A 57,671-nucleotide genomic window follows, 5' to 3' on the forward strand; every position below is an offset into this window, starting at 1 on the left:
TAGAAATGGCCTTGCGAAAAGTGCTGTCAGATCACACTGTTCCCGGTGACCTAAAAGCGAAGATGTCCACTAAGATAGATGAAGTAGCGTGGGGCGAGCTGAGAATTGAAGAGCTGGAACCATACCTGAACGGCCTCGAGAAGAGGCTGAAAGATAGAATTATCTTCACAATTAAGATGAACGAGTCCACGAAGCTTGCATTAAGGCTACTGGAAAACCCTCACGTTGCTACCGTCAAGGACGAAACGACAACATTCCTGAAGAGAGAGTGCAGGGAATGCTTGGAGTACTCCACTAGGACACAAAACAGCGTCCTAGCGCTAGTAGCTGGTATTATCAACTACCAGCACTTGCTTTTAAGGGATCTTTACGAAGTCAGCCTCCCGGAGCTAGAAGTCATTAGGGATACCGCCTTAAAGAGTGGTGCATTAGGGGTTAAAATATCGGGGGCGGGGCTCGGCGGATCGCTATTAGCGGTCGTGGATTCGTGGAGGGACGGTGGAAAGGTCGTTAAGGGAGTCCGCGAAGTGGTGCGTAGTGCATGGGTCGTACATACCGATGAAGGTGCCCGCGTAGACCTCGCGACTAAGTAACTTAATCGAGCCGACTACTAGTACCACCTTATTACCTTTCAACACGTACATACATAATGGCAGGCATTGCTACAACCAATCCTCCAGGGTGTTATTGGTGGACGTTATTGGCATTGACAAATCAGTCGTGGAAAAGGCTGCCCGGGTTATTAAAAACAAGGTAAATGAGCTTCCGAAGCTAGATGTCTACGACGAGAGGTTCTACCCCTCTAAGAGCGAAGAGCCCGAGAACACGCTACGCTACTTCATCGTAATGGTAGCAATCGACCACAGGCTTAGCAGGCCTAGTAAGCGGTACTATGCGTGCCTAGACGACGGGTGCTATAAAGGAGCGGACCTCCTCTATAGACTTGGAATTAAGAAATTTAATGAAAACCCTAACTTCTTCTCACCCGAGAACCTCTCGAAGGTTACCGTAAAGGAAGTTACAGATGCATTTACAGTTGGCGACGCCACTCCACCAGACCCTGATATAAGGACGGCGCTACTTAGAGATCTTGGTTTGAAACTAGTTAAACTATATAGCTCTAGCGTGACTAGGTTACTCGAGTGCTCTAACGACAGGCTTCGCGGATCACTCGAAAAACCGGGGCTAGCTGATAATCTACGCGTTTTCAGGGCTTACGAAGACCCCGTAGAGAAGAAGACGATGCTGCTTGCAAAGTTTTTAATTGCAAGAGGTCTTTACAATCCTGTCGACCAGTTAGATGTAGCAGTAGATAACCACCTCTCCAGAATAGCTTATAGGCTTGGGTTAGTCATGGTTTCAGGGCCTATTTGGGATAAGATAAGGAACGGCATCGATGTAACCTCCGAAGAAGACTTTATACTGAGACTCGTCATAAGGCGAGCTTATAGGCAAGTAGCCGAGAAAGCCAGCTTAAGCCCTGTAACAATTGATGACTACTTCTGGATCATGGGTAGAACGATCTGCCTGAGGGATGAACCGCCACATTGTGAGAAGTGTCTATTTAAAGGCTTCTGCAGGGCTCGAGTAAACGCGGCCTTCATGGTTAAAGAACACGCGTTTCCCTACACGTGGTACTACTAGGCGGGTGATAAGGTGAGCGAGAAGCCTAGGCGCAGTTTAAGGGAAATACTGACGCTTAACAAGCTTGAAAGGCTAATCATGGAGTACTTCATCAGGCACATTAGTGTCGGCGAAATAGTTGCCGCATTGGACTTAAAGGAAGAGGTCAAAAAGAGGGCCAGGCAGGGAGAGGCCGATCTTGTCAGCGAGCTGGAAGACGCGATCATAGTTAAGGAAATCTACATAGCGATGGCCATGCTGGTCCGGAAGGGCTTTTTAGAGTACAGGAACGGTGTTTACAGACTCGCAGACTGGATAATCAGCATCATTAAATCGAAGAAAGGCTCACTACACCCCGGTATGTTTAAGTCTCTACAAGAACTACTAGACTGAGTTCCCCAGCCATTTCAACAAAATAACGGCTAGGGTTAGCGCTACTGCGACTACTAACGCCAATGCTTGCATTGCCAAGACACGTCCCTCTTCCACTGGTATGGAAGTACTGCCTTCGGCTTCGAGCGCTGTGCATGCACGTGGTAGCACACCCAGTGCAATAGCCTCATTGATTATCAATCCCTGTAAGATGCTGTCACTCATGATCGCGTACACCTCATCGTTCCACGACCATACGCCAAGATAGCCGTTCTTGAAACCTAGTTCGCGGATGTGCTGTAGTACTTGTTCGTAATACGCCCTGTGCACCCCCTCTTTCTCGACTATGCGACGGTGCTTATTGAATGGCTCAACGTAAGCTTCTACGTCGTTAAGCCTCAACCCTATTTCGCCAACAAAGAAGGCGTCTCGTGGCACGACGTCAAGTAGCTGCTTAGTTTTCTCGGCCAGATGGTCGTCTATTCTCACTCTACCTTCAGCGTACTTGTAGCTCCACAGGTCTAGCCCAATGAGGTCTAGGCCGATCTCTTTGTATAACTTGAGCATATTTTTAACGCTATCACCACTCGAACCGTAGTAATATAGTCTCGCTGCTGGGAACAGCTCCTTTAACTTTTCATACGCTCTAACCAGCTCTTCAAAGCACTCCTGATCGTTAATGCAGGTTGTCATTTCACTGAAACCAATGTACATGCGCTCACCGTCACCGGCGATCCGTTTGAGTTCACGTAGTATCTTTTCGTCGTACATTACTTTCGTTAGCTCACCACGCCATCTCCAAGAAGGCTGGTACTTTTCACTGAATAGATTCACATAAACTACTTTTTCACGGTGGAGAAAGCCCTCTAAGAGCCTAAAGGAAATGTCTGCCCAAGCCCTAAGCGTGGAGGTGCAGAGGCCGCAGTCGGCGTCATAGGCTAAAACGATTCCTGGCGTAAATTTATCGTTAAACCCCTCCACGTCCACGCTGTAACCCCACGGCACGATCCAGGCGACGAGCTTAGTGGCCCTTCTCGTTATAAGTAACAGTTGTTCTAGGTCTACGACGTCGCTACTAGCTATTAAATAGTACCTGTAAATAGACGCCACAACGTTTATAACCTCGCCATAGAAGATCTCAAAGCCCAGTTCTAACGACGATAGGTAGTAATCACCGAGGTCAAGCCCCAGCATCTTAACTACATCCACCACGAAGGAGGAGACGTTTAACACTAGTTCACGTCTCTCCAGGGCGTCCTTTAAAACATACGCTACGTACGTCCAGCCACCCGCTACCTCCCTCTCAACCCAGACCTCGAATACCGCTTCACTCAAGGCACCCTCACTAATGAGTGGCATTTTTACCGTTTTTACGTGCTTTCCAGCAGGATGGGGCCCGCTCCTCCCACCCCCTTTATAAAGCCATATCATGAGCTCTATGTCTCCCTTCACGGGGCTTCTTGGTTCGTGCGTTTTGAGAATCCACAAGTCAAATGCTAGATTAACCGCCGTAGAAGCATTCATCACTGCATAGTCGACTAGCGCATATATTTGAGGAAGCCCCTTTAAATTAAGGGGCAACTTAAAAGACTTTTCTTGTACGTGTCTTAGTTCGGGGCTCCACGGTTTAATTCCGTAGATGATCTCGGGGTACGCGATCACGCTCCACGGGTTTAACCCCCCACTAGGCACGTTAACGTCTGCCACGAGCCTAAGAATGCCCTTCTCGTCTACCGTCAAGTCTATGTAGCCTTCAAACCCATCGCCCTGGCTTTCAAGGCCCCACGCATTCACATCGATCGCAATTTTCTCAACAATCACGGGGTCGAAGAGTTTACCGCTTCTCGTGGAGGAGCGCACGTTCCTTACGCTAGATGGTATGATTTCTAAGATGGCGGCTTCGAGCTTGCATAAATGGGTCGTACTGGATACTGGTAATAGCGAGCTGGCGAGCACGGTCACTAGCAGGACGAGAAAGATAACGCGTTTCTGCATGACGAGCCCCGATCACTTTTCCGCGTATAGCCAGCACTTAACTTGGGAATCCCCGAGATTTACAACATGCGGTTCTAGTTTAGCGCACTTGTCTTCCAATCTAAATGGACACCTATTCACAAATACGCAACCCGTAGTGTGCCGTGTTTGGACGCTTTCTACTTGGTACCTCAACGGCGTAGTCCACTTGTAGTCTATTCGAGGAACGGCCTCGAGAAGCATTTTCGTGTAGGGGTGTGCAGGATCTCGTAAAATGTTCACCGTACCCTGTTCAACTACCTGGCCTTTATATAGTACCACTACGCGGTCACTAACATAGCTTGCCAGGCCGAGGTCGTGCCCTATTATGATGGACGCCAAGCCTTCTTCTTCCTTCAAGTCGATGAATATGTTTAATATGTCTATTCTTGTAGACGCGTCAACCATGGACACAGGCTCATCCGCTACTATGGCTTCAGGCTTTACGAGAAGCGCTCTCGCAATAGAAAGCCTCTGTAACTGACCGCCACTAAACTCGTGAGAATATTTGCCTATCACGTCTTTGACGTTCATACCCACCTTACTTAGCGCCCTTTCCAGCTCTTCTGTGATCTTGCTCGTTAGCTCTGCATAGTAGTTTCTCATGGTGTCAACAAAGATATCAAGAACCCTTCTCCTAGGGTTAAAACTCGCATAGGGATCTTGAAATACCCCCTGTACCCTCCGATAGTACACCTTGTTATCAATGCTCCACACGTCTCTGCCTCTATATAGTATTTTACCGCTCGTAGGCTTCAGTATCTTGAGTATGAGCTTTGCTATCGTGGACTTACCGCTGCCCGACTCTCCTAGTATGCCTAGTATCTCGCCTTTGTATACTTTCATTGAGACGTTGTCAACTGCTTTAATACGAGTTCCACCTAAAAGCCCGGTGGTGAAGATCTTGGAGACGCTGTCGAGCTCTAAGAGCGCTTCATCCACGAGGTTCACCTCTTTGAATAAAGCCAGCACGCAACCCAACGGTCATTTAAGTCAACTAAATAAGGTTCTTGTTCGCTACAAGTCGGCATAGCGTAAGGGCACCTCGGGTGAAATCTACAACCACGAGGAGGATGCAGCAGACTAGGTGGCGACCCGCCCAAGCCCGTTAACCTTCTTACTTTGTAAGAGGCGTTTATGCTTGGTACAGATCTTATTAGTAGAGAGGTGTATGGGTGTAGAGGGTCTTTGACAACGCTCTCCAGTGGCCCGGTTTCTATAATTTTACCGGCATACATTGTGGCTACTTTATCGGCTATCTGCCTGATTGACGCTATATCATGCGTTATGAAGAGTATTGAGCCGGCAACTCCGCGGTCTCTAAGGTCTCTTAGCAACTCGAGTACTTGTCTCTGCGTAACGACGTCTAGCGCTGAAGTCGGCTCATCAGCTATAAGTAGCCTGGGCTTGAACAGCGTGGATATGGCTATTACAACTCTCTGCTTCATTCCGCCGGAAAGCTCCAACGGATACATTTCCAGAACTCTTTCGGAAAGGCCCACCTGCTTCAACCTTTCCTTGAACACTTCTAGGACTTCTTCGGTAAAGCCCTTATCCCGTACTAGGTCTCTTATGAAGGACCTTATCTTCTTTATTACGGGTAACGCGTCTAGTGCATATTGCGGTATAAACGCTATCTTTTTCAATAGTATTTTCCTTCTCTCCTGTAACGTTAATTTGTTTAAGTCGTACGAGCCCTCGAAGATAGCGTTACCGCCCATGTACACCATGGGGTACTTGAGGAGGACGAGAGACTGTGCAAACGTCGATTTACCACATCCGCTTTCACCTATTAAACCGACTATTTCTCCCTCGCAAATACTTAAATGCACCCCATCAACTGCTCTGATATAACCACTTAGAGTCCTGTAGTAAACCCTGTAACCCTGTACTTCCAGCACCTTAGAACCCACGCTATCACCTAGATCCTTCGAAGCCTTGGGTTAAATACCTCTTCCAGTGAAAGAACCACCAGGTACAGGGAGGCTATGAATGCCACTAATGTTCCTCCGGGTATGAGCCAAGCCCACCACACATGTGCTGTAAGGGCACCCATTTGAAGCCACTGCATTATCCTGGCGAAGAGAGACCATTCTGATGCCTTGATCCCGAGGAATTCCAAGGTGACGGCGGTGAGAAGGCCGTTGGCTAGCTGTATGACGAATACTAATGCTATGTACGAGGCTATGTTAGGCAGTATGTCCTTAACTATGATTTTCAAGTCCGAGTTACCGCTAAGTCTTGACACGGCTACGTAATCCGATACCTTCAGCGCGGCGACTTGAGACCTGACGGCCCTAGCTGTCCAGTGCCACATTAGCAAACCAATCATTGAACCGAGAAAAACGATGTTCATTATCTCTCTCCAACCACCCGCGACCCCCATGTCTGCCCGTATGTAAAATGTGCCCAGAATTATGAGAATAAACGCTGATGGCATTGTGAGTATTAGTATTGCAAAGCCGTCTATTACCGAGTCCGCGATGCCGCCCTTGTAGCCTGCTATTAGGCCTAGAACTGTCCCAATGGTGGTTGCAACCACCGCGGCTATCAACCCAACTGAAAGGGACACCCGCAAGCCGTATACCGTGGCGCTGAATACGTCATAACCCAGGTTGTCTGTGCCGAAGATGTGACCAGGCGTTAATGGGGGTAGTTTTGGTGAAGTATACTCCAGCGGCTTGTACGGTGTTAGGTATGGCCCTACAGTAGCCAACCCTATGACACTAATTATTACCGCTAGGCATGACCAGAACTTCGCATTGCGCCTAAGGATATTCCACGTGATGCTTTTAGTGAGACCGAACATTCCTAACCACTGGTAAACCCTACTTTGAGCCTCGGATCTACTACTACATAGACAATGTCTATGATGAAGTTAGCGGCAATTACCATTATGGTGTAGACTATGACTATGCCCTGAATCAAGAACACGTCCCTGTAGTTTATCGCATATATGAGCGCTATGCCGGCTCCTGGGTAATTGAATATCGAGGAGAGGGCGAGGCCTGCAACAATTATCGTTCCCAGCTGTATGCCGAGCCCTGTTATTTGCGGATTTATAGCATACTTGAACGCGTACGAAGAAATCTTCCGCGCGGAGAAGCCAAGGGATTCCATATACCTCGCATAATTAGACTCGAGTTCGTAGATCATCAATGTCCTCATACCCGAGGCCCATCCCCCCATGGACACTAGGACCATTGAGAGAAATGGTAACGTATATGCTCTTAGAAAGTTTAATAGGGTCTCCCAGCATGGATTGACGAATAGCCCGTGTATGTCCGTTGACGTTATAACGGGCTTGAATACCCCATAGACTACTCCAAAGACGTATACCAGTAGTAGCCCGAAGAGGAAATACGGTGTTGCCGTCAAGACGTACATTAGAGGGACGAGTACCCTGTCGAGAGCCCGGTACCTAGCTGCCAGTGCGCCGAGCCAGTTTCCTAGGAACCAGCTGACAATTATAGCCGGCGCTATAAGCAGTAAGTCATTTATAACTATTTCAAGGATCTTAGATGAAACGGGTGCTGAGAAGTAAGTGCTCCACCCGAGGTCCCCCGTAAAGATCCTTTTCCACAGGAGTATGAACTGCTCGTGTAGAGGTAAGTTATATCCGAGCATCTCTATAGCTCTTTGCTTAAACATCTCTATTTGCTCAGGAGTATACCTCACGCCAGGAGCTATCATAGCTCTCATGACGTTCGTCAAGGCGGGGTCTCCTGGGGCAAACTTAATTAAGGTCCAGACCAAGGTAACGGAAACGACAAAGATCGTTAGGTACGTGGTAATGCGCTTAGCCAGGTAGATTTTTAAGGGCACACTTCCAGCCTAGGAGAACCATTTTTATGGAACCTTTATAAGCAATGAAGAGAGCGTGCGCAAAAAATACTTTAACAGGCATCTTCTACTTCCTCCTCAGCAAAGCCACCGCTACTACAATTGCTATTATCACAACCAATACGATGGCTACTACGACCTCTACGCTAATGGGTGGGGCCGGGGTCGTCGGCGTGGGAGATGTAGGTGTAGTCGGAGTAGTAGGAGGTGTAGGTGTTGGAGTTGTAGGTGTGGGTGTTGGTGTGGGTATTGTCGGCGTTGGTGTAGGGGTTATTACAAGTGGTTTAAGTTTAAGTAGTACCAACATACCGCCATGCTGCCACTGACCATTCCATATTATTGGAACTCCGTAGGGGTCATCCTGGCTCGGCCAGCCCGTCCAGTATTTTGTCGTTGCTAAAAACCAGTAGCCATTGTACCAAAGGGGTAGTGCCGGCATCTCATCTAACAGGATCTTCTGTATTTCCCGAAGCACCTTTCCTATTTGCTCTTTGTATTCTGGTAGTGGCGGTATTCCACCTAGTTGCTCTATTAGCGATACAAGCTCCGGGTTTTGATATCTACCGTGACTACCGGTCCAGATACCTGGCGTTGCAGCAAACGCCCAGTAATACAGGCTATAAGGCGATGGCGCTGCAAAGCTTCCAAAGTTGTTTATTGCGGCATCGTATTCACCACTGTCGATCATTGTTACGTACACACCGAAATCAGGAAATTGCGCCTCTGCGCATATCCCTACTTTTCTCAGATCATCTGCTATGTTAATGATTGCGAACATCCAATCGGTCCAGCCGTATGGTACAATGATGCTCATTCTAAAAGGCCTGCCGTCTTTGAGTTCTCTACACCCATCTCCATCGCGATCAACATATCCAGCCTCGCTTAGAACCCGCTTCGCCTTTTCGGGTTCATATTTGTAGCCGTATTGCTCAATGAGGTCCTTAGCCAGGAACTCTTCCCAAACTGGTAGCAGGCCTACAGGATTAGATTTTATTACGACACCTTCAAACGCCGCACCTATTAGCTTGTCCACATTAATGGCAAAGTACATCGCTTTCCTGAACTCGGGGTCGTTGAATGGCTCTTTCTGGGTATTGACAAATAAGTACGCAACGTTTGCAGATAGGTAAAACGGATAATCCTTGTAGAACGCTACTACGGTGCCCCTCTTTACCATGTCTGGACCTCCTGGGATGTAGAAGTTACTCCAATCTAATTCGCCGGCTCCTAGCATGTTCGCCGCTACCTGGTTGCTGTAAACCACTACACCTTTAATGTATTTAGGTGCCGGTAGACCGAATACCGCCCTGCCCCACCAGTCATCTATGCGTTCCAATACGAAATGATCGTCTGCTAAGTAGTATATTCTGTACATACCGCTTCCAACGATTTTCTTCGGATCGTTGTCCGGCGCTATAATAGGCCACTTAGACAGGTCCGTCAGCTCCTCACCGTATTGCTCCACGAACGGCTCGAAGAAGTGTTTAGGTAACACAGGTGCACTATAGAGCTGGAAAAGGAAGTCAGCGTAGTTGGCATTTTCTGACAGTATAAACCTAGCGGCTTTCTCATCTACTTTTTGTACTTCTACAATATAGTTTCTAACACCAGCCCATGCTGCCGTGGTGACCTTGCGCGGTAGGGTATACCAAGTAAATATGATGTCATCCGCCGTTACGGGCTTTCCATCCCACCACCTAGCTTCATCCCTTAGCCTGATCACAACCCTCGTAGGGGATTCCCAGACCGGAAGATCCTTGGCAAGCCACGGCATGAACCTCTGATCGGCTGGCTTAATTGGCACCCAGATGTACAGGGGTTCATATACCAACCCGACAACGCCGGATGCCGATCCTGGGTAGTTTAAGGGATTCCATTTCTTAGGTGGTTCCCAGTACGCACCTCCAATAATGAGTGTTTCCGAGCGTGGAGGTGCCACCTGGGCGACAGTAGTAGGCGCTACGGGTAGAACTAGTAGTAGTAGAATGCTAGTTAGTAGGAGTTGAGCTTTTTTCCCGTACACTTTAGACCCACCTCCTTACAATGTAAAAACATATAAGTTTATAAACTTTTCTTCTAAACATACACTGCGCGGATTTCCATTAAATGTATATAAGCTTCACGATTCTATAAATTCAAAGGGGTGTTATACAGTGCACGAATTCCCACAGGACTTCAAATGGGGGGTTTCTCAATCAGGGTTTCAATTCGAAATGGGAGACTCTTATCACAGGTTTATTGACCCCAATACTGATTGGTGGCACTGGGTAAGAGAACCCTTCAATATTTCAACAAAGCTTGTTAGCGGAGATCTACCTGAAGACGGAGTTAACTATTTGGAACTATATAGGGTAGATCATGAAAATGCCAGATGGCTTGGTATGAATGCTTATAGAATTGGCGTGGAGTGGAGTAGAGTATTCCTCTACCCCACAACGCACATAGAAGTAGACGTGGAGAGGGACGGTAATGGATTCGTAAAGGACGTAAAGATCACGGAGGAGACCATTGCAGAGCTCGATGAAGTCGCCAACGAGGACGCCGTTTCAATATACAGGGACATAATACTAGACCTCCGTAAACGTGGTTTTAAAGTAATAGTAAACCTATATCACTTTACATTACCATACTGGCTGCACAACCCAATAAAGTCAAGGTCCACGGACCTCAGAAAGGGTCCGCGAGGCATCCTCGAAGAGTATTTCCCGGTAGAGTTTGCTAAATTTGCAGCCTACGTAGCGTACAAACTCGGAGACCTCGTAGACATGTGGTCCACCATAACTGAGCCTATGGTACCAATAGAACTAGGTTACATGGCGCCTTACAGTGGGTTTCCTCCAGGCGTGAATAGGCCTGATGTCTTGCCTAAAGTATTTGTCAACATGGTAACAGCTCACGCACTCGCCTACAAGGCAATAAAGAGATTTGACAGGATCAAAGCCGATGCCGATTCCCAAGAGCCAGCCGAAGTGGGCATCATACACAACTTCATCCCCGCGTATGCGATTTCGGAATCTCAGAGTGAGATAGCAGTACACTACAATCACTTCCACAACTACATGTTACTAGACGCCGTTGTTAAGGGAGTAGTTGATGTAGGCTTAGACATGAAGACGTATGTTAAATCTACTGTACTAGGAGGCACTGTGGACTGGCTCGGCGTAAACTACTACACGAGGATAGTAGTCAGGAAAAAAGAAAATGCACCTTACCCCCTACTAGACTTCGAGGCTGTGCCGGGCTATGGTTACGCGTGCGTGCCATACAGTACCTCCAAGATAGGCAGGTGGTGTGATGGCATGGGCTGGGAGATGTTTCCAGAGGGCTTTGTAGAGGCACTACACATGGCCTCAAAGTACTCTAATGCACTCTACGTCACGGAGAACGGAACATCCGATCCCCGAGACCTTAACAGAGCATCATATATACTAAGCCATGCCTACGCGATGCTAAAGGCCATTGAGAGCGGCTTGACCCTCAGAGGCTACTTCCACTGGTCGATAAACGATAACTACGAGTGGCCACAAGGCTTTAAGCAGAAATTCGGCTTATTCGAGGTGGACTTAATAACGAAGGAGAGGAAGCCGAGGCCATCTACGAAAGTCTTTAAGGAGATCACGTCTAGAAATGCTATTAACGGAGATTTACTAAAACTTGTAGTGTTCAGCGAGAAGCCTCCGGGTGAGCTTATATGAAGACCGTGGCGATAAGCGAAGAAACCTGGAAAAAGCTCAAGGAATTGAAGGAGAAAATGGGCTTTCAATCCTACAATGAGCTTATTAACGCACTAATAGAGAAGTGGCACCTGGTATCACTAAAAGAGGAGCTCTCAAAGGTAAATGTGGATGTTTCGTACCCGGAGGCCCGTAGGTTCTTAGACACTATAAGGCAAGGCATTCGCTCTCAACAACAATGATGGTGTTAAGAATCCGTGTCTCAGAAAACAGTTTATGAAAATTACTTAGCGGACTCTTATGCCCTCGCATACATGCACTCAAGTGAAGTAGTCAACATGCTACCGCTCATTTTATCAAGGTTTAAAATACATGTTTCAGTTCTTTCCCTACACGAATTCTTGTCTTATACGTTCTATAAAACACGGGATCCCCGCGTTTTAACGCAACTTTGTAGCTTGATGTTTAAATTCTACGTCGTGGAGAATCTAAACGTAGAGGTATTAAAGCATTCAGCAATGCTTCTTGCAGACCTATTAAAACATGGCATTACCGCCAACGCCATAGACGTGTTCAACGCCTCGATAGCCATGGTAAACAACTTAGTGGTATTAACCGACGACGTATCACGGTACAATATGTTCACCAAGTATGGCCTAATAGCCATGCCTATCAAGGAGTTTTTCGAAAAATTTAAGAACGAAGTACTCAGAGATAGGGATGCAGAGCGAGTAAACGCTATTTAGCGCCCACTCCTGTACCCTAAACCTCGGAGCACTCGGCACTCGAACCGTGCACCACTTAAGAGTGGTTCTCATGGTTATCCTAGTGGGGAAAATCCGGAGAGGGTATGTTAGAGATAGCGAAGTGTATTTTGTAGGATTTTTGAATGCGAACATCATCACTTCCGACAATGTCGCCGTTCTGATCGGTAGCGGTAAAGTTGGATTACTAGTCTCGAATACCTGCATTCTAACCACTCTACGCAAACCGCTCGTGATAAATACCGCGTACTGTGGTTCAGCCCTACTAATAGGCTCCAAAAGCCCGATCGCCGTGGGCTACGTAAAAGCCGGAAAAGTCTATGCTAGGAGAATATACGCGCAGAGGCTTGAAGCCCGGGAAGCCGTTCTCGGAGAGCTCTGTATAATAGATGAGGTCGACGTGACTGAGAGGACCACGTTCATTGATCCATACATGTACATCAAAAAAGCTGTTTCACTGGGCAGAGTTGACTATGCCTACAAGGTGCTTGAGTACTAAGTACTTAGCTTGCCCCCCAGATCCCTTGAGATCAGCTCCGCGGCCTTCTTACCGCTTAGTAACATCCCTCCGAATATAGGCCCCATTCTTGGAAGCCCGTAAACACTTGCAACTGCCATACCTGTAACGTAGAGCCCAGGCACCACCCTTCCCGTGTACTCTACGACGAGTTTCTCTGCTAGATCGGCGTACGCGGCGCGCTCACCTTTCATCACCACGCCTAGTTCTGGTATTTTCCTGCACGCTATGGAAAGCACTTCGGCCTCGTGCCCTGTAGCATCCACAACTGCTCTTGCCTCCGTGAAGAGCGGGTCTACGTGATATCCCCCTTCATGTACTGGCGTCCAGACCCAGACAACGCCTGTAACTCTTAGCGGGCTTGTCCTATATATGAGGTCTTGTATGTGTGCTCCGAAGAGCACCCTTGCACCGGCGTCAAGAGCCTTGGTTGCGAGCTTTGCTACCACTTCGGCTGGGCTTGCAACGTAGAGTCCATGTTCGGCTTTGTCATATTTTACACCGAGTTCTTGGAGTATCGGTAACGCATCTTCCTGAAACACTATCCTAGGAAGTAAGTTACCGCCAGGGCCCGTACCCCCTCCAAAGCTGAATCTCCTCTCGAATACCAGCACCTTTAAGCCCTCCTTAGCGAGGTAGTACGCTGCCGTGAGGCCGGAGGGGCCTGCACCCACGATCGCTACGTCGGTTTCGCTGTATTCTTCTAGGTCTCTTAAAGCATATCTGACGATCGTTCTAGTTATGTCGGATTCCCTGATCATGCTCTGACCCCGTGGTGTAGTTTAGAGATAACTGGGTTTAAAAGCTATAGATAAATTAGTTATCAACTACCCTTCTCGCTCTCCTGTATAATGATTAACCTTATTTCGAAGATCCTTTCCTTTAGTAGAACCAGTGACTCGTAAACCTGGTATACTATGCCAGCGGGCACCTCGTCGCCCGGTTTAAGCCTGCTAATAAACATCTCGATCTTGTCAATTAATGCTACTGCTTCATCAAGTTTACTTAACAGTTCTTCACTTTTCTGCAACTTTTAACCCCTCTTGAAATGCCGTTCTAAGTACTTGCTTATTGGCTTCAAGGGCCTTTCCCCTGAAGTGCTCGGAGAGTGCCTTCTCAACCACGTCTACGTCTATAATACTTCTGAGTGCCGGGTCTACTCCAAGGGCGAACCCTAGCATTGCTATGTTAGCCGATATCGGCGATCCGAGATATTTCATGCTTAGCTCGTTAGCATCTATGAGGTATAGCTTTAAGTTGTTTCCTCTAAGAGCGGTAATTATTTCTTCTCTACTCGGGTAGGTTGAAAGTGGTGGTGGCCAGGTGAAATTATTAATAGACACTACGGCGCCCTTCTTGGCATAGGCAGCGTACCGAGCTGCTTCGAGCAGTTCTAGAGCTATTACGTGATCGGCGCCACCGATGGGTATGATGGGGCTCGGCTCGCTACCTATCTTTACGTAAACTATTACACTACCACCCCGCTGGCTCATGCCGTGCACCTCTGCAATAGCCACATCGTATTTAGCTATGCTACAGGCTGTACCCAGCACTGCTCCAAGCGTTAATAAGCCCTGTCCGCCCACGCCTACAACCGCTATGTTATACCTCTTCAAGGCTCCCACCACAGCCTTTCCCAGTTCTCGCTCGGGGCATTCTTGATCACTATGGCCTTGAAGGGGCAGAGCGACGCGCAGAGACCACAACCAGTACAGAGCTCTCCGAGAATTCTCGGTTTTTTAGCGCCTGGCTCCACTATCAGCGCGGGGCACGCTGTCAGTTTAACGCACGCCATACACCCATTACACTTGTCTTCGAGAACGGCGTACACCGGTAAAACTACTCCGCTTCTCCTGGCTTTTCTCAGTACTTCAAGCGAACAAGCCATTCTCGACACCAAGGCTATTTTCACGCCTTGCTTATACCTCCAGAAGGCCTTGGTAACCGCGTCTATGGACTCCCTCACTTTCAGCGGATTTACAACGTAAACCTCGTAGCCCAGGGACTCGAGCACCTTTTCCGGCATGATTCTCACCGCGACTTTACCTGTAGCGGACTTCCCCGTACCCGGGTGTGGTTGATGCCCTGTCATGGCGGTGGTCATGTTATCTAGTACTAGTATGATGATGTTACTATCGTTGTAAACAGCGTTCAGTGCGGGTGGCATACCTGCGTGGAAAAACGTTGAGTCGCCTATTACGGCTATAATTGGGTTGTCGATGGTCTTCGCGAGTCCATGGGCTATTCCAATGCTACCTCCCATTTCAAAGCATGTCGACTGCGTTTCGAAGGGCTTTTGATACCCCAGCGTGTAGCATCCTATATCACCGGTGTATACAATGTTTCTCAGGCCGGCTTTGTTCGCAGCCACCTTGATCACATAGTAAGTATTTCTATGCGGACAACCGGCACAGAGTATGGGGGGTCTCGGAGGTATTTGCAGCTCGATCTTAACGGTGCCTGCCGCATCCTCTATATTGCCGGCCTTTACTCCTAGAAATTCCGCTACAGGCTTGTAGATTCGCTCCAGTGACAGCTCATAGTTTTCCGGTATAGTCTCTTTACCACGTATTCGTATACTGGTACCGATTGAAAGGGCTATATCTTTGAACTGCATCTCTACGATGGGGTCTAACTCCTCTACTACGAGTACTTCTTCCGCGTATTTCAAGACTTCCATGACGGGTTCACGTGGGAGAGGGACGGGCATATTTACCTTTAGCACCGTGACCTTGTCAAGCGCACCGAGTAGTTCAAGGACTTCCCTCACATATGAGTAGGCTAAACCGCTGGCTACTATGACTTTTTTCTGCCCCGGGTTAATGATCTTTATGAAGGGCTCCCTACCTTCGTTAGTTATGATCTTCCTCCAAGCGTCCATCAGCCTTACTTTGCACTTTCTCGCGTGACCTGGTACGAGAATCCATCTCTCCGGGTCTTGCTTGAAGACACCTTTACACTTACGCTCGAAGAAGACATCACCTTCCAGCTCTACGGGCATTCTCGTGTGGCTTATCCTGGTGGTAGATCTCAATATGACGGGAACCTTGTACCTGGTGCTGAGCTCGAACGCCTCTTTCACCAGCTTGTAGGCTTCACGCGCGTTGGAGGGCTCTATTACGGGCAGGTGCGCTATTAGCCCATACCACCTGTTATCTTGCTCGTTTTGACTACTATGCATGCTAGGGTCATCCGCTGAAACGACTACGAAGCCTTCCTCTACCCCCGAGTATGCGGAGCTCATTAGTATGTCCGACGCCACGTTTAACCCAACGTGCTTCATTGCAGTTAAGCTTCTAACCCCAGTAATGGCGGCCGCATACGCCGTTTCAAATGCTACTTTTTCGTTAACACTCCACTCAACGTATATACCGCAGGAATCTGCAACCTCTGAAAGCACCTCGAGTATTTCGGTTGAAGGGGTACCGGGGTATGCGGCTGCTACGCATATACCGGCTTCTAGCGCGCCGCGCGCGATCGCCTCGTTGCCTAGTAAGAGCACTCTACTACCCTTGGGTTTCAGTAAAACATGCTCGGGCAATTAGACACCGTGTTTAAAAGTATTGGTTTGGCAAATTATAAACCGAGTGAAACTGTCTGTGTTCTTGTGATTTGTACACGAATATACATGGGTGGGACTGCATATTGAAAAAGTTTTTAAGTATCCCCTCCCACTTATAAATACTTGGAGGTGCTGATTATGCCCGAGAAGAAGAAAGTAGTATACGAGGACAAGGACATTGTCGTGGAAGTTGCACCAAGAGACCCCGAGTTACCGGAATTAGTGTATAGCTTCGTCAGGAAGAAGGGTAAACCGGTATTCTTTCAAGAGCTCGTCAAAGAGTTTAGCGGAATAGTCGGAGAAGACAGGGTTAGAAGAGCTCTAAGCCACCTCTTAGCATTGAAGAAGATTATAGAGTTCCCAGATGGCAGTCTCGGAACGCCTGACATGGAGTGGAAACCTACAGGTACTAGGAGAAGACGTAGAAGAAGGGTAGCGAGGCTAATGGACATAGAGCCTCAGAGCAGGGCACTATATACAGTAGCCTAGTTTCAACACGTACCTTTCGCTTTTTTACCTCTGCCTCCTTCTAGTTTTTTCAACCCACGGTGAGGGCCTGTAATTAGAGCACTTGTCGGTGTCTATCAGTATCCCGTATCTCTTTAACGCTTCGCACAGAAAGTCGTCTGGTACGATTGCCTTGGCCCCGCGTGCCGACACAATGATGAAGGCTTTGCCCACCCTACCCTTCACCTCGGCCTCTTCGGCAATGAAGTCTAAGTATATTGGTAACCGCGTCGTGTTCAAGAATGTGCGTTGCCACTTTAACCCCTTAGCCTCAAAAACATCACTCAGCTTTCTTCCGTCAACGCAAAGCCCCTGCTTGTTGCACTCTATAATGGTGATCTCCTCTTTTCCAAAGGCCTCTTGCGCTATTTCAGCGAGCTTTTCGTCCCTAACGGGTTCGATCTCGGGTTTCACGTCCCCCTTAGTTGGGGCCTCTACGCGTTTCTCCTCTACGGCTTCCCTCGATTGAGCATTTCTCTGCTTTTGTATCAGTACTTCTAGCACCTCCTTAAGCACCATTTCGCCGTCTACAGCCTTCTCTGCCTCACCCCGACCCCCTTTAACCTCCTCTGAGGCCTCGCTTTTACTTCCAGGAGTTGTATAGCCGGTTTTCCGGGTGAAATCTGTGAGCTTTTTGTGCTTTTTCTGCACTTTTCAGACCCAAGTTCTATATACACTCAAGAGCTGGTTTAAAGCAGTAGACTAAGGTATAAAAGCTACCCCAAAAGGTATTATGTGTAAGGTGGGCCCGTAGCTCAGCCTGGTAGAGCGGCGGGCTCTTAACCCGTAGGTCCCGGGTTCAAATCCCGGCGGGCCCGCACTCCTAGTGCATCATGAGGCTGTACCCTATATGCTGAGGCCGCTGGTACCAGGTACCGATACCGGTATATACGTAGTTGCTGGAACGCCGTTCCTCTACCTCGAGGATTCATTTACGCTCGTAATGGCCGACTTGCACCTAGGATTCGAAGAGGCCGCTTCAAGGGGCTTAGTATACAGCTTGAGGAAAACGGGTGGTTACCCAGCTGTGTTCATTCCCCGAATCCAGCTAAGGAAGACTGTTAACATGCTGAAAGGGCCCTTAAACGCCTTGAAGGTTAAGAGAGTGATCATAAACGGCGACTTGAAACACGCGTTTGACAGGCTTCTCAGGCAGGAGCGAGAAGAGGTTACCGAGCTAGTCAAGTTTCTAAGGGAGAACAATGTCGAAGAAATAGTCGTTGTGCGCGGTAACCACGACAATTTCGTAAAACCCATTCTCCTAAAACTCGGCGTGGACTTCGTTAACGGGATATCAACAGTTACGCGGGGAAAGAGGGTTCTATTCGTACATGGACACGAAAACGTAGACCTATCGGAGCAGGAAATCGTCGTTATAGGTCACGAGCACCCGAGTCTTAAGTGCTTTGACGTTTACAGGTTCCCCTGCTATATGAAAATCCCGCTCCCCGGTGGAAGGATGCTGGTCGTGATGCCTGCAACGGGGCCATACCACCCTGGCGTGGTTGTGACGCTCACACCCTCGGAATACCTTTCACCACTAATTAGGAGACAGGGATCTTTGAAATCTATGATCATCACTACTTGGATAGACCTTGGAGAGGTATCGCCTAGAAGCGTAGAGTATTTTGAAACACCCGAACTCGTGGAGTACATTAGAGTCGATAGGCTTACCGCTGGCAGCAGGGAATACGCTATAATAGAGTTCAGGAATTACGATGTAGCACAGCTACTTTGCCGACTTTAATCAGCTAATCGACCCCTCATCAGTATTCAGGCTATGTCGGCTTCATCACCCATCATGTAAACTTAGAGCACGGATACCTATAACTCTTTAACTAGCTCTTGATTCGTGGCCGCGCTCCAAGCGACATCTACAGCCTGAACGACGAACACTCTCCTAAGGAGAATTACGCTTTAAAAGAGCCTGAACATACCCTTATCTCGGTGAGTACGATTATGTTTGAGCGTGGAAAACCTAGGAGAGTGCTCGCAACCCTCATACTACTGGTGCTTACAGTGCCGTTAATCAGTGTTTACGCGCTATTCGAGTATAGCGAAGTCAAGAGCGCCACCATATACGCTCCTGCCGTGTCAAGTAGCGGACAAGGTGTTTTGTCAAAAATAACGCTGGCAGTTGCGTATCCGGGTAGCGGTAGAGTGTTCTTCTCCGCGCTCCCCTACACGGAGGTCGAAACGCAGGGTGCCGCGAGGCTTGCCGCGTACATAGCATCACTGGTAGCTAAGGTGGAGTTTTCAAAGTACGATTACTACGTACTTGTAGAGTCCACGGTACCGCTTATTGGTGGCCCTAGTGCAGGGGGTTTAATGACCGTAGGATTCACTGCGCTACTTCTAAACTTCACATTAAACGATGCCGTCACCATGACGGGCATGATCAACCCGGATGGCACCATCGGGCCCGTGGGAGGCCTTAAGGAAAAGCTTGAAGCCGCCGCGAACAAGGGGATCAGGACCTTTCTCATCCCGGCGGGGCAGAGGGTGTACAGCTACCCAGTTTACGAGGAGTACAGGAGGGGCGTGTTCATCATTAGGAGAACGCGCTATGTGAGCGTAGACCTCGTGGAGTACGGTAAAGGCCTCGGCGTAGACGTCGTAGAGGTCTATAGCGTTGGTGAAGCGCTGTACTACTTCACAGGGTTAAACACCACAACGAGTATTGCAGTGCCTCAAAGCACGCTCGACGGCGTGCTCAGCACTGCAAGGGAATTCCATGCAGGCCTCTTAAACAAGATCACGTTACTTTCGGGAGAGGCTACTAGTCTGGCAGGGCGCCTGGGAGGCTACTACGGGTATTCCTACATGCAGGCTATTAGCAGGTTGAACCAGACCATCAGGGAACTCACAGGTGCGGTAGACAGGCACCCGGTTTACGTTACATACCAATTGCTAAGTGCCTACAGGAGCGCACTCGAATACTACTGGGCTTTACGACTACTAACCGGTGCTTCAACGGTAGAGAATATGCTCGACGAGGTGAACAACACTATTAATAAGGCGGTAGGTGAGTTCTACTCCGAGAACTACACGCTGGAAAGTAGCCTCGTCCAGGCGTACCTACACGCTGCATGGCTTTACTACTCGAACGCGATGAACACCACTGAGCTTTCAAGCCGGCTAGAGTACGTTAGCGAGGCATTAAAACTCGTAGAACTAGCAAGACTGCACTACGAGCTCTCAACGTGGAATTGCACTCCACTGAGCTCTTCTTTAGACAAGCTCACGGAGGTATACTCACACACCCTCGGAGTATACACGTACACGTCCAGGTTGCTTAGAGAGCTGAACGCTGAAACGAGCGTTCTCGATCAAGCCGCTGGCTACGTGGAGGTGCTCAATTACGCGTACGAGTCCAAGAGCCCGCTCGTCTACGGTATGGGGTCGCTAGTACTGGGCTACTCATCTCTCGCAATTCACAGCGCACTCGGTACCGCTAGTATCGTGCCCGGTAAGTGGGCGGGTTTAGCAGGTTTATACGCGAGTAGGGAGGCTTCGCCCCTCGTTGTTTATTATCTACAACTTGTAGTCGAGGCGGTAACGCTGAGTGATAGTAACACAGGTATCTTGGCGTTAACAACTGCAATAGCGTTAATTCAGGTACGTTCCACGGCCTCGACCACTACCTTATGCAAGTCACAGGAACACGAATACGGCTTCTCCACGAACATAACTACCAGTACCGTTAAGGAGAGCGCTGGAGAGAGTACCAGGACCTCTACTGTGCAACAAGACAAAGGCGTTAAACTTGAAAATATAGAGCTAGCATTAGTATTGGCGCTAGCCGCGATCGGGGCTGTTACCCTCGCGCACGTACTAACACGTACTAAAACGACGCCGGTAACGAGCCGGTAAACGTTTTGCTTAAAATACCCCGAGCTCATAATATAGAGCCGGGCATTAACGGGGGTGCCACCCAACGTGATGCCGTTGCTTTACGACCCATTTACGCTATTAGCCTTAATACTAGCCTACATAGTAGGTTTCACGGTACTCGCGTTAATGGCAGGCTACATTGCACCAAGAATCGCTAAAAGGTTTTCAGAGAAGCTCCCCCTATACGCATCAATGACCATTGTCGGGCTACTAGTAGTGGTCTCGGGTTTCGCCGGGGTGGGCCTTACAGCGTACATGATCTCAGGGGTGATCGGCGTAGAAAGCACTACGAGCATGATTATTGCCATTCTCGTAATCGTAGTAGTGTTAAATGCCATAACGTACATTAATTCGCCTTTAATAATAAACATAATGTACAATGCAAAGCCGAGCGCGCAATTACAAGAAGTAGTTAATAGAGTAGCTAAGAAGCTGGGCTTCGCCAAGCCCCCTAAAGCAGTCGTTGTTCGAGGACCCCCTAATGCCTTTGCTTATGGTAACTTCATATTTGGAAGGTATGTGGCCGTTTCAAGTAGCCTCGTTGAAATAACTACTCCCGAAGAGCTCGAAGCGATCATAGGGCATGAACTAGGCCACCACAAGCACCGCGACAATGCTATAATGCTTTTCATGGGGTTAATACCGAGTCTACTATATTTCCTAGGCATAATGCTGATCAGGACAGGCATATTAGTAGGCTACACGAGGTCGTACTCTTCCTCTAGGAGAAGGGAAGGGGGAGGAGGGCTATTGCTAGTTTTAACTGGTGTAGTTACAGTTGTAGTTAGTTTTATCGTCCAGGTACTAGTCCTCGCCTTTAGCAGGCTTAGAGAGTACTATGCTGACGCGACAGGAGCGTACGCTACTACTACGAAAGCCATGCAGAGAGCGCTTGCTAGAATACATGTATACTACACTCAAAGGCCAGCGGCGCTGGAGACCGTGTCTAACAGCAAGTTAAAGGCACTCTTCATATACGCCTTCATGGACACATTCGCCAATCCATTCTACCGCCCTGCTCTACCAGCTAGAGACCCACGTAACGTTGATGTAGATCACGTGATAGAGCAGCTGAAAAAACAGAAAACAGAAGACGTGTCAGAATTCTTCTCGACGCACCCACCAATACCGAAAAGAATTAGATTCCTAGATACCCTTGTATTCTACTACATGCAACCACCATAACTTAAGGCATCTTCCACCACGTAGTCACTACTAATTTAAGATATGTACAAAATTACTAATATCATTAGATATCTGAACTCCATAAGGTAAAATCGTGGCAATCTATGGTTAGAAAAACTTAAATAAGGAACTTTATATATTACCTTAACGAGCACTATTTTTAGATTCCACGCGCACATCAGGTGTAATTTTTGAAGAAGAAGCGCGATCTGTTACAAGTGTACTCCGAGGTGCTGAAAGAGCTTTATAAGAATCCTATGAGGCTAACCCACATTATGAGGAAGTGCAACCTGGATACCAGAATGGCTAAACAAGTTATTGGTGCACTAACGTCAAGAGGCCTCATAGCCCTCAAGAACGAGGGGAACTATAAGCTCTACTACATTACGGAGAAGGGGACTAAATTCCTGGAGCTCTATGAAGGCCTGCAGGAACTTCTAAAGAAGTAAGTTGTAGAAGGTAACCATGTGCTTTTAAATCGCAAAGTATAAAAAAGTAATTTCTAACCCTACTCTTAGGGTTTATTATGATCTTCTTAGCTAAAAGAAGGGATATTGTTGAGGTTATGAATGAGGTTCTAGAAGGCATTTCCAAGGGACTCCCCATTACGCGCATCATGATGTACTCTAGTGTAAACTATGCCTACATGAAGAAGGTCGTTCTACTTTTATCGGATAGGGGTTTAATTAAGGTGGAAAAGGATCCCGAGGAAATGAGGTTCCATTACTACTTGACAACAAAGGGTATATATCTGCGAAATCTGCTGAACAGCCTTAACGGCCTTTTAGTATACAGTTATGGTAATGCTAATGACGCTAGTTGGGACCCCGAATACGACGCAAAGTACATTGAAGAGAAGTCACGCATTGTAGTAAAAGAACTAAGTACTAAGAAGAAGAGAAGCCACATAGAGATATACTTTGCTATTCTCAGCTCCATTACGAATAAGCCGAGAACCATCTCGTCAATAGCTAACCACTGCTACATCAACTTAGAGCAAGCTACCAAGTACCTAAAGGAGCTGTTAGAGTTAGACATGGTAGTAGAGGTTAGTGACCTGAATAAGAAGAAGTACCAGGTCACGGGTAAAGGTATGCGGTTTCTAGACACTTACTTGAGAATATACGAGCTTGTACGCGGTCTAGATTAAGGAACGCCATCTTCCCCCAGCTAACTATTTTACGCAGCTTTTCCTTCATATTTCAAGTTACATAAGATCAATACAGTTACATAGTTCTAATATCATGAAAAAGAATCTAGTGTATTTATAAGTAGTTTAAGCGGTAAAAAGCCTGGTGTAAACATGATAGCCTTAAAAGCAATAGCCATACCGATAGTGCTACTAGTGACGATAGGATTTGCACTAGCAATGTGGAGCGAAACGCTCCTCGTAAACGTGACGGTGGAAACGGGAGAAGTGGATGTAAAGTTCTCCGAGTGGTACTGCAGCGATACTGGCCCAGACCCGCAGGCAGAAGGATATCACAACGAGGAAGGAAAAGACGTGGCTTCATGCAATATCGAAGTGGAGGAGTACGACGACGAGGGAGACCCGATCAAGCTCTTAGTCACGTTAAGTAACGCATACCCAGGCTACACCGTAGACGTGGGACTTATAATAGACAACATTGGCACGATACCAGTTAAGCTATACAATTGGGATATTGAGGTAGACGAGCCCATAGGTGCCAGCCTATTGATACCCGAGGACACGCAGATCGATCCAGGAGGCTACGCGGAGTACATCTTACGGATAACAATACCGCAAGAAGCCGAGGAGAATGCGACTTACAGCTTAGAGTTAACGCTCGTATTTGCGCAGTGGAACGAAGTAGGTTAAGCAAGCAATTAGAGGTGTGTATGAATGCGGAAAGCAATAGTTTTTTCACTAATCCTTCTCATCTCGCTACTACCGATGCTAGCATTCGCGATGTGGAGTGAAACGCTAAGAGTAAACTCAGCTGTATCAACCGGCGAAGTAGACTGGAGAATAGTCCCTGGAAGCCTAATATACCTAGACGCCTGCGGACTACAACCAGGATATGGGTTCTTCGCCGGAAACGACTGGAACGCTACCTACTTACCTCAGCCGGGAGCTATACAGTTGGATAAGGATGTCGGTTGTACCAGTGTGGTGTTAATGGATGGCGATGGTGACGGCGACATGGACACCATGAACGTGACTCTACACAACACATATCCATACTACTACACGCACATAGCGTTTAAAGTACACAATAGTGGAACAATCCCGGTAAAGATATGGAGAGTAATCATTAACGGGCAAGAATTCTACGAATTAAACGAACAGGTGCTACAACAAGGTGTTGAACTAGACCTAACGGGCGATGGTAGGCCAGATGTGCTAATATGGTGGGGTAACAACTTTGGCATACAACTACATCCGTGTCAGAGTGCCGACATAAGCTTCGACTTAACGCTACTACAAGACGCCCCCGAAGGCGCTACGTTAACGTTTATCGTAAGATTTGAAGCGGTCCAGTGGAACGAGTACTTCGTACCTACCCTAAGGGATTAGCGTGTATGTGGGTATATATGGAAATCAACGTTTTTTCCCGCACCATCATCTCCCCAAGCTTCCTAACTAGGAGTGATTACCGTGAATAGGGCAAATACTGATGTGCTGGTCTTACCTGTAGTGGCCTTGACGCTCGTCGCGATCGTAATGTTTGCCTCTGCAATGTGGACTGGTATTTTGAGGCTAAACGCAGTAGTTGAAACCGGTGAAGTAAACATAGCTTACAGAAATGTCACGATCAGCGAGGCCAGTGAAGTAGGAGGTAAAGACGTAGGTAACTGCATCTATACGCTCGAGACAGGTGGCAGCGTTGATCGCCTTAAAATAAGCATATCAAACGGTTATCCAGGCTATAAGTGCATAGTAACCTTCAATGTAGTAAACACCGGTACAATACCGGTAATAGGGCCCTTCTTCAACGTAACTGAAATACCCCATGGAGTAAGGGTAGTGTTCAATCCACCCAGTGTTCAACAGCTACACCCAGGTGACCTGGCTCACTACGAGGTAGTGGTAGAAGTACTACAAGAGGCCAGTGAAAACTCCAATTACACAGTGGACATCGAGATAACCTACATTCAGTGGAACGAGGCATACTCCTCTATAAGCGGCTATGTCTGGAACGATGTAAATAGCGATGAGGCGTGGAATCCCGGCGAAGACCCCGTGGAGGACGTTAATGTACTGTTAAGACAAGACGGCGTTACCATAGGCTCCACGTACACGAGCATAAACGGATACTACTCCTTCATGGTGTACCCAGGCACGTATGTCATCGAGATAGTTGTACCACCAGGGTACACTAACACCACCACGTTAGCGATAACGAGGACCGTAAGCATTGGGGAATCAAGTACTAATAATAACTTCGGAATAGTGCAACAACTAACACCGCCTCCTCCACAGGGGTTAAGTGTATGGGGGGAATTTAGAGAAACTGACGTTGACTTCAGGAAATGCCCGGCTAAGCTTGGAACGCCGTTAGATAGGGTAAATGCCACGGTATCTAAAACAGGAGAGGTTATAAGTGTCGCGCCGGGAGCGTTCTACTACGTGTTATGGGTTAATGGTACGGGGTTAACGAGCATCAACATTACCCTCGCGTATGACTACCAGTTCAACATAGAAGACGGGGCAGGCGGAAAGATACGTGTATACATGTTAAATACAACGACGATGTGCATTACTAAGGAACTGGATAACGGGGCGTACACGTACAGCGTGAATAACACGTTAAACAGGGCGATCGTGAACATAACGTTATCCAATCCGCTACCACCAGATGCAGTTATACTGGTGTACACTAAGTTCAAGCCGACGCACTACGACCCCTGCAAGGAGCCGAATGGATTAATAGGTCACAGGTGGGATACCCTTGACAAGTCCTTTGAAGTAAACTATAACGCAGTGGCAAACGTTGGCTCGTTGAGCGGGGCCTCTACGATACAGATCGTTAAAAAGTAGCTTTTCAACAACAGGTTTTTTACTTCCTTCCTGCGTTTTATCTACTCAACTGGTTGGAGGCTCGAATTTATGGATTTGAAGGTTATACTTATATTACTCGTTCTCGCTTTAATGTACTTCTTGACGTACTTCTACAAGGCAACTTCAGGCTTACTATTTTACTACGTGCAGAGCACCACCTACATCGCAGTAGTCCTCTTAGCCTGGGACGAGGTTAGGGATTACCTTAAGTACGGTCGCTTCACTGTCATAATCTCGTTCTTCACGCTAGGTTACTTATCAGTTTACGTAATGCTAGGTTTCTGGAGTGGGTTCGGATTAACACCGTACTCGACAAGCCCCATGGGAATGGCTATAAACGTGATTCATGCCGCTTCGAGAATTTGCGCGCTGGAGTTTCTTAGAGCGTATGTCATTCACATGCTCAAATACAGATATAGGCGCCTAGCAGTACACGCGTCTACGCTAGTTGTGTGGTTCTTAACGTGGTTTCCATACCCGTTACTATCATTAACGCCATCGATGGACAGCTTAAAGCTAGCCTTTAGGAACCTCATTCCATCGTTTATAAGTAGTGCTTTTTCAACGTTCATCGTTTTAAACCACGGCATGGTATCCTCGATCGTTTACAACCTGGTGCCCCAGTTGTTCATCAAGGTAATGCCGTTCCTGCCGAGATTGGGGTGGTTTATTGAAGGAGCACTTAACACCATGACGCCTCTAGTAGGTTACTCCATCACACTACCATACAGTAGGGTCGCGGAAAGAAATGTTAGAAGAATGCGTAGCGAGGTTAAGCGCATTACTAGGTTAATCACGTACTTCGCGGCGGTAATGGCCTTGATCGTTGTTTTTCAAGGATACACCGGTTTTAGGTTTTACGTTATCTCCAGTAGAAGCATGGAACCGGCGCTCAGCGTAGGAGATATAGTCGTCATTTGCAACCAATGCAAGGACATCAACGTGGGAGACGTAGTAGCTTACATTTCGAAATGGGGCGTGGTAATTCACAGGGTCGTGGAACTTCGCGAAGACCAGAAGTACGTGATCACCAAAGGTGACGCGAACAGGGACCCCGACCTCGAACCCGTGCCCTTTGAAAACATCATTGGAAAAGCAGTCCTGCGCGTACCCGTTCTCGGGTACGTTTCAATATTTCTACACGAGGTACCTGTAAGCAGCTTGCGGGCCTTGCTTCTAGCACCGTTACTTGCTTTACCAATAGCATTGTATGTATTTAAGAGGTTAAAGACTTAGTAAATACAGTTAACTCGGTGTAATAGTGTTCAGGGGCATATTTTACAACAAAATATTGATAGGAGTAGTTTTATTCATATTGGTATCGTCGATATTCATGGTGGTGTATGCTTACCAGTTGCCACTAGAGAAAGTACATGAAAGTACGCTCTACGAGTATACCAGTAAGGGGGTGTTCGACTACATCGTTACGCTCTATCCAAGCATACTGTACGAGGACAGCACGCTGACGAACCCGGATAAGGTGTTCCTAAAACTCGTGGATAAGGTTGCTGTGAGTATAGCCTACGTGTTCGATTCCAAACCCCCGGCAACGGAAATCAGTAACACTTTGGACGTGGAAGTGCTACTGAGCCATCCGCAGGTGTGGAGTAGAAAGATGAGTTCCGCGACCATCGGGTCGCGGGAAAACGTAGTTAAGTACGTGGTGGAGCTAGACATACCCCTAATACTGTCTCTTGCTAAAAATATTTCGCAAGCGGTGGACTTACCCAGCTCCAAGTACACTATCATTATAAACTGTGTCGCTAAGACTACCTTCACCTTAGCCGGCGTAACTAGAACCACTAACTTTCCTTTCTCGCTTCAAATGAACTTAGACCTTGTAGGAAAAACCATTGAATTCTCCCAAAGAGAGTTTAGCAATACTAATGCCCAGAAAAGCACTGAAGCCCGTGAAACCGCAGTACACGTGGGCTTCATTAGCGTAAGTACCCGCCTCCTCAGGCAGGTATCTATAGTGTTCTTGGTTGCAACCTCCGCCTTTACAGCTACTTTAGCGGGGATAAGTGTTGCTCACTTGTACAAGGTTAGGAAAAGCAGCACTTTGAGGTCGGCTCGTAAGTATAAGTCGTTAATAGTTGAAACAAGCGAGATCTCCGGGGACGTATCCGGTAAAGTTGTAAAGGTTAAGAGCCTGGATGAGCTCGCGAAGATCTCCGAGAGCGTTGTTAAGCCTATTATGTACTTAAAGACGGACAATAAGCACTCGTTCTACGTGCTCGACGAAGATGTCATCTACATATATGAGCACGAAGAAAAAAGCTAGAAATTCAAATTGCCTCTCCTTTCCCTTAAGTGAGGAATTCTCCATTACAGCAACTCTCATTATTATAAAGGGCGATACCGACCTCCCGGCTGGTCACAGGGGGGAAGCGTACTAGCGGGGCTTAAACCATGGTGTATGGCTAGTTTAAACTCCGTGAATTAATGGTAACTATTCCGGACTCGCTGATACGGGTACACGGTAACATAGATAGGTAGTTCGCCGAGAACGCCGTGTGAACAATATCCACGCTCTACGGGTCTTACTCCACTATTTGCTTAGGCTACCTAGAAGAAGATATAAGGCGTCTACTAGAGTCATTCACACTAATGAGCATCTCCCTAGATGTAGTCCGAGTATATGCCCCAGCTCAGTACAGGCTTTACTCCGAGTAGCGCGGTTAATTTCGCCGAGTTGCCTTCTGCGACGTTAACGGTGTCCTCGCATGGTTCACTGCAGAGAAGTGTTATTTCGGGCTTGTCCAAGGTTCTTGTGTGCAGTACTACTACCTTTGAGTCCATTTTGTAGTCCAAGGAGTGCGAAAAGTCTACTAAACCTTCACTACTTTCCATTGCTAGCCCCGTTTTCTCTTTAAGGAGCTTTATTACGTTATCCCTATGAGCATGTAGCATTGATGCGTACAGCTCCCTCCTCACGTCTACGTTGTTCAGACCAAGTCCATTGTACAGCTCTATGGTGAACTGCAGTACTTTAGATAAATGCTTGTATGATACACCATCAGTTTCACTAAGCTCTTCTACAACCTCTACAAACCTACTTAGTAAAAGACGGTCAACGCTACTCGTCAACATATAGTAGTCTTCGAGTAATTGTAGTTGCCACTGGTTTTCTACAGAACCCGGAACCTTACTTCTTACGTGTAAAAGTGCCTCGTAAACCCCGTAGCCTTTGTAAATGAGGTAACCCGCTGTTACCTGCCCGCTTCTCCCTATCCCTCCATAACAGTGTACTAGGACGGCCCCACCTCTACTTACGTGCTTCTCTATGAATAAGGATGCTCTTAGAACATCTAACAGCTCCACCGGGTAGTTGTCCGGTGTAGGTATATGTAGGACATCCAACCCGGCCTCCTTCAGGTGATCTATGTACAGCACCGGAAGCTCGCGCCATGTAGGGAGAACTATTATGCCTGTAAACGCCTCCATTAGCTGTTTAAACGTAGACCTACTTGGTAGGGGCGCCTGCGCGAGTTTTCCTTCGATGATCCACGTGTACACTAGATCACCACCACGCCACTAGCCATTCTCATGCTAGAACGAGTATTTTACTGCCACCTCTTCTCTTAAGACAGCGAAGTGCTTTCCAAGCACGTCTCCTCCCCGGCGTACCGTGATAAGCCTCTCTCCGGCTCCTCGCGGGCCTGCCAGGCACGTAATCCAGCAACACCACCGCTGAAAGAGTGACACCGTGTTCTTCTACCCTAGCTTTGATGCCTTCAAGGTCCTTTACAACGCTTTCCAACACCTCTAAGCTATAAGGTATCTCTATTAAGGCCTCTTCAGTACCCCTCTCGGGGCTTAAACCGAACACCACTACTCCGCGATGTTTCCAGGCGAATTCCTCGATCAGCCTCGTTAACTCGCCGCTCACGACATTGGGTCTGTAGGGGTCCAGTCCCCTGGATTTAACGTATTCCCCGAACTCGTCCAAGTCGAGAGCAACTATGAGCCCGGGTACCATTGGGGTCTCAGACTGAGCATAGAGTTCTTCATTCCACTTCATGGTCCTAGAGGCTGCCCGCCTCATCACTAATAAGGAAGAGGTAGTTATAGGGTAATATATGTGTGCATTTAGGCTAGGGTTTGAAAAAGCTTATTCCACTTCCTCGACCTCTTCTTCGCGTGAACCGACAATGCACCCCGTTTCCCAGAGCTTCTCGGCTATTTGCCTAACCGCCTTTTCCACCTCGGATTCCTCCTTCGCACCTGTAATGACCATTTTACCACTACTGAAAATCAAGAGAACAACCCTCGGGTCCCTCATCCTGTGTATTAGGCCGGGAAACTGCTCCGGCTCATACATGCAGTCTTCGAGGTAATATGCGGCCTTTTCGAGGTTCACGTACGAGTGGAGGTCCCCTCCAGCCACTATGTTCTGAACCTGTACTCTGGGCTTTCCGTAGACACCGCTACTGTGCTTCTTTAGGATCTTGTCAATCGTTTTAATGATTCTTTTAACGGCTTCGATTAGCTGCGCAATGCTCTTAGTCCCGGTTACAACCATCTTACCGGACCTGAACACCAGTGCAGTTGCCCTCGGTTTATCTAGCCTGAAAATGACGCCGGGAAACTGCTCTGGTTTATAAACGTGGTTCGGTAACTCGGCCTCGAGGAGGTCTATGTCTATATCGTGCTCTAGTATCACGGTTGCAACAATATTCTCTATTCTATAACTCCACTTTGGGGGTGAAATGCCCAAAGAGTGACCCCTCTTAAAAACAAAAATCTCAATTGTAACTAGAGAATAGGGGTTTATAAGGAATTTAAAGTAAGCGCAATACAAGCATTAAAACTACCGGGGTCAGAAACACGTAAGCGAGTAGCAGTATTGCTGCCTCTCTGACACTAATACCCAATCGCTTCTTGATCTCATGCACGCTTCTACCCATGAGCTTCAAGTTCAAGCGGCACGTATAGAGCCATGCCGATTTCCGGTAGGGGGCTTTCCTCAGCGCCTCAGACGCTCGTCTAACTGCCTCTACTAGTTCCGGGCTTTCGTGTACTGGGATGTAAGCTATGTAAGCACGCGTACCGGTCTCGCTGTGCTCGTCATTAGTTAATACCTCTATGAGCTCGGTTTCGAGGGCACTCGCTTCTCTCAGTAGGACGTCCCTGACGTTCGGTTTTACGTTATTACCCCTCAAGTAAATCAGGCACGCCTCTTCACGGTTTTCACCCGTAATGCACAGAATACATGCATCTCCGTTTACAACCCCTGGTGCAGGGGCCTCAAAGCACTTGTACTTGTAGTAAACCTCCACGGGCTTCTTTGACTTCAATCTCGCGATTTCTGCAAGGGACTTCTCGAGAACGATGTCGAGTTTCTCTAAGCTAGGTTCTTCTTGTAATTCCCAGTTATGGGCATCTATTATGACCACATCCCCGAGCCCGACGCTCTTAGCCTTAATTTCGTAGTCCACTTGCACGGCGTAGGGTAAATCGTCTATGCCCTTATAAGGCCTTGAAACCACTAAAATGGAGAGTTTATCGAACACTATTCCCAGGACTAGCCACTCGTCATCTCGTATGCTGAATGCGCCGTGATATAGGAGCTGGGTCTTCTCGTCACCGAGGTACGTCTTAGTTAGGTATTCAATGTATTCACTAACTTGTTTCGAGGAAACGATATTCCTATCGTGCGATCCAAGCCCGTGAAGGGCTATAACGTCCCTAAATCCCAGCCTCTTGAAGGTCTTGGAAAGCAGTTCTGGTAGCCTACTACTACCTATGTTTGAAAATGGGCCGTAATGTACGTCTGTGTAAACTACCGCGAGGTCTCCGAACTCTATTATACGCGGGTTCACGTACTGGTACTCGCCCAGCTCTTCAAACGCCAGTTCTATCTCTGTTTTCTTGTCAAGCCAGTTTCTGAGGAACAGCATGCCGAGCTCTGAAAGTGCACAGCCATTTACTCTCCGCCTAGACATGAACATGTACATTGATAGGTTTATGAGTACCAATATGAGGGCTACAAGTAGCCCTGTTAAAATCTCGTTCCCACCGTAATAGCCCAAGAAGCGCATTGCCACCAGCGTTACCGTTTGCGGCGCTACGATAAGAGGGATCCTGGAGGCGCTTGTGCCGTCGAGCCCGAAGACGATCACCGCTACCACCGCGGTTGAGGATATAACCGATACCATGCTGTGCCTCGTAATAGCCGCAAAGACGGCGGAATATACTAGTACGGCTAGAGCAAGTCCAATGCGCCTTTTGACCTTGTAGAAGACAGTTCTCCTGCACAGCCTGGCATATACTTCTAGAATTGCGTAAGTCGCGAAAGAGCTTATTAAAAGCGGGTATGATCCCTCACGCATAGAGGCTACTAGCACGGCGCCTAAAGCTATGAACGTTGCTGCCAGGTACTGCCATCTAGGCAGGGTAAAGAGTATCGTGTAATACCTGCTAATAACTGTTTTTGGCTTGTAGATTTCATTGCTATTCCGCACTAACACCACGCTGTCGGGCAGTGTACTGCCGTGGATATTGCTACTAAATACCTAGCCTATAAATACGTATACGCTTTAAGCCATTATTCACGTTAAATCACCACAGGCGCAAAAAGCTTCGTGTAAAAGAGCGTGAAGATGCTCCATTCCATCGACTTCCCTCGATGACACCAGTACGGCTCTTAGGGGGCCTCGGGTTTTAGTGGCTATCCCTATGAGGTCGGGGAGAATGTCAAGCGCGAATCCCTCGTCCTTGGCCTCGTGCACAAGCTTCGAGGGGTCTTCGACGAGAAGCCTAACCAGTTCTAAGTTTCTGGCTATGTCCTTCTTACTTATGACCGGTACAACTATGAGCCCGGTCTTCATCTGTACTAGCACATAGAGAAACCACAGGAAAACGGCATCGGTGACTTTCTCGATGGCAGACGCGTCGATTATGTATACTATAACCGTGTTGCCGAGGCTGCTTAGCTTTCTCAGAAAAATACTACTCGAAGGCCTAAATAGAAATGCCTCCATCTGGCCTGGTGTGTCAACTAGAACCATATCCCATTTCCAGGGCTCAGAGAATGGTGGTCTTGAAGCTATTTCATCTGCTCTTTCAGCAATGAGCTCCGACGCCTTTATAAACGCTCCGTTCGGTCCAAGCCCATACCTCTCCATGATGCTTCTTAGCGTGAACATACTCCGGACGTCGAACACGGGCTCGTATCCGAGCTCCTCTGCGCCTGGATCGAGGTTTACGGGCGCAACGCGTAAAAGTAAGTTCTGCCTAGTCCACTCGGAGTAAGCCCTGACGAGGCTGGTTTTCCCGGATCCCGCGGGGCCGACGAAGACCACGTTCACCGCTGGCACGTAGTACACCTCTCGGTACAGGGCTGGCTGTAGTTTATGCGGTTAAACTTCACTCCCAGATTCAGGCGCCTCAACCGCGATCTTTCTCAACTGCCTCTTGTACATCTCTACGAGCTCTCGGCTTGTAGTGGCGTCTTCGGGTCTTTTATCGGGCCTCCACCTTATGAACCGTGGAAACCTTATCGATATACCGGCGTTAGACTCTATTACCCCTCTAGCGCACGTGTGTATGGGGGAGAGCGTTAGCTCGGCACCGATGATCTCCGCTACCAGGACGGGTTCGACCCATACGTCGGGTTCCATCTCAGCGACAACCCTTGGGTGCTTTCTATCCCTCATATAGGGTTTGAGCAGTTCTGGCAATCTATCAAGGTCTTCGTCTTTAAAGCCTGATCCGACTTTGCAAACCGTCTCGAACACGTCTTTTTCGGGATCGTAAGCCGCCATTAATAGCGCACCGAACTTTCCACCCCGCTTACCCTTGCCGTGAAATGCACCCACGACTACCAGGTCTACGGTATCGGCCATTTCGCTCTTATAGTCGCGCTTGTACTTTATCCACAACCAGCCTCTTGCACCCGCCTGGTATATTGAGTCCTTGTGTATTGCCTTAACCATGACTCCTTCAGCTCCTTCGCTAATTGCTTGCAGGAAGAACTTTTCGAGCTCTTCAGGGGAGTCCGTCTTGATGTACTTCGCCACGACAAAGTCCTCTGATTCCTCAATGATGCTTTCAAGGGCAATTCTTCTCTCAGGTAGGGGCTTAACGGTGTAATCTTTACCGTTAAGGTATAGCAAGTCGAAGAGGAAGACCTTAACGGGGTATTCCTTTACGGTTACGTGTATGTCGTGTTTTCTCTTTCTGTGCATTAATTCCTGGAAGGGTAGTAGCTCGCCTGTTTCGGGGTTGTATGCTACGATTTCCCCCTCCGCTATGACCTCTTCGGCTTTCACTCTTTCAATAACCCTCTGAACGACGTCGGGATACCGGTGAGTAATGTTTTCTAGTCTCCTGGAGTAGATCCAGACCCTATCACCTTTCTTGTGTATTTGTGCTCTCTCACCGTCGTACTTATATTCGACAAACGCACTACCGCCTGCATTTGACAGTATTTCATGCGGATCGCTCAGTCTCTCAGCGAGCATGGGTCTTATAGGCACTCCCACTTCTGGTTTAATATTTTTAAGCGCTTCGAGCCCCTGAGTAGCCAGTATTTTGGCCACTTCGCCGAGGTCCGCTCTTAGGTTGTAAGCCCGTTCAATAATAGGCCTTGCGTTTGCCCCCCCGCCATACGTAGACGCTAGTGCATCCATTATCGTCGCGTCTCCGACGCCTACCCTCAGCCGACCTTCAATAAACCTTACGAGGAACTTCGCTTCTTTAGGCGATGCGTCTTTCAATAAGCTTGCTGTAAGTCTTGTCTTCAAATCCTTACTACCCTCTCCTTGCACGGTAGCTATTTTTACAAGTGTATTGTAGGTCGTTAACACCGTTAGCTCGGTAGGTGCTTTCTGCGTGAACGCGAAGAGTGTTAACCCCGTCTGCCTTGACTGAGCTCTTTGTTTCAGGGCTTCAACAGCCTTGCCGAGGTCGCCGGTGCTTTTAACGAGCTGTTCCACCTCCTTCTCCGGGACGTTGCAGGCTAGTCCTATCGCTTTGATCAGCATCTTTTCCCCAACACCTAGTTCTGGCATGCCCTTCCAGTCAGGCCAGAGAACCCCTTGAACCAGGTAAACCACTGTGTTAATTATGTCGGGTGGAACGCTCTTAAAGAGGTTTACGAGTAATGCCACCATTTGAGTTCTCGCACTAACAAGCTCAAGCCTATCAATCGTTTCAGCGAGAGGTTTTAAGGGCATGTCAGACATGAGTGTTCTAACCTCCACTACTCTATTTAAACAAGACGCCTATTAAGCGAAAGAACTGCCAGTATCACCTGGTGATAAGCGATGCTTTAATGCCCTCTAATTGTAGTTTCCTCGGGTTCCAGCGTTCTCGAGGTCATCGTATACACGCTTGCCGTGCACTTGCACAGCCTATTAAAGCTTATAAGCCTTCAAGTATACACTTTACCGGTGAACCCGGGCTCTTGGGGCTCGCGGCAGATCACGGGAAGGGGCCCGGAGATTGAAGAGAGCTGGGCGGAGAGTCGTTGATACCCCTTTCCGCTAGTGGTGATGATAACCCGGCAGGAATGAGAGGTGATTTTTCAGAGTTATGCTGACGCGCTCTTCCCGGAAAACCGGGCCCATCATTCTACTAGTACTCGTACTGGCCGGGACATTTATCCAGGTACCCGTAAACTCGCAGACGGTTTACTCGTGTAGTTTAAGGCTACTAGCAGTTGATGAAAGCAAGAAGGGTATAGTAATAAAGTTCGAACTGAGAGTGGAAGAGCCCGGGTTCGGCGATATTCAGTATGATAAAGTTGAAGAAGACACTGCTACCTCGTTTAAACTAGCCCTCATCTACGCTTCCATGATCACAGGAACTGATTACAAGTGTTGCAATTACAAACTGAGCGTGGAAACTAGCGTTAAGGGGCTTAGTGCAACACTAGCTTTCTACATGTTTCTAGTGGACTTCTTCAGCCATAATGCGTGTCCGAGGGACTATACAGCTACCGGCATTATCGGCCCCGGGGGTATCGTGGGGGTTGTGAGCGGGTTCGAAGAAAAGCTACGGGCCGCCAGCGAGGAGGGGCTCAAGGTCTACGGGCAGGCGTTTCAAGTAAAAAATGCCAATGCCACTAACCTCTACGCGCCGGTCGTACCAGTATACACAGTATACGACGCGTACAGGGCTCTGGGCGGGCAACTAGGCGGAGATCTCCACGTGCTTGAAAAATACACGGAGGCATTTCAACAAGCATTCCTGGAGCCTTACAAATCACTACTAGAAACCACTGAAATGGTCCTTTCGAGAATTGAGAGTATTAACTGGAAAGACGGCTACTTCGAGAGGTCATTGCAGCTACTAAATCTCGCGAAGAACATGAGTAGCAAAAACAAGTACTACGCGGCATCTTCAATCGCGTTCCGTGCACTAGTGCAGGCGTATTCCTCCTGGATAAACCATACGCTATTCAGGGGTGAAGGTGCCGGAAACGAGGTCGAAGAGGCTGTTAAAAACGCCCTAGAAGAAGCTGATAGAGTAATGCTCGAAGTGGAGAACGAGCTAAGTGCTCAGGTTAAACAGGGTTACGTCGACCTAGGGAAACTGGATGCGTTATCGGCAGCCTACATGAGGGCGTACGAAACGGCTATTCTACTCGAGAAGTGGGAGGGGGGAGAGATAGGTAAATGCGCTACAGCACTAGCAAGGTCCAATTCCGCAGTTGCGTGGCTTAATGTAAGTAAACTACTTAACATAACCAGTAAGCCCGTAGATGTGGGTATCCTCGAGGCGTCCCTTCCGTATATCAGGGATTACTGGAACACTCTCAGAGACTATTTAACTTATATGGGCATGGGTACCCTGCTAGTAGACGGTATGACGATCTCCAGCAACTCTTCCACGGGAGAGTACTTGGCCATGTTAGTGCAACTGCACTGGTTATCCAGTACGCTCTACTCTTCGGAGATCGGGTTAACGGCGTTCGCACGTAACGCTACAATGGACGATGCTTCTGCGGTCCTGAATCTCGCTAAACTCGTCCTTGCCTGGACTTCCAGCTTAGCGGGGTTCACCCCCGTAGAGCCGTTACTAGTAATAGACCTTGCGCAAACATACCTAGAACTCGGTGAAGAGCCAAGTACTATAATAGCGCTATTGTACGGTATGCTTTCCAAAGCAGCCATTTACGCGTTAACGGCTCGGGCTATCCAATGGGCTGCTTCCAAGCCATCGTCCACACCGGTTACCTACATAGACAGGGAAGTTGCCCTGGCAATTGGGGTGGTTCTCATCGCTGGTGGGACCCTGCTAGTGGGCATCTCCGTTAAAAGAAGGTTTACCGGTGGTGCATAAAGTCGAATAGCGTCTTGTAATGCCTCTTCGGGGATAGGCTTAAGGCTTCTTCTATTGCAGGCTTAATGGATTTCTTAAAGTCTTCTTCAAGTGTCTTCTTCAACGAGGGGTTATATAGTGCAGAGGCTGGATGGTACGTCGGGACTACCTTTACACTCAGGCCAGCTATTTTACCGTGGAACACGTGTCCGTGGCTGGCGGTTATACTAGTCCACTTCAGCCCGGTTAGCCTAAACAACGTTCTCCCTGCATGTCTTCCAAGGGCTACTATAAGCTTGGGCTTAATTAACTGTAGTTGCCTAATCAAGTACGGTAAGCACGCCTCGATCTCGTCGTCTTGAGGCTCCCTATTACCGGGAGGCCTACACTTGATTACGTTAGTGATGTAAAAGTCTTCGCGCTTAAACCCGATCAACTCAATGAGCTCTGTAAGCAACTTGCCTGCCGGGCCTACGAATGGCCTTCCAGCCTCGTCTTCCTTTTCACCCGGGGCCTCACCGATGAACACCACTTGTGAAGACACATTACCTTCGCCCGGTACAGCTTTGCGCCTAGAAGTGTGTAATCTGCATCTAGTGCAATTCAAGATTTCACTTTCAAGCCTGGCCCACTCACTTCGAGCTTCCAACGGCCCCGCCTTGCACTCCACGTTTCTATAGTATTGTCCAGTACCCCCTAAATAGAGTGAGTACTAGCACAGATGTTAGTGCTATCAGCACGTTGTCGTCAAGAAATGGCGGGATCTCGAAGTGCTCTACTACTGTTGAAGCAGCTGCCGCTACTATACCAGGTATACCGGCGTAGTGTAGTCCTATGGGGACGGTAACGGCGAGCATGCCGAGGTTTCCAAGCCAGGACTTCGTTCTCCTACCGTACACGCTGTTCCTAATGATACCTGTTACAGCGTCACCTATAGACATGAAGAGAGGCGGTATGATTGCGTAGCGGGGATTACCAGTAATTAACCATAGTGCTAATAGTGAAAGGCCCCATGCAACGCAGAAATTCACTTCGTACGCGTTATCCGATACCTGAAACCACTCCATTACGTTCTTCCTCCTGTGAGGAACGTACAGTATTGCAGCTATAGTTAAGGCGAACACCGTTGGTATTAGTGGAGAGGTGAAAACGTAAGGCACTAAGAAGGCTGTGACGCCGCCGGCTAACACATGTATGAGCTTTCTGTTGTAGTATATTGCTACGTTGACCTTAAGATTCCTCTTCACCATGTATTTGTAAAGAACCTTGGTGAACATCAATACGAGCATTATGCAAGTGAATAGTACGAAGGCCCACAAGGTTTCTTTGAGCAGGTCGTCTGGAAGTAGCAATGTATGGCACCATAATGTCGACAGTAACTAAGGAACATCAAAGTTAAAAACCTTTATTGTCTGAACGGCAAAATGCTACTTAAACCCGTCAAAGAGATGAATTCAGCCGCGAGCATCATAAACAAGATGATGTTAAGCATTATAGTATTCTTTCGTAGACGTCGCTGAAGTAGTAGCCAAGGGCATCGGGCCAGCCTACCCGTTGCACTGGCGTCGGCCCTTGTAAGCGACTAGGTATTATAGAGCCCGGTGGGAAAACTATATGGAGGTGCTGAGCTAGCGTGGTTTACTTGAGTGGCATGGTTTGTAGGGATCTCGGAGATTCATTGAGGCTTTGTGCACCAGAGCCGTGGTTTACACTACTCCGAGATAAGCTCTCGGCAAAGGACTTGAAAAAACCCACCCTTATAACCACCAGAATCCGGTGGTTCAATAAGCTCGTCTTGAAGGTGCTTGGTATACGTGTATTGGGCTATAGAAATAACCTAGCAGTGTTAGGTTGTGTAGGAGGGGGTGACGTGGATAACGTTACCATGGTGAAGCTGAGTAACGAGGACTGGTACAGGGTTTACTCCTATAAGTTGCCCAGGTCTCTAGCTCTGCCCCTCTCGGAGCCTTACCGCGTGGCGATATACGTACTCATAGGTATGTCAGGTATACCCGTGAACCTCGCAACGGCTACCCTAGCGCATTCCGCGTTGATTGGGCTTTTAGGCTATACCGCTAACCCAGTAGCGTCTACTGCGGGATTTGAAGCGAGTGTTTTATCGAATTTTACACTTCATGAGCTCTTAACGTTCAGAGGTACAGGGCTTGAGAGGGCTTTCCGTAAAGTGTTGGAAAGGCTCGTTAAATACCACGTTGCGAGCGCTACTAGCTGGCTTTCACAGGTACTGATGGCCACGGCCCTTCCAGCGGTGCTTAAAATGCCGTTTTGGCTTGCTCAGCTAGTAGGCATCATTGTAGGCTTCATTATAAACTTTATATTGGGCTACTTGTATACGTGGAGCAGGCATAGGCTTGAAGCCCGCTGAAAGGTGTCATATATGGGCTTAAAGCACAAGAAGTACATATACGTTAAAAGAAGTGATGGGTGGTACGTGAAAGTACGTGTACTGAACATAAGGTTCGGTTCTAAAATAGAACAAGCCGACGTAGGAGACCCCTCGAGGTACGTCGTTATAGGCTTAAAGACCCGGAACCCACCTCAAAAAGCCATTATAGTCGGCGAAGAAGCCCTGCCAGAAGAGCTGAGAAACCAGCTATACACCATTTAGTGGCGATTATGTTGGTTGAGGAGTTTACTCGTGTACTAAGCGAAAAAGCTAGAAGGGTTATTCGTGAGCGAGAAGGCGGTTACATTCTCCTAGTCGCGGAAATACTTGGTAAACGCTTACTCTTCTGCCTCAAAGAAAGCCATGCTGAGTACTACTACGTAAAGATAATTCCCGAAGACGACCTTTCCTCGCTTAGCTGCAAAGAAGCAGAGTACTCCCCCCTTGGACTATACGCTTTCTCAAAGAGCCCTGTTGAGCTCGCCAAGAAGTCTTATGAAAAAGCCATAGCGCTTGTTACAAGGTCTGAGCGCACTATTGTTTACTAGGACCAGTGATTCTGAGCATTACCGGCTTTAAGCCCTCGTGATCTATTCCGTAAAGTATCCAGCCTGGCTTACTATCTACTCCTTTCATCTTCTTAACGGATATCTGCCTCACAAATATAGGTAGTTGCTGAGCCAGCTCGCCTGGTATGCTCCCTGTTTCTAGAACCCCATCAACTAGGTGCTCTACCGTTAGCAGGTATTCCTTAAAGCTCTCCGTAGACGTGTGCAATGTCACGATTGTTAGTATGCTACGCGATTTCGAGAAACTAGCTCTTATTGCCTTAACGAACTTCACGAACCGAGTCGGGTCTAAGATGACGATGATCTCGTTGAGCGAGTCTATGATTACGAGGCCCTTATCTGCTATGTTATATTTCTCAACGACCCTGCTGACGGCGGAAACTATGGTATCCGGGTTTTCGGGGGTTACCTCCTCTTCGACGCAGAATTGCTGCCGTCTCAGCTTAGCAAGGTAGCTGAAGCCGTCAATGATTACTAATTGTTTCTTCTCGCAAAAAGCACGTGCATCGATGCCGAAGGACAGCAACTGGCTTAGCACTGTCTGGGGATCGTCGTCTAGCGCTACGTAGATCACTGGTTCACCGGCAAGCAGGAAGTCCTTTACGAGGTGTACGAGTATGACGGACTTACCCGAGCCCCCTTCACCAGCCATAACAACGAGTGAGTTTCTGGGTATGCCGTGGGGTAGCAGGTACTTAAACAAATCCTGCGTAAATCTGAACACGGATTGTACAGTAAGGGGTTGAGAACCCGCTTCCAGCAACGGCGCGCCACCGGGCTTAACTTAATGCGCTCACCGGTATTTTAACCTACTAGGTGTACATTTCATCCTTGATTACTTCCGAGACGATCATCGGGTAGACGGACACCACTCCCTCAAAATTACGTATTTCATCGTGTATCTTCTCTAAGTCTTCAGCGGAGCGTGCCCATATAGTAACCATTATGTCGTGGTCCCCAGTAGTTAGCGCAAGGTACTTGACGTAGTCTTTTTCTTTGAGGTATTTAACGACGTCGAACAGTCTTTCGGGCTTCACGTTTATCCCCGTGAAGCTTACCTTGGTGAAACCCAGTGCCAGCGGGTTAACTATTGTAGTGTATTTCCTAATTACACTGTTCTTTTCAAGCTTCTTAACCCTCTTGATTACTGCTACGTCAGTTAGATTGACTGATTTTGCGAGCTCACGGTAAGTTATCCTAGCGTTTTTTACGAGCTCCTTTATAATAGTCTTGTCGATCTCATCTAGCACTAAGCCAGACATTTCCTAAACCACCTAATTCAGTAATAGCTATTTAGAGAACAGTTTATTAAACCTTACGTTCTTGAAATACTAACCCGAAGTTCGCCACCCTGTAGGCGCTACTGCGCCTCGTTTATCTGTGCACTACACTGGGTACAGGTACGTTTTAAATATCTTTATTTCTAAAGCATTTGTCTAGTAATAGGTTGGTGTTGTAAGTGGAGAAGGATGTGCTTGAACTGTTAAAGAAGATGCTTACAAGTGATATGAGTAAGAAGAAGGGCAAAGAAGGCTTAGAGCTCGATAAGGTGGAACCGGATTCCCCGCACGGCATATATATCTACGACTTTAAAAAAGAGAAGTGGGTCTTAAGGCAGGTTACAGGCGATTCGAGCATTCCCTGGGGCGATGGCTACTACATGGTGTACTTCGACAATGCAAGGTGCCCCGCCTGCCGGTCGTACGATAACTTCTGGTTTCCTTTCGTCAAGATTTTCGGTAAGATGTTCTCGGAAGTGAACTATATAATTGTACTTTGTGACTGGTTTGCGAGAGAATGCGCTTCAGAAGCGGCGAGCGAGACGTTTAAAAAGTTCGATGTACATGCTTCACCTACAACGATACTTTTACGAGTAGTTAACAACGAAATCAAGAAGAAAGAAGAGTATAGTGGAGTGAAGAAGCTCGATGAACTGCTCAGAATACTAACGGAGTTTACGAAGCAGTGAAGTAAAGGCCGGAAGCGACGCGGTCTCTTCAATTTTATTGATAACTGCGTTATCTAGTGTTTAAAACCTGTTTTTCAATCGATGTAATTGGTGTACGGTTTTGGGCCTCATAGTGGACGCCCGCTCGTCTTCACAAGTGGACATCTTACTTGAAGTCGCTAAAGCAGAGGATGTAGAATATGAAGTTTTGAGAAGGCGCGTTGCTTCTGGTAGAGTAATTATACCTAGAAATAGCACTAAGAAAAAGGCTAAAGTAGTCGCCATAGGCGAAGGGCTCTCCACAAAGGTCAACGTCAATGTCGGTACTAGTGGCGTCTACGTAGATCCCAGTTTAGAGCTCGCAAAAGTCAAAGTTGCAATTGAGTACGGAGCGGATACTCTAATGGACCTAAGTACTGGTGGAGACCTCGATGAAATCAGAAGAAGGCTCATAAAGGCTTCCGGAGGCCTGCCCTTCGGAACAGTACCGGTGTACCAAGCTTGGATTTACGGTGTAAAGAAGTATGGTAACGTAGCGAGTATACCTGAAGACTGGTTTCTCGAAATAGTAGAGCGCCACCTGCGTGATGGAGTAGACTTCATGACAATACATGCTGCTATAACGCGAGACCTCGCGGTAAAGGCTTTGAAGGGCAACAGGCTAATGCCCGTTGTTAGCCGCGGAGGGTCGATGATCGCGGCGTGGATCATGGAGACCGGAAAAGAGAACCCCTATTACTCTCAGTGGGATCGCGTCTTGGAGCTGTTTAGGGATTATGATGCTACGATAAGTCTCGGCGACGCTTTAAGACCAGGTTGTACAGCCGACGCACACGACGAATTGCAAATATCAGAGCTTGTAATGAACTCGAAGCTGGCACGAAGCGCCGTGGAAAGCGGTGTCCAAGTAATGATTGAGGGTCCCGGCCACATGACCATGGATAAAATTACAGCAGATATTAGGCTCATGAAAAGCCTGTCCGGTGGTTTACCGTACTACGTTTTAGGACCACTAGTAACGGACGTAGCAACTGGTTATGACCACGTAGCCGCGGCCATAGGCGCCGCAATAGCGGCTGCCGTGGGAGCGGACCTGATATGCTACCTTACACCTACAGAGCATCTTGGCTTACCGAGCGTTGAAGAGGTTAAGGAAGGACTAATAGCGTCAAAAATAGCCGCTCATGCAGGCGACTTAGTAAAGCTCGGCAGAAAGGCCGCTATGAAGGACGTCGAAGTCAGTATTGCAAGGGCGAGATTAGACTGGGAGAAGCAATTAAAGTACTCTTTAGACCCTGCGAAAGCCGTGAAAATCAGAGACCAGTTTGGCGGGGCAACGTTGAAGTCGTGTACTATGTGCGGTCAATACTGCGTATTCTTGATACTAGATAAATACACGAAGGACAGGAGGGGGCCAGGTTTGAACGAGTTACTAGATAGGTATCAAGGTGGTCTCTTTGAGCTGTAATCAGCATGGCGAGTCTTGGCTTTGGAGTACCTGGGTTAAAACACCTCTGCTAAAGGATGCGGAGATTCTCGTAGTTTCTGCGTGTCTGCCCGTGGTTAACCCAGAGCTGTATAGAAAGCTGTCAGAAGGTAAGGTAGTCTTATTTGCCTGTCCCGAGAGAGAAAACGCCACTCACTACGGCAAGCTTGCAAGCATGATCAGGTCTATGAAGCCGAAAAAACTCACGGTAGTCACTATTGATGGCAGTCCCCATTGTTTCGCGTTACAAGCATCTGTAAACGAAGCCGAGTACATTTTGGGCGAGAAGGTTGAAAGGGAGCACTACGTGGTCTTAAACGGAAAGGAGCTTAAACAAATATCTCCTGACGCCGTGAGGGTAGCGAGGTATCTTAGCGTGGTAAACGCTGTCGTGGAAAGGCATCCCGAAGTGCTAGACGAGCTGGGTAGGTACAGCAAGGAGTACAGTTTATCGAGGAAACTGGGGTAGCCATATTCGCGTCTTGCCTAGCTTCAATCCTACCTCAAGAACGTAGCCCACGCACAGGCGGCGAGTAGCTGTAGTATTGTCGGTATAAAGGCTACTCTGAACCAGCTACTCCACGTAACTCTTACCTTGGCCTTTTCGCAAAGACCTATAGCCACGATGTTCGCTGTAGACCCTATTGGCGTGAAGTTTCCGCCGAGCGTACCACCATATAGCAACACCCAGTATACCGACCTCGAGATTCCCATGGCTACCAGGCCGTCTGCTACGGGCGTAAACGCTACTATGACAGATAAGTTATCTAGAAACGCGCTAGTTGAAGCCGTTGTAACTAGGAGTATTTCACTCATGGCGAGCCCTCCTAGATGCGATGATAATATGCTAATCAAGTATGCTATTTTCATGGCCACCCCGGTCCAGAGTAGTGAGTGTCCGAGCATGAAGAGTGCTATGAAGAAGAACAGGGACGGCCACTCAACACCCTTTAATAGGGCTACTTCGAGCTTCTCGGGTTCGTATACCCATAGTGAGAGGAATATAAATACGTATGGTATAAACGAGAGAAACGCGTGAGGCTCTATTAAGTGCCCATAAATGCTTGAGAGGCCGCTCGCTAAAACGCTACTAAAGGATACCGTTAATAGGAACATTACAAGTAATGCTAGCCCATAGAATATGTGCACCCTGCCGCGTCTATCCACCCTTGTGTAGAACTCCGTGAAAACCACTTCTACTTTCTCGGGCTTAATGGACTCGATCAATTCCCTGATGCGCTGGCCTAGCAGCAGTCTGCTAACCACTACTAGTAGTAGGAGGGTTACTAGTGAAAGTGGTAACGCTACCCTGGCGAAATCCTCTGCGTGCAATCCAGCGGTAAAGGCTAAATATATGCCTATGGGGTTTCCAATGGGCATGGCCATGCTACCAGTGTTGGTTGCCAGCACAGCCAGTACAATAAATGGCGTAATATCCCTGCCTGTAAGCTTCTTGAAATCTAGAAGTAGCGCTATGACGTATATTATACTTGTAGCCTCGTCAACCGCAAGTGCTAGAAACCACGATATTGTCAAGAGCATTGTCAGGAAGATCGTCGGTGATCCTCTACTTGTACGCATTATCGTGAGCGCAATTAACCTGAACACCCCTAAAGACCTCAGTACGTAAGCGAAGATCATGCTGCCGATCAAGAAGAGTATTAACTTCCACTCTACGCCGGCAATTAGTTCTTGTGGTGGTACGACCCCTAAGAATACCAGTGCAAATACTGCAATGGTTGCAGCGAAGTACCTTAGTTTCATGGATATGGCCGTTAAGGCTATCACCGTTATGAATAACGAGAACGAGAGCGCTTGTTCTAGAGTGGTATGTTGTGAGTAAAACAATTGCAGACAGCCATCTTTGTGCGCTTCTCGCAACTGACACCAATAGGATATGAGCCTCTGCCCGACGCCGCTAGGCTCTATACTGATAGCCTTTAAAATAGTCAACGATGCTGCGAACGCGATTAAGAGCAGGGCCAGCGCATCTAATATACGGTCTTCACGGAGCCTAGACCACAAGACCTTAATTAAGTCTCCGACGAGCGTGTTGTTAAAGACGCGAAATAGGCGCCTCATCTTAATCACTTTAACAATCACGTAACCATTACTGGTTACCAGTTGTGTCTCTATCGGCAAGAGGTGTTTAAAAATAACAAGGTTTGGTTTTTGAGAGCACGGTCTTCCGGTGATTAAGTAAGGCGGTAACCCACACCCAGTCTACGAAGTAGAAGATCTAGCTCTCTAATGAAGAATACTATACTACTTTACGTAGACGCCGAAGTCCACGTGAGTGGGGTGGAAGTCCCTGAACCTGAACATGAAAGGGCATTTAAGAGAACATAAACGTACGTCCAGGGGCAAATGACGTAGGAGTCTACTACGAGGTACTATCTACTAAAACAGCGGAAGGAGGGCTAGCCTATTACAGCCAGTTCTTTTACTAGTCTACCAGTCTTGAACCTTTCCAACGTCAGGTTATTCGCTATTTCAATGCTTGGTTTTCCGCTGAGAATCCAATCTGCTATTAGTTTCCCGGTCACAGGCCCCATCATCATTCCATGACCGCTGAAACCGGCAGCTATGTACAAGTTTATGTACGGCTCAACAGGGCCGTATATCGGGTGGTGATCTGGAGTCATATCGTAGTAGCCCATCCAGTACCTCAAGACGTAGATGTGTTCGAGGAACGGTAGGAGCTCTCTCAAGGGTTTAATAGTTTTAGAGAATATGTCCACTCTCGTCGAATATATAGAAGCTCCCGGCACGTCTGTTATATCTCTCGCGAGATAGAAGGTCCCATGACTTGTCTGCGTTATGTACGGTGCCCCAGGCGTGTCCCAGTCAACTATTAATGCCGGTTTAAGAATGTTAACGTAAGGCTCCGTGACGATCGGGTGTCTAGGTATAGGCTCTATTGGCACATCCACGCCGACGGTCCTTAGAATTTCCTTACTACACTCAGCGGCCGCGATCACGAATACGTTGGCTTCCAGCGTCCCCCTCGTAGACTTAGCCGCCCTTATTTCGCCGTTCCCGGCTACGAGTTCTAAGACCTTGGTGTAGGGTATAACCTTCACGCCCATGCTCTTCACTTTCAAATAGAGCTTGGTAAAGTTCTCCAGCACACTCATTTTACCAGCTGTAGGGTCGAACATCGCGCCGGTAATGATCTTGGTGTTTAAGTGCGGTTCCAGCTCCTTAACGTCCTCTACGTTAAGTACCTTAGTGGGTATACCGAACTTGTGGTGAAAGTCTATGAGTTTCTTAAACGTATCTAGCGTCTCCTCCTTCCTTGCAACCCACAAATACCCCTTTTGCCACAGTTCAAACCCCAGCTCATCTCTAAGCTCAAGCCATCTCTTAATGCTCTCCTTCATCAGAACTACGTGTTCTGGCGATGTAAACGAGGACCTGAAACACGCCGCGTTCCTTAAAGTCGCACCACTACCTGGATAGCTCGCTTCTACGATAGTTACGTCTTCGACGCCGCGGTTCGCGAGCTCGTATGCGATGAATAAGCCACTTATACCGGCACCAATGATTAAGACCTTCATTCCTCTTCACCGGTTATGAGGTTTCTCAGCGGTACTGGGAATAGAGGAGGTCTAATGCGGAAATCCGCGATGACCTCGCTGAGGCTTTTACCCGTAACCCTCGCAAACAGCCTCGCGGCTATCATAATGCAACTTCTACCCTGGCATGGGCCGAATCCCAGCTTCAAGTACCTTCTTAAGAGCTCGAAGTTATCTATACCTTGCTCAATCGCTTTTTTAACTTCCTCCAATGTTACATCATTGCACCTACAGACTACGACTACTGTTTCTTCTCCACCCATATAGCCCTCACCTCCATCCCTAGCCCCTTAGGTACGCGGACCGTGACCGCGTAAGTCCTATTTCTTTCCCATACACGGATGACTGTACCCTTGCCGACGCGTTCACCTTTCTTGTTTAGGAGTACAACTTCGTCTCCTCGTTTCGGCACTGGAAGGAATTCGTGTGGTACTGTTACGTAGTCAGCATCCTCTTTGGATAAATCAACTACAAATGCCGCTAAGCCAGGACATACGACCACGCAAATTCCGCAACCAGTACACTTATTCCAGTCTACTACGGGAAGGTCTATTATACTCTTCATCTCTATGGCCTTCGTTGGGCAGTAAGGTACGCAGATGTTGCAGGGTATTTTCTCGGGACATTCTAATAGTGCTACAGGGCCTCTCTTCAGCCTCTCCTGAGGCGGCAGTAATCCCAGTTTCTCAAGCTCGTCTAGCTCGATCACGCCCGTTTCCCGGAAACGGTACCCGCTCATACAGAATCACCAAAGGAAATTGGCGGGGGATACGTCTTTCTCAGCTCACGTAGTTCTTCGCGACTTACTGTAGCGGTTTCTTTGCCTTTGCGAGCCCTCGCCAGTAACGGCGAAGCTCTGTATTCCTCCCACAGGAATTTCAAGATCCCTTCCATCTCGTCTAGGGCTTTGGAGGCCTTTGAGGTATCGCAGGACTTTGATGCTACAGAGAGAGCCGCGATCCTGCCCTCTAATATAGCTGTTGTAGCCTCCTCAATACCGGATGAATCGCCTGCCACGTACATGTTGACGACAGTTGTTTCTAAATCGCGCGTTCTGACAGGCACTATCCCCCCAAGTTCAGGTACGTATTTCATTACGGCACCGGCCTGCGCGTGAAGCCTTGTATCCGGTTCAAGTCCTATAGCGAGGAGTACTAGGTCGGCATCAAACTCTTTCTCGGTACCGGGCACGTAGTTGAACTTCTCGTCCACGGCAGCGACCACTGCTTTTCTAACCCTCATATCCCCTTCCACGTATCTCAATGTGTGTCTCGTGAGTATTGGTATACCGTACCTACGGATCTTAGCTGCGTGGACAAACCAGCCACCGATCTCCGGTAGTATTTCTACAACGGCCTTCACTTCGACGCCGGCTTGCAGTAATTGGTATGAGACTATGAGGCCGACGTTACCAGAACCCACCACTAGCGCCTTTTCTCCCGGTTTTACTCCAAACTCGTTCATTATCGTTTGCACGCCACCGGCCCCGATGACTCCGGGTAAGTCGTTATTGGGAAACTCTAGGAACCTCTCCTGCGCGCCAGTAGCAGCTATGAGAAACCTCGGTTTAATCACGTAGTGCTTATTTTCGCTTACAGCCCCTACCACGCCACCTCTAAAAACGCCATAAACTGCCGTCTCTGTTAATATCCTTATGCCAGGTGCATTGCGCAGCTTTTTGAGGTAGTTCTCTGCGATCTGAAAGCCCCTCATACCGCCAAAAAGCTCTACATTACCGAAGAACTTGTGCGTCTGCTTGAGTAGCTGTCCACCGAGCTTGAAGTGCTCGTCAACCACAACAACGTTTAGTCCGTAACTAGTAGCCGTTAATGCTGCTTCGAGCCCAGCCGGCCCGCCCCCTACTACCAGGACATCTGTTTCTATTTCCTCCTTTTCGACGTACTTTTCCTCGCTCGATATAGTTTTCACCTCACCCCAACCTTTCTGCCTCACCACTTTCAAGCCCTCCTTTACGGGAAGTTTACAGGTCTTAGTGTTTGAAACACCGTTTACTACCATGAAGCAACTGCTACACTTACCAATCATGCAGAAGGGTCCACGGGGCCTTGCCAGCTTACTACTCCAGGAGTAGACGTCTATTCCAATGGCATAAAGGGCTACAGCGACGCTCTCCCCTTCGTACGCGTCAACGGGGGTATCTTCGAAGTAGAATACTACTTTTTTACCTCTATGAAACGTTAAAATGGGGTGCTCGTATATCCTCCTATCTACCGGCGATTCGAACCACCTCTGGAATTATAGCTCCACCTATTTTTACCAAGGTGGGAATTTTTAAGCTTCCTACTAGTGGTAGAGGCTGGGTCACGGCATTCAATCGTTAAGATCCTCCATGTGCTTCTCAGCATTTAGGTCGCGCAACTGTAGGAAGGTGATCAGTGATCGAGGGCATCTTCACCGGTCAGGCAAACCCTGCCCACATCATTAGCAAAACCATCCAGCAAGATAACCATAGTTATTATTTTTCAGTAAACCTTAAAAGCATGGTTAAGGGCGCGCCCCTCAACCTGTAAGATATAATTACATGCTAAGGCACTGTATTACTAAGAGTCGGCTTCGGGGGTTTATTTATTGCCTGGAGATCATGTTTTAAGTGCCCTTAAACGGTGCTCAGATCTGCTGGTTGAGGTTAGGAAGTGCGTTAAGGTGTTACCGGGAGCAAGGCTATCCTTTAGGGACGCTACATGTGAGGAGGAACTTGACGGTTTCCGTGAATGTGCAGTATTGTCATTTATAACGGTAGAAGCTATTGAAAGAGCCAAATTCGCCGTAAAAGAGCTCTCCAATCTACTAGGTGAAGTAATACCAGGCATCGGAGGTCGCGGTTGGCTCTTACCGCGCGAAACTGGTGATTTTTCAAAGGATCCCTTAGAGCATTTGAAGAAGAAAATACTGCTATACACGTACGACCTGTTGCGTAGGAAGCTTAGTTTAGAGGATTACGCGTCGAAGGTCCGTTCTGCCGTTAATTCGAGTATGAGGTCTAATATGAGGACGGTGTACGAGGTATGGGTTTTAGCATCTATTTTAAAGCACTTCATCAAGTACTCTGCAAGGATAGTATACCCTGAACACGGCTTCGTGCACTTCGATAGACACGGTAAGCAAAAAACCGGCATCATGCCGCCAAACCTGGTGGTAGAAGTACCTGGTAAAGGAATGCTTAGTTTTTACCTAGAGGCGCCACGCCCGCTTGGCTGGAGGGATTTCAAGGACTTAAAGCAGGTTTGGAAGTTCTATACCAGCTTAAGGCCCGACATTATGATCTATTCGGGGCTGGTACTCGACATTGTTGACACCTCCTCGAGCGACATACCTGTACTCAGGCCGGAAGTCATCGTTGAATGTAAAGAGTTAGAAGACTGGTTCATCAGAACACGGGAACTCAAAGGCCCCGTAAACCCTACGCTTACATTCGATGAGTGGTTTAAGCGTTGGCTTTCCGGGCTGTGGACGGGTCTCGCAGACGTTCTTGGCGTGGACTCGAGCGTGGTAAAAGAAATCGTTGAGGGTAGGAGAAGGGGGGTAAGGGTTGCCGAAACCCAGTTAGTAAAGTTCTATAAGTCTATTTACAAGCCAAAGCACTTCTACCTCGTATCCTCGCCGAGGCTACCGGAGTACATTAAAAGCGAGCTGGAAATGGATGGTGTGACGGTATTTGATAACGCAAGAATAGGGTGCGTAGATTGCCTCGGAGACCTAGCCGAGGAGGTCTTAAAGCACACTAGACCAGTTAATACGAGCAATGTTATAACGGAACTAAGTGAACTTAAACGTGCACTTATGCAGAAAGGCCTATTTGTAGACGATACGAGCCTGACACGTTTAGTATTTAAATTTGCGTTAAAGAGAGCAGAGGAATTTATAAACTTCGTTAAGGTAGCCGAAACTTAGCGGGAATACCCACCTACTTAAAGTACAGCCAGCACTTAACAAACCGAGAACCCTCTACTTCAACTAATGGCGGCTCTTCTTTGGAGCATTTCTCAAGCATAAACGGACACCGCGGGTGTAAGCGGCAACCTCTAGGCGGGTTAGCGGGATCTCCTATTTCCCCCCTAAGGTACACCTTCTCCAGCCCCATTTCTTCGCTAACGAGCGGTATTGCGCTCAATAGCGCTTTCGTATAGGGATGTAGGGGGTCCTTCACAATGCTCTCTACGTGCCCTTCTTCGATTAGCTGAGCTAAGTACATTACGCCTATCCTGTTGGCCACAAGGCTCAGCAATACGATGTCGTGCGTTATGAATAAGATAGCCTGGTTGTGCTTTCTCTTGAACTCCAGTAGTAGTTGTATTATAGATGTTCTTATCGAGGCATCTAAGTTACTAGTTGGCTCATCTGCGACCACGTACTTCGGCCTCAGAATCATCGTACGCGCTATTACCGCTCTTTGCAATTGTCCTCCACTCAGTTCGCGAGGCCTCCTCTTGACGAAGTCCTCTACAGGTATTAAGCCGACTTCCTCTAGTGACTTGTAGACGCGTTCCATGGCCTCGCTCTTATCGATTCTGTAGTGCGTTATTAAAGGCTCTGCAACGGCCTCGCCAATCGTCTGTACGGGGTTAATGGCACCGTAAGGATCCTGTGGTATTAGTTGCATTTCACTTCTCAGGGGTCTTAAGGTCCTCTCGGGCATTTTAGTGATGTCGTTGCCTTTATATATTACCTTTCCTTTCACCGGCTTGTACAGTCTCAACGAGACCTTGCCGAGCGTAGATTTTCCACTACCGCTCTCTCCAACTAGCCCGTAGATTTCGCCCTCTAAGATTTTCAGGGAGACATGGTCAACCGCTCTTACTCTCTTTTTCCTTCCAAACACGCCGATCTCGAAATCCATAACCACGCTATTCAGTTCTAAGATCGTACTCATTGCTCACCACCAGCGAGGTGGCACGCTACGAAATGGTTACGCGCGATTTCGTTTAGGACCGGTGCAACTGATCTGCACTTCTCCTGTGCAAATGCACACCTCGGGTGAAAAATACACCCGGACGGCGGATTCCGCAGATCCGGTGGATATCCGGGAAGGAATTTAGGCATTCTCTTCTGGGACATTCTCGGTAACGACTCAAAGAGCGCTTTTGTGTAAGGGTGTATCATGTTAGCCAGTAATCTCTTTTTATCGGCGCGCTCCATTACGTAGCCACCATACATCACCATTATCGTGTCTGCCCTTTCCAGCGCTAGAGCCAAGTCATGCGTTATAAGGACCACTGAGGTGCCTACGCGCTTCCTGATGTCGTCGATCAGGTCCATTATCTGCCTTTGAACGATGACATCCAGCGCAGTTGTCGGTTCATCCGCGACCATCACAACGGGGTTTAGTGCTACTGCCATCGCTATCGAGACCCTCTGTTTTTGCCCTCCACTAAGTTGGTGGGGGTAAGAGTGCATGGCTCTTTCCGGCAAGCCCACAGCCACCAAGAATTCTTTGACCATGGCCCTTGCTTTGGCTCGCTCAACACCGTGTTCTATGAGGAATTCCTCGAACTGAGTGCCTAGTTTCCTTAACGGGTCTAGTGTTGTGAACGGGTCCTGGAAGATCATTGACACCTTGCTACCTCTGATCCTCCTAAGCTCCTCCGGGCCCAGCTTCAATATGTCTACTCCGTCTAGTAATACTTGCCCCCGTACAATTTTACCGGGTTTTGGAACCATGTTTAGCAAAGCATATCCCAATGTAGACTTTCCACTACCGCTCTCTCCAACCACGGCGACCATTTCACCTTTACCAAGTTGGAAGCTCGCACCTGAAACGGCGTGCACTACCCCGCTCAACGTGTAGTATTTGATCCAGAGGTCGCTTACTTCTAGAACCTCCTTCAATGTTCTACCCCCTTGACGCCGATTTCGAGACGCCCTCGCTTATAAGCGCAAAACCCAGTGCGAGCAGTGTGATCATGATGCCGGGAAAGACGAGCATCCACCATGCCCCAGCTAGTATAAACCCCCTGCCCTTGTAAAGATCAAATCCCCAGTCGGGCGTGGGCGGCTGGACGGTAAGGCCCATAAAGCTCAACGCGGCCTCCGTGAGAATGGCGTCTGCGCTGTTCATGCTGAAAACAACCATTAAAGTCTGTGTTAGGTGTGGAAGGATGTGCCTTAAGACTATTCTCGTTGATGGTATTCCAAGGGCCCGGGCCATTTCAATGAAGAGCTCGTTTTTAATGCTTAGAACCTGCCCTCTAACCATGCGAAAATACGTGGGTATGTAAACGACCGCTATCGCTATAGCGGCATTTAGCGGGCTGGGACCCAGCGCGACTGACAATGCTATTGCTAGTATTAAAGGTGGAAATGCGTAGATAGAGTCCATTACAAATGACAGTATGCGGTCTAGAACTCCGCCAACATACCCGCTTATAAGCCCTATAATTGTTCCTACCATCCCGCTTAAACACACTGCAATCATCACGATGGTGAGCATTATCCGTGAACCGTGAATTATCCTAGACAGCATATCTCGTCCGAGATTATCTGTTCCCACCAAGTACCGCGGAGAAGGTGGCTGTAGGGGTGGCCCCACACCTTCTACCGGTGAGTACGGAGAGATCACATCAGCTAGGAGGGCCATTAGTATGAAGATAGATATTATTGTTAGCCCTGCTAGGAAGTACGGGCTCTTGACGATCTCCAGCTTCATCAGCACTCCCTTATGTTGCACTAGTACCTCACCCTGGGATCTACTAAAGCGTAGATTAGATCGACAATTAAGCTGGTTAACCCAACTATGATCGCGAATACTATGATGACGGCTTGAATGGCCGTGTAATCGCGATACATAACCTTGTCTACCAGGTATGTTCCTATTCCAGGCCAGCTGAACGTTGTCTCGGTTAATACGGCTCCTCCCATTAAGAGCGCGAATTGAAGCCCGGTGTAGGTTACTATGGGTATTAGAACATGCCTAAATGCATGACGCTGGATGCGCTCCTCTCTTATCCCCCTAGACCTGTAGGCTACTATGATCTTAGACTCCATTACCTGCTCCATGTTGTTCAAAGTTAACCTCATGTATGGGCCTGAAATAACCAATCCTAAGGTGAAAGCTGGCAGTATTATATGCGCTACGGCATCGACGAACTCCATTACATTTAGTTGAAGGAGAGTATCGATCGTGTAAAGCCCCGTTATCGGCTTAACGAAAACTTCAGCGGAAAGCCTACCGCCAGTTGGTAGTAGATTAAGCCACTTAGAAAATACAAGCTGTAATGTGAGCCCGAGTGCGGGTATGAATAGCACGAAGACTGTGGATCCAAGTAGCCTAGTAAACGCTTTGAGGAACTCGTTTCCACTGCGAGCACTAAGGTAACCGATACCCACGCCTATTGCAATACTGAAAATTATTGCCCAGATTGAGAGCTCCAGCGTTGCCGGCAGTCTATCCAGTATGTCGCTGGCGATAGGTCTCCCACGTATAACCATCGACTTACCCATGTCCCCTTTAGCGAAGTTTAGTAGGTATTCAAAGTACTGCACGTAGAGCGGTTTATCTAAGCCGAGTTCTTTCATAATAGCCTGTAACTGCTCTTCGGGAATGTTCTTTGTACCCAGTGCAGCTAGTACCGGGTTTCCCGGAAGCACTCTTAAAACCACGAATACCAGAGTGTAGAGAATGAGTATTGTTGGAATTATCAGTAGTCCTCTAATTAAGATGTAACGCGCTAACCCCATTCCTGCGACCTCCAGCTCCGTGCTCCCTATGAGTTTACTGCATAAAGCTATTTAAGTTATATATATAAATATATTACACGAAGGTGGGGGCATTGGCTAGGAGGCCTCTCATAGCTGTGACAATAGTAGTTATAGCGATCATCGTGATCGCGGCTGTGCTCCTGCTTTATCCAGGAGCCCCTCCAGCACCCGCCCCAACAGCACCCGCTTACGCGGAAACAGTTGTCATGGGTGTAACGGACAAGGTAACCGACCTAGATCCCTCAAATGCGTATGATTTCTTCACCTGGGAAGTCCTCTCTAACATCATGGAGGGTTTGATTAAGTACAAGCCGGGAACAGATGAGCTTGTCCCAGGCATAGCTGAAAGGTGGGAAGTCCTCGATAATGGTGCCACTTGGTTATTTTACTTGAAGAAGAATGTTACCCTGTGCGATGGGAAGCCGGTTAAAGCACAAGACGTCGTAAGGAGTATTAAGCGGGTAATGACCATTCAAGGAGACCCTTCATGGCTTGTTACGGAGTTCGTTGAAGACGTGATTGCCATTGACGATTACACCGTTAAATTCGTTCTCAAAACCCCGGCAAGCTATTTCTTAGCAGTTGCTGCAACCCCTCCTTACTTTACAGTGCACCCAAGCTACCCTGACAGTGAAATAGTGAGCGATGCGATGTGGGGTGGTGCAGGACCGTACTGCATAAAGGAGTTTAAGAGAGATGAGTATATAGTACTCGAGGAGAACCCCCACTATCACGGTGAACGGCCTAAGACCAAGAGATTTATTATAAAGTTCTACAGAGATGCAACAGCGCTTAGACTGGCACTTGAAAACGGCGAGATCGATATCGCGTGGAGGACTCTGAGACCTCAGGATTACGTAGATCTTTCAAAGAACCCCAATTTCGTCGTTGAATCTATACCTGGAACCTTCATAAGGTACATCATTATAAACGTAAAAATGGACCCTGTAAGTAACGTGCTCGTTAGAAGGGCTATAGCAGCCGCAATAAATAGAACGGAGATCGCCGAAAAGGTGTTCTTTAACACCATGTCACCACTTTATAGTCTTATCCCGGCAGGTATGTGGGGTCACATTGACGCCTTCAAAGATAAGTATGGGCCTGGACCCGATATCACGCTATCGAGAGAATTGCTAAGACAGGCAGGGTACAGTGAAGAAAACAAGCTGATAATAGAGCTATGGTATACTCCAACACACTACGGTGACACCGAAGCCGATGTCGCCGCACTGATTAAGAGGCAGCTAGAAGCCACAGGCATTATTAAAGTGGAGATCAAGAGTGCCGAATGGGCAACTTACGTGGATTACGCTAGAAATGCCAGAATGATGCTGAGCCTCTTCGGCTGGTATCCAGACTACATAGACCCTGACAACTTCTTAACGCCATTCCTAATGAGCACGGCCAACAAATGGACGGGGTCGCAATACGCGAACCCAACCGTCGATGATCTACTAAGAAATGCCATGATCAAGGTGGATAAAGGCGAGAGAGCAACCATATACGAGCAGGTTCAAAGAACTCTAGCGGATGACGTCCCATTCATACCGCTACTCCAGGGCAATTTGATGATCGTGCATGCTAAGAACGTGCATGGTGTGATTGTAGGTCCACCAATGCTATTACCATACTATACGATCTATAAGCCGGCGGGTTAGCCGCCAGCCTCACATCGACATTTTTAAACTTTAAACAAAGTAGTTTTTAGTTTAGTTGGACGTTTCCTGCCCCAGTTGTTGGGGATGGCTTTACACTATTCTCTAGTCCCTCCCCATGTACCCCAATGAAGTCTCAGCAACCCGGAGTCGCTGATAAGTACATATAGGGCAAAGAGCTCTACAAGCCCTCTTAGAAAACGCATCAAAAAGCTGGGAAAGGTCGAGCACCTTTCGAAGCGTAGATCATTTAAATAACGTTAAAACCTCCGAGACGTGAACGTATTACGGTGACACCCACTTATGGTCAATAGGGTTTTCTTAGTGGAGGAGTTTGTGTACCGCGTCGAGCGGGAGGGTTACCAGCCCCGCGAAGAGGAGGTCAGGCGCGTGGGCGAGCTTCTTGGCCAACCAACGAGGAAGCTTGAGGTGGTGCTCAATAGGTATTGGCAGGTCTTTACTAAATATGTTGACAAGAAGTGCAGCAGTGCCGGTTCTCAGTCCATTTGTATATACTCTTGGAAGGTAAACACGCCCTTCCGTGTATTTCCCTTAGCGCTACACGCCTTCGGCACAGTAATACAGTTTGATGGTGATAGACCGGCAAGGGTACTAGCTTACCCGTTTAACAAACCGCTAAGCTACGCTAAGTCACCTGGTATTTCCGAAGAGAAGTGCGGTGACCTGGTTCCACGAGAAGTCTCTATGAGGATTGACGGATGGCACCTAACAGCGTATTACAATCCACTACTTAGTAGGTGGATTTTTGCAACGAGATACGCGTTGCACAACATGTACTATAGAAAAGGCAAACTAGTGGAAGAGCCGTTGAACACTATTGCAAATCCCTACGTTATAGTAGCCGACGCTATAGCTGAACGCGATGGCCTTTACAAAGCGCTAGATAATTACCGTGGGTGGACATTTACATTTGTCTTGGAAGGAGCCGAGCCTGCCGTTACGAAGCCACCTTATCCGATTGGCGTGGAGACGGAGAAATACAAGTTATACCTGCTCATGGCGAGAGACCCCGAAGGAAGACTATATAGCTGGAGTGAGACTT

The 57,671-nt window shown here is 48.0% G+C and carries 58 protein-coding genes and 1 tRNA gene (2 of these 59 cut by a window edge); 29 read left to right on the top strand and 30 right to left on the bottom strand.

Translation table 11 applies throughout. The features are described from left to right. The 3 genes from QXU03_03625 to QXU03_03635 form a co-directional block, all read left to right on the top strand. Positions 1 to 593: the 3' end of a galactokinase family protein gene (locus QXU03_03625; GenBank protein MEM2170830.1), read on the top strand. The gene continues 697 nt to the left of window position 1, outside the view; the window shows 593 of its 1,290 coding nt (coding positions 698-1,290); its start codon lies beyond the left edge, outside the window; its stop codon occupies positions 591 to 593. Positions 594 to 690: 97 nt separating this feature from the next. Continuing rightward, the gene (locus tag QXU03_03630; protein ID MEM2170831.1) at positions 691 to 1,644 is read left to right on the top strand and encodes an iron-sulfur cluster loop; all 954 of its coding nucleotides are present in this window, start codon (positions 691 to 693) and stop codon (positions 1,642 to 1,644) included. A 12-nt stretch (positions 1,645 to 1,656) separates the two neighbouring features. Beyond that, positions 1,657 to 2,016, top strand: a complete 360-nt coding sequence (locus tag QXU03_03635) for a hypothetical protein (GenBank protein ID MEM2170832.1) — start codon at positions 1,657 to 1,659, stop codon at positions 2,014 to 2,016. Here QXU03_03635 and QXU03_03640 read toward each other — a convergent pair. The 6 genes from QXU03_03640 to QXU03_03665 all read right to left on the bottom strand — a co-directional run bounded on the left by QXU03_03640 (position 2,008) and on the right by QXU03_03665 (position 9,874). Then, the gene (locus tag QXU03_03640; GenBank protein ID MEM2170833.1) at positions 2,008 to 3,990 is read right to left on the bottom strand and encodes a hypothetical protein; all 1,983 of its coding nucleotides are present in this window, start codon (positions 3,988 to 3,990) and stop codon (positions 2,008 to 2,010) included. The two genes, QXU03_03635 and QXU03_03640, sit on opposite strands and share 9 nt — an antisense overlap. Before the next feature lie 12 nt (positions 3,991 to 4,002). Then, entirely contained in the window at positions 4,003 to 4,950 is a 948-nt protein-coding gene (locus tag QXU03_03645; protein MEM2170834.1) for an ABC transporter ATP-binding protein, read from the bottom strand. Between the two features lie 5 nt (positions 4,951 to 4,955). Beyond that, entirely contained in the window at positions 4,956 to 5,921 is a 966-nt protein-coding gene (locus QXU03_03650; GenBank protein ID MEM2170835.1) for an ABC transporter ATP-binding protein, read from the bottom strand. Positions 5,922 to 5,929: 8 nt separating this feature from the next. Further along, positions 5,930 to 6,817: an ABC transporter permease gene (locus QXU03_03655; GenBank protein ID MEM2170836.1), complete on the bottom strand. Its 888-nt coding sequence runs from the start codon at positions 6,815 to 6,817 to the stop codon at positions 5,930 to 5,932. Between the two features lie 2 nt (positions 6,818 to 6,819). After that, on the bottom strand, positions 6,820 to 7,833 hold the full coding sequence (locus QXU03_03660) for an ABC transporter permease (protein MEM2170837.1): 1,014 nt from the start codon (positions 7,831 to 7,833) through the stop codon (positions 6,820 to 6,822). 85 nt (positions 7,834 to 7,918) lie between these two features. After that, a complete protein-coding gene (locus QXU03_03665; protein MEM2170838.1) occupies positions 7,919 to 9,874 on the bottom strand; it encodes an ABC transporter substrate-binding protein in 1,956 nt (651 codons plus the stop codon). Positions 9,875 to 10,004: 130 nt separating this feature from the next. On the opposite strand from QXU03_03665, the gene bgaS reads away from it, so the two are divergent. From bgaS to QXU03_03685, 4 genes are all read left to right on the top strand, one after another. After that, on the top strand, positions 10,005 to 11,546 hold the full coding sequence (gene bgaS / locus QXU03_03670) for a beta-galactosidase BgaS (GenBank protein ID MEM2170839.1): 1,542 nt from the start codon (positions 10,005 to 10,007) through the stop codon (positions 11,544 to 11,546). Then, a complete protein-coding gene (locus QXU03_03675) occupies positions 11,543 to 11,767 on the top strand; it encodes a hypothetical protein (GenBank protein ID MEM2170840.1) in 225 nt (74 codons plus the stop codon). Before bgaS ends, QXU03_03675 begins: the two co-directional genes overlap by 4 nt. Positions 11,768 to 11,782: 15 nt before the next feature. Next, positions 11,783 to 12,271: a hypothetical protein gene (locus QXU03_03680; protein ID MEM2170841.1), complete on the top strand. Its 489-nt coding sequence runs from the start codon at positions 11,783 to 11,785 to the stop codon at positions 12,269 to 12,271. Positions 12,272 to 12,341: 70 nt separating this feature from the next. Further along, positions 12,342 to 12,788 (top strand): hypothetical protein, encoded by a 447-nt coding sequence (locus tag QXU03_03685; GenBank protein MEM2170842.1) that lies wholly within the window; start codon positions 12,342 to 12,344, stop codon positions 12,786 to 12,788. Here the strand turns inward: QXU03_03685 and QXU03_03690 are convergent. The 4 genes from QXU03_03690 to iorA all read right to left on the bottom strand — a co-directional run bounded on the left by QXU03_03690 (position 12,785) and on the right by iorA (position 16,347). Then, complete coding sequence (locus QXU03_03690; protein MEM2170843.1) at positions 12,785 to 13,567, bottom strand: sulfide-dependent adenosine diphosphate thiazole synthase; 783 nt, start codon at positions 13,565 to 13,567, stop codon at positions 12,785 to 12,787. The two genes, QXU03_03685 and QXU03_03690, sit on opposite strands and share 4 nt — an antisense overlap. Before the next feature lie 62 nt (positions 13,568 to 13,629). Then, a complete protein-coding gene (locus QXU03_03695) occupies positions 13,630 to 13,836 on the bottom strand; it encodes a hypothetical protein (GenBank protein MEM2170844.1) in 207 nt (68 codons plus the stop codon). Beyond that, positions 13,823 to 14,422: an indolepyruvate oxidoreductase subunit beta gene (locus tag QXU03_03700; GenBank protein MEM2170845.1), complete on the bottom strand. Its 600-nt coding sequence runs from the start codon at positions 14,420 to 14,422 to the stop codon at positions 13,823 to 13,825. The genes QXU03_03695 and QXU03_03700 overlap by 14 nt, the downstream gene beginning before the upstream one ends. Beyond that, positions 14,419 to 16,347, bottom strand: a complete 1,929-nt coding sequence (gene iorA, locus QXU03_03705) for an indolepyruvate ferredoxin oxidoreductase subunit alpha (GenBank protein MEM2170846.1) — start codon at positions 16,345 to 16,347, stop codon at positions 14,419 to 14,421. The genes QXU03_03700 and iorA overlap by 4 nt, the downstream gene beginning before the upstream one ends. Positions 16,348 to 16,506: 159 nt before the next feature. Between iorA and QXU03_03710 the strand changes: the two genes are divergently transcribed. Next, on the top strand, positions 16,507 to 16,857 hold the full coding sequence (locus QXU03_03710) for a hypothetical protein (GenBank protein ID MEM2170847.1): 351 nt from the start codon (positions 16,507 to 16,509) through the stop codon (positions 16,855 to 16,857). A 24-nt stretch (positions 16,858 to 16,881) separates the two neighbouring features. Here the strand turns inward: QXU03_03710 and QXU03_03715 are convergent, their stop codons facing one another. Next, positions 16,882 to 17,526, bottom strand: a complete 645-nt coding sequence (locus QXU03_03715) for a hypothetical protein (GenBank protein ID MEM2170848.1) — start codon at positions 17,524 to 17,526, stop codon at positions 16,882 to 16,884. A 93-nt stretch (positions 17,527 to 17,619) separates the two neighbouring features. Between QXU03_03715 and QXU03_03720 the strand changes: the two genes are divergently transcribed. The 11 genes from QXU03_03720 to QXU03_03770 all read left to right on the top strand — a co-directional run bounded on the left by QXU03_03720 (position 17,620) and on the right by QXU03_03770 (position 28,262). After that, a tRNA-Lys gene (locus tag QXU03_03720) sits at positions 17,620 to 17,693 on the top strand. A 32-nt stretch (positions 17,694 to 17,725) separates the two neighbouring features. Further along, entirely contained in the window at positions 17,726 to 18,622 is an 897-nt protein-coding gene (locus QXU03_03725) for a metallophosphoesterase (GenBank protein MEM2170849.1), read from the top strand. A 200-nt stretch (positions 18,623 to 18,822) separates the two neighbouring features. Beyond that, complete coding sequence (locus tag QXU03_03730) at positions 18,823 to 20,748, top strand: S16 family serine protease (protein ID MEM2170850.1); 1,926 nt, start codon at positions 18,823 to 18,825, stop codon at positions 20,746 to 20,748. A 69-nt stretch (positions 20,749 to 20,817) separates the two neighbouring features. After that, positions 20,818 to 21,954 (top strand): M48 family metalloprotease, encoded by a 1,137-nt coding sequence (locus QXU03_03735; protein ID MEM2170851.1) that lies wholly within the window; start codon positions 20,818 to 20,820, stop codon positions 21,952 to 21,954. A gap of 191 nt (positions 21,955 to 22,145) precedes the next feature. Then, positions 22,146 to 22,403 (top strand): winged helix-turn-helix domain-containing protein, encoded by a 258-nt coding sequence (locus QXU03_03740; GenBank protein MEM2170852.1) that lies wholly within the window; start codon positions 22,146 to 22,148, stop codon positions 22,401 to 22,403. 77 nt (positions 22,404 to 22,480) lie between these two features. Beyond that, entirely contained in the window at positions 22,481 to 23,104 is a 624-nt protein-coding gene (locus QXU03_03745) for a winged helix-turn-helix domain-containing protein (GenBank protein ID MEM2170853.1), read from the top strand. Positions 23,105 to 23,257: 153 nt separating this feature from the next. Further along, the gene (locus QXU03_03750) at positions 23,258 to 23,794 is read left to right on the top strand and encodes a hypothetical protein (GenBank protein ID MEM2170854.1); all 537 of its coding nucleotides are present in this window, start codon (positions 23,258 to 23,260) and stop codon (positions 23,792 to 23,794) included. 24 nt (positions 23,795 to 23,818) lie between these two features. Next, entirely contained in the window at positions 23,819 to 24,493 is a 675-nt protein-coding gene (locus QXU03_03755; protein ID MEM2170855.1) for a hypothetical protein, read from the top strand. A gap of 81 nt (positions 24,494 to 24,574) precedes the next feature. Next, positions 24,575 to 25,957, top strand: coding sequence for an SdrD B-like domain-containing protein (locus QXU03_03760; GenBank protein MEM2170856.1), 1,383 nt, complete (start codon positions 24,575 to 24,577; stop codon positions 25,955 to 25,957). Positions 25,958 to 26,026: 69 nt separating this feature from the next. Further along, a complete protein-coding gene (locus QXU03_03765; protein MEM2170857.1) occupies positions 26,027 to 27,214 on the top strand; it encodes a signal peptidase I in 1,188 nt (395 codons plus the stop codon). A gap of 25 nt (positions 27,215 to 27,239) precedes the next feature. Then, the gene (locus QXU03_03770) at positions 27,240 to 28,262 is read left to right on the top strand and encodes a DUF5305 family protein (GenBank protein ID MEM2170858.1); all 1,023 of its coding nucleotides are present in this window, start codon (positions 27,240 to 27,242) and stop codon (positions 28,260 to 28,262) included. Positions 28,263 to 28,600: 338 nt separating this feature from the next. Here QXU03_03770 and QXU03_03775 read toward each other — a convergent pair whose 3' ends face one another. The 6 genes from QXU03_03775 to QXU03_03800 all read right to left on the bottom strand — a co-directional run bounded on the left by QXU03_03775 (position 28,601) and on the right by QXU03_03800 (position 35,160). Beyond that, positions 28,601 to 29,497: a dual specificity protein phosphatase family protein gene (locus QXU03_03775; protein ID MEM2170859.1), complete on the bottom strand. Its 897-nt coding sequence runs from the start codon at positions 29,495 to 29,497 to the stop codon at positions 28,601 to 28,603. 28 nt (positions 29,498 to 29,525) lie between these two features. Next, the gene (locus tag QXU03_03780) at positions 29,526 to 30,026 is read right to left on the bottom strand and encodes a hypothetical protein (protein MEM2170860.1); all 501 of its coding nucleotides are present in this window, start codon (positions 30,024 to 30,026) and stop codon (positions 29,526 to 29,528) included. A 66-nt stretch (positions 30,027 to 30,092) separates the two neighbouring features. Further along, positions 30,093 to 30,698 carry a TATA-box-binding protein gene (locus tag QXU03_03785; GenBank protein MEM2170861.1) on the bottom strand — a complete coding sequence of 202 codons (606 nt, stop codon included), beginning with the start codon at positions 30,696 to 30,698 and terminating at the stop codon, positions 30,093 to 30,095. A gap of 64 nt (positions 30,699 to 30,762) precedes the next feature. Then, positions 30,763 to 32,445 carry a DUF2070 family protein gene (locus tag QXU03_03790; protein MEM2170862.1) on the bottom strand — a complete coding sequence of 561 codons (1,683 nt, stop codon included), beginning with the start codon at positions 32,443 to 32,445 and terminating at the stop codon, positions 30,763 to 30,765. 87 nt (positions 32,446 to 32,532) lie between these two features. Next, entirely contained in the window at positions 32,533 to 33,300 is a 768-nt protein-coding gene (locus QXU03_03795; protein MEM2170863.1) for an ATP/GTP-binding protein, read from the bottom strand. A gap of 42 nt (positions 33,301 to 33,342) precedes the next feature. Then, a complete protein-coding gene (locus tag QXU03_03800) occupies positions 33,343 to 35,160 on the bottom strand; it encodes an ATP-dependent DNA ligase (protein MEM2170864.1) in 1,818 nt (605 codons plus the stop codon). Between the two features lie 358 nt (positions 35,161 to 35,518). Here QXU03_03800 and QXU03_03805 point away from each other — a divergent pair, with 358 nt between their 5' ends. After that, positions 35,519 to 37,270 (top strand): hypothetical protein, encoded by a 1,752-nt coding sequence (locus QXU03_03805; GenBank protein MEM2170865.1) that lies wholly within the window; start codon positions 35,519 to 35,521, stop codon positions 37,268 to 37,270. Here QXU03_03805 and udg read toward each other — a convergent pair. Then, entirely contained in the window at positions 37,254 to 37,919 is a 666-nt protein-coding gene (gene udg, locus QXU03_03810) for a type-4 uracil-DNA glycosylase (GenBank protein MEM2170866.1), read from the bottom strand. The two genes, QXU03_03805 and udg, sit on opposite strands and share 17 nt — an antisense overlap. A gap of 4 nt (positions 37,920 to 37,923) precedes the next feature. Beyond that, a complete protein-coding gene (locus QXU03_03815) occupies positions 37,924 to 38,601 on the bottom strand; it encodes a dolichol kinase (GenBank protein MEM2170867.1) in 678 nt (225 codons plus the stop codon). A 281-nt stretch (positions 38,602 to 38,882) separates the two neighbouring features. On the opposite strand from QXU03_03815, the gene QXU03_03820 reads away from it, so the two are divergent. From QXU03_03820 to QXU03_03830, 3 genes are read left to right on the top strand one after another with little or no spacing between them, the layout of a single operon-like run. Next, on the top strand, positions 38,883 to 39,635 hold the full coding sequence (locus tag QXU03_03820) for a GtrA family protein (GenBank protein MEM2170868.1): 753 nt from the start codon (positions 38,883 to 38,885) through the stop codon (positions 39,633 to 39,635). Between the two features lie 12 nt (positions 39,636 to 39,647). Further along, positions 39,648 to 39,878 carry a DUF5622 domain-containing protein gene (locus QXU03_03825; protein MEM2170869.1) on the top strand — a complete coding sequence of 77 codons (231 nt, stop codon included), beginning with the start codon at positions 39,648 to 39,650 and terminating at the stop codon, positions 39,876 to 39,878. Beyond that, positions 39,878 to 40,204: a hypothetical protein gene (locus QXU03_03830; protein MEM2170870.1), complete on the top strand. Its 327-nt coding sequence runs from the start codon at positions 39,878 to 39,880 to the stop codon at positions 40,202 to 40,204. Before QXU03_03825 ends, QXU03_03830 begins: the two co-directional genes overlap by 1 nt. On the opposite strand, the gene QXU03_03835 is transcribed toward QXU03_03830, so the two are convergent. Together QXU03_03835 and QXU03_03840 are read right to left on the bottom strand one after the other, a co-directional pair. After that, entirely contained in the window at positions 40,191 to 40,988 is a 798-nt protein-coding gene (locus QXU03_03835) for an RAD55 family ATPase (GenBank protein ID MEM2170871.1), read from the bottom strand. The two genes, QXU03_03830 and QXU03_03835, sit on opposite strands and share 14 nt — an antisense overlap. 49 nt (positions 40,989 to 41,037) lie before the next feature. Beyond that, positions 41,038 to 41,487 carry an Lrp/AsnC family transcriptional regulator gene (locus tag QXU03_03840; GenBank protein ID MEM2170872.1) on the bottom strand — a complete coding sequence of 150 codons (450 nt, stop codon included), beginning with the start codon at positions 41,485 to 41,487 and terminating at the stop codon, positions 41,038 to 41,040. Between the two features lie 197 nt (positions 41,488 to 41,684). Here QXU03_03840 and QXU03_03845 point away from each other — a divergent pair, with 197 nt between their 5' ends. From QXU03_03845 to QXU03_03855, 3 genes are all read left to right on the top strand, one after another. Continuing rightward, positions 41,685 to 42,194 carry a hypothetical protein gene (locus QXU03_03845; protein ID MEM2170873.1) on the top strand — a complete coding sequence of 170 codons (510 nt, stop codon included), beginning with the start codon at positions 41,685 to 41,687 and terminating at the stop codon, positions 42,192 to 42,194. A 100-nt stretch (positions 42,195 to 42,294) separates the two neighbouring features. Next, positions 42,295 to 43,641 carry a phosphomethylpyrimidine synthase ThiC gene (gene thiC, locus QXU03_03850; GenBank protein ID MEM2170874.1) on the top strand — a complete coding sequence of 449 codons (1,347 nt, stop codon included), beginning with the start codon at positions 42,295 to 42,297 and terminating at the stop codon, positions 43,639 to 43,641. Continuing rightward, positions 43,631 to 44,128 (top strand): 4Fe-4S ferredoxin, encoded by a 498-nt coding sequence (locus tag QXU03_03855; protein MEM2170875.1) that lies wholly within the window; start codon positions 43,631 to 43,633, stop codon positions 44,126 to 44,128. The genes thiC and QXU03_03855 overlap by 11 nt, the downstream gene beginning before the upstream one ends. A 29-nt stretch (positions 44,129 to 44,157) precedes the next feature. Here QXU03_03855 and QXU03_03860 read toward each other — a convergent pair whose 3' ends face one another. The 5 genes from QXU03_03860 to QXU03_03880 form a co-directional block, all read right to left on the bottom strand. Next, complete coding sequence (locus QXU03_03860) at positions 44,158 to 45,741, bottom strand: SLC13 family permease (protein ID MEM2170876.1); 1,584 nt, start codon at positions 45,739 to 45,741, stop codon at positions 44,158 to 44,160. Between the two features lie 338 nt (positions 45,742 to 46,079). Next, the gene (locus QXU03_03865; protein ID MEM2170877.1) at positions 46,080 to 47,219 is read right to left on the bottom strand and encodes an FAD-binding oxidoreductase; all 1,140 of its coding nucleotides are present in this window, start codon (positions 47,217 to 47,219) and stop codon (positions 46,080 to 46,082) included. Continuing rightward, positions 47,216 to 47,500 carry a (2Fe-2S)-binding protein gene (locus QXU03_03870; protein ID MEM2170878.1) on the bottom strand — a complete coding sequence of 95 codons (285 nt, stop codon included), beginning with the start codon at positions 47,498 to 47,500 and terminating at the stop codon, positions 47,216 to 47,218. The genes QXU03_03865 and QXU03_03870 overlap by 4 nt, the downstream gene beginning before the upstream one ends. Then, positions 47,479 to 47,976 (bottom strand): 4Fe-4S binding protein, encoded by a 498-nt coding sequence (locus tag QXU03_03875; GenBank protein MEM2170879.1) that lies wholly within the window; start codon positions 47,974 to 47,976, stop codon positions 47,479 to 47,481. Before QXU03_03875 ends, QXU03_03870 begins: the two co-directional genes overlap by 22 nt. Next, complete coding sequence (locus tag QXU03_03880) at positions 47,973 to 49,457, bottom strand: FAD-dependent oxidoreductase (GenBank protein MEM2170880.1); 1,485 nt, start codon at positions 49,455 to 49,457, stop codon at positions 47,973 to 47,975. The genes QXU03_03875 and QXU03_03880 overlap by 4 nt, the downstream gene beginning before the upstream one ends. Before the next feature lie 369 nt (positions 49,458 to 49,826). Between QXU03_03880 and QXU03_03885 the strand changes: the two genes are divergently transcribed. Next, positions 49,827 to 51,149 (top strand): hypothetical protein, encoded by a 1,323-nt coding sequence (locus tag QXU03_03885; protein ID MEM2170881.1) that lies wholly within the window; start codon positions 49,827 to 49,829, stop codon positions 51,147 to 51,149. A gap of 13 nt (positions 51,150 to 51,162) precedes the next feature. Here the strand turns inward: QXU03_03885 and QXU03_03890 are convergent, their stop codons facing one another. The 4 genes from QXU03_03890 to QXU03_03905 are packed head-to-tail and all read right to left on the bottom strand — an operon-like array spanning position 51,163 to position 54,932. Continuing rightward, entirely contained in the window at positions 51,163 to 52,128 is a 966-nt protein-coding gene (locus tag QXU03_03890) for an ABC transporter ATP-binding protein (GenBank protein ID MEM2170882.1), read from the bottom strand. Then, entirely contained in the window at positions 52,125 to 53,084 is a 960-nt protein-coding gene (locus QXU03_03895; protein MEM2170883.1) for an ABC transporter ATP-binding protein, read from the bottom strand. Before QXU03_03895 ends, QXU03_03890 begins: the two co-directional genes overlap by 4 nt. Positions 53,085 to 53,088: 4 nt before the next feature. Next, on the bottom strand, positions 53,089 to 53,922 hold the full coding sequence (locus QXU03_03900; protein ID MEM2170884.1) for an ABC transporter permease: 834 nt from the start codon (positions 53,920 to 53,922) through the stop codon (positions 53,089 to 53,091). After that, positions 53,922 to 54,932, bottom strand: a complete 1,011-nt coding sequence (locus QXU03_03905) for an ABC transporter permease (protein MEM2170885.1) — start codon at positions 54,930 to 54,932, stop codon at positions 53,922 to 53,924. Before QXU03_03905 ends, QXU03_03900 begins: the two co-directional genes overlap by 1 nt. An 83-nt stretch (positions 54,933 to 55,015) precedes the next feature. On the opposite strand from QXU03_03905, the gene QXU03_03910 reads away from it, so the two are divergent. Further along, positions 55,016 to 56,611 (top strand): ABC transporter substrate-binding protein, encoded by a 1,596-nt coding sequence (locus QXU03_03910; protein ID MEM2170886.1) that lies wholly within the window; start codon positions 55,016 to 55,018, stop codon positions 56,609 to 56,611. A 300-nt stretch (positions 56,612 to 56,911) separates the two neighbouring features. Further along, a protein-coding gene (locus QXU03_03915) for a hypothetical protein (protein MEM2170887.1) crosses the window boundary here: on the top strand, positions 56,912 to 57,671 show its 5' portion. 563 nt of this gene lie beyond the right edge of the window; 760 of the gene's 1,323 nt are visible here — the first part of the coding sequence; the start codon lies at positions 56,912 to 56,914; the stop codon falls past the right edge of the window.

Source organism: Desulfurococcaceae archaeon (assembly GCA_038845865.1).
GTDB lineage: Archaea > Thermoproteota > Thermoprotei_A > Sulfolobales > Desulfurococcaceae > UBA285.

Coding starts and splice junctions, on each gene's coding strand:
- QXU03_03825 (MEM2170869.1), top strand. CDS start 39,648: ATGGGCTTAAAGCACAAGAAGTACATATACGTTAAAAGAAGTGATGGG.
- QXU03_03870 (MEM2170878.1), bottom strand. CDS start 47,500: ATGGGTGGAGAAGAAACAGTAGTCGTAGTCTGTAGGTGCAATGATGTA.
- QXU03_03755 (MEM2170855.1), top strand. CDS start 23,819: ATGCGGAAAGCAATAGTTTTTTCACTAATCCTTCTCATCTCGCTACTA.
- QXU03_03805 (MEM2170865.1), top strand. CDS start 35,519: ATGCTGACGCGCTCTTCCCGGAAAACCGGGCCCATCATTCTACTAGTA.
- QXU03_03690 (MEM2170843.1), bottom strand. CDS start 13,567: ATGATCAGGGAATCCGACATAACTAGAACGATCGTCAGATATGCTTTA.
- QXU03_03655 (MEM2170836.1), bottom strand. CDS start 6,817: ATGTTCGGTCTCACTAAAAGCATCACGTGGAATATCCTTAGGCGCAAT.
- QXU03_03750 (MEM2170854.1), top strand. CDS start 23,258: ATGATAGCCTTAAAAGCAATAGCCATACCGATAGTGCTACTAGTGACG.
- QXU03_03725 (MEM2170849.1), top strand. CDS start 17,726: ATGCTGAGGCCGCTGGTACCAGGTACCGATACCGGTATATACGTAGTT.
- QXU03_03905 (MEM2170885.1), bottom strand. CDS start 54,932: ATGGGGTTAGCGCGTTACATCTTAATTAGAGGACTACTGATAATTCCA.
- QXU03_03745 (MEM2170853.1), top strand. CDS start 22,481: ATGATCTTCTTAGCTAAAAGAAGGGATATTGTTGAGGTTATGAATGAG.
- QXU03_03875 (MEM2170879.1), bottom strand. CDS start 47,976: ATGAGCGGGTACCGTTTCCGGGAAACGGGCGTGATCGAGCTAGACGAG.
- QXU03_03800 (MEM2170864.1), bottom strand. CDS start 35,160: ATGCCCTTAAAACCTCTCGCTGAAACGATTGATAGGCTTGAGCTTGTT.
- QXU03_03890 (MEM2170882.1), bottom strand. CDS start 52,128: ATGAGTACGATCTTAGAACTGAATAGCGTGGTTATGGATTTCGAGATC.
- QXU03_03710 (MEM2170847.1), top strand. CDS start 16,507: ATGCCCGAGAAGAAGAAAGTAGTATACGAGGACAAGGACATTGTCGTG.
- QXU03_03685 (MEM2170842.1), top strand. CDS start 12,342: ATGGTTATCCTAGTGGGGAAAATCCGGAGAGGGTATGTTAGAGATAGC.
- QXU03_03765 (MEM2170857.1), top strand. CDS start 26,027: ATGGATTTGAAGGTTATACTTATATTACTCGTTCTCGCTTTAATGTAC.
- QXU03_03675 (MEM2170840.1), top strand. CDS start 11,543: ATGAAGACCGTGGCGATAAGCGAAGAAACCTGGAAAAAGCTCAAGGAA.
- QXU03_03865 (MEM2170877.1), bottom strand. CDS start 47,219: ATGAAGGTCTTAATCATTGGTGCCGGTATAAGTGGCTTATTCATCGCA.
- QXU03_03860 (MEM2170876.1), bottom strand. CDS start 45,741: ATGAGGCGCCTATTTCGCGTCTTTAACAACACGCTCGTCGGAGACTTA.
- QXU03_03735 (MEM2170851.1), top strand. CDS start 20,818: ATGCCGTTGCTTTACGACCCATTTACGCTATTAGCCTTAATACTAGCC.
- QXU03_03640 (MEM2170833.1), bottom strand. CDS start 3,990: ATGCAGAAACGCGTTATCTTTCTCGTCCTGCTAGTGACCGTGCTCGCC.
- QXU03_03840 (MEM2170872.1), bottom strand. CDS start 41,487: ATGTCTGGCTTAGTGCTAGATGAGATCGACAAGACTATTATAAAGGAG.
- QXU03_03780 (MEM2170860.1), bottom strand. CDS start 30,026: ATGAGGCGGGCAGCCTCTAGGACCATGAAGTGGAATGAAGAACTCTAT.